This window comes from Alkalibacterium sp. MB6 (genome assembly GCF_009935905.1).
Classification (GTDB): domain Bacteria; phylum Bacillota; class Bacilli; order Lactobacillales; family Carnobacteriaceae_A; genus Alkalibacterium.
In genome coordinates this window covers 1-41177 of the sequence record NZ_PREX01000024.1, presented here as the reverse complement: position 1 = coordinate 41177, position 41177 = coordinate 1, and the positions used below count along the sequence as shown (strand labels likewise).

At 38.8% G+C, this 41177-nt stretch carries 32 protein-coding genes; 3 read left to right on the top strand and 29 right to left on the bottom strand.

All coding sequences use genetic code 11. The features are described from left to right. Positions 1 to 454: 454 nt before the first annotated feature. The 14 genes from C3945_RS09440 to C3945_RS09375 form a co-directional block, all read right to left on the bottom strand. Complete coding sequence (locus C3945_RS09440; protein WP_161879451.1) at positions 455 to 1726, bottom strand: AI-2E family transporter; 1272 nt, start codon at positions 1724 to 1726, stop codon at positions 455 to 457. A gap of 162 nt (positions 1727 to 1888) precedes the next feature. Then, the gene (lysS, locus tag C3945_RS09435) at positions 1889 to 3397 is read right to left on the bottom strand and encodes a lysine--tRNA ligase (RefSeq protein ID WP_161879450.1); all 1509 of its coding nucleotides are present in this window, start codon (positions 3395 to 3397) and stop codon (positions 1889 to 1891) included. 209 nt (positions 3398 to 3606) lie between these two features. Continuing rightward, positions 3607 to 4491, bottom strand: coding sequence for an Hsp33 family molecular chaperone HslO (gene hslO / locus C3945_RS09430; RefSeq protein ID WP_161879449.1), 885 nt, complete (start codon positions 4489 to 4491; stop codon positions 3607 to 3609). A gap of 118 nt (positions 4492 to 4609) precedes the next feature. Then, a complete protein-coding gene (gene ftsH, locus C3945_RS09425) occupies positions 4610 to 6745 on the bottom strand; it encodes an ATP-dependent zinc metalloprotease FtsH (protein WP_161879448.1) in 2136 nt (711 codons plus the stop codon). A 166-nt stretch (positions 6746 to 6911) separates the two neighbouring features. After that, positions 6912 to 7448 (bottom strand): hypoxanthine phosphoribosyltransferase, encoded by a 537-nt coding sequence (gene hpt, locus C3945_RS09420; RefSeq protein ID WP_161879447.1) that lies wholly within the window; start codon positions 7446 to 7448, stop codon positions 6912 to 6914. Positions 7449 to 7485: 37 nt separating this feature from the next. Then, positions 7486 to 8892 (bottom strand): tRNA lysidine(34) synthetase TilS, encoded by a 1407-nt coding sequence (gene tilS / locus C3945_RS09415; RefSeq protein ID WP_161879446.1) that lies wholly within the window; start codon positions 8890 to 8892, stop codon positions 7486 to 7488. Between the two features lie 153 nt (positions 8893 to 9045). Further along, entirely contained in the window at positions 9046 to 9513 is a 468-nt protein-coding gene (locus tag C3945_RS09410; RefSeq protein WP_161879445.1) for a S1 domain-containing RNA-binding protein, read from the bottom strand. 110 nt (positions 9514 to 9623) lie between these two features. Further along, positions 9624 to 10085: an FtsB family cell division protein gene (locus C3945_RS09405; protein ID WP_161879444.1), complete on the bottom strand. Its 462-nt coding sequence runs from the start codon at positions 10083 to 10085 to the stop codon at positions 9624 to 9626. 200 nt (positions 10086 to 10285) lie between these two features. Continuing rightward, on the bottom strand, positions 10286 to 10552 hold the full coding sequence (locus C3945_RS09400) for an RNA-binding S4 domain-containing protein (RefSeq protein ID WP_161879443.1): 267 nt from the start codon (positions 10550 to 10552) through the stop codon (positions 10286 to 10288). Further along, positions 10542 to 11267, bottom strand: a complete 726-nt coding sequence (locus C3945_RS09395; protein ID WP_161879442.1) for a MazG nucleotide pyrophosphohydrolase domain-containing protein — start codon at positions 11265 to 11267, stop codon at positions 10542 to 10544. The genes C3945_RS09400 and C3945_RS09395 overlap by 11 nt, the downstream gene beginning before the upstream one ends. A 137-nt stretch (positions 11268 to 11404) precedes the next feature. Further along, positions 11405 to 14860, bottom strand: a complete 3456-nt coding sequence (gene mfd, locus C3945_RS09390; RefSeq protein WP_161879453.1) for a transcription-repair coupling factor — start codon at positions 14858 to 14860, stop codon at positions 11405 to 11407. A gap of 80 nt (positions 14861 to 14940) precedes the next feature. Further along, on the bottom strand, positions 14941 to 15504 hold the full coding sequence (pth, locus tag C3945_RS09385; RefSeq protein ID WP_161879441.1) for an aminoacyl-tRNA hydrolase: 564 nt from the start codon (positions 15502 to 15504) through the stop codon (positions 14941 to 14943). Positions 15505 to 15625: 121 nt separating this feature from the next. Continuing rightward, positions 15626 to 16027, bottom strand: a complete 402-nt coding sequence (locus C3945_RS09380; RefSeq protein ID WP_161879440.1) for a hypothetical protein — start codon at positions 16025 to 16027, stop codon at positions 15626 to 15628. Between the two features lie 220 nt (positions 16028 to 16247). Beyond that, positions 16248 to 16811 carry a hypothetical protein gene (locus tag C3945_RS09375; RefSeq protein WP_161879439.1) on the bottom strand — a complete coding sequence of 188 codons (564 nt, stop codon included), beginning with the start codon at positions 16809 to 16811 and terminating at the stop codon, positions 16248 to 16250. Between the two features lie 356 nt (positions 16812 to 17167). On the opposite strand from C3945_RS09375, the gene glmS reads away from it, so the two are divergent. Next, on the top strand, positions 17168 to 18976 hold the full coding sequence (gene glmS, locus C3945_RS09370) for a glutamine--fructose-6-phosphate transaminase (isomerizing) (protein WP_161879438.1): 1809 nt from the start codon (positions 17168 to 17170) through the stop codon (positions 18974 to 18976). Positions 18977 to 19205: 229 nt separating this feature from the next. Here the strand turns inward: glmS and C3945_RS09365 are convergent, their stop codons facing one another. Continuing rightward, positions 19206 to 21176: a S9 family peptidase gene (locus C3945_RS09365; protein ID WP_161879437.1), complete on the bottom strand. Its 1971-nt coding sequence runs from the start codon at positions 21174 to 21176 to the stop codon at positions 19206 to 19208. Positions 21177 to 21354: 178 nt separating this feature from the next. On the opposite strand from C3945_RS09365, the gene C3945_RS09360 reads away from it, so the two are divergent. Further along, positions 21355 to 22338 carry an L-lactate dehydrogenase gene (locus tag C3945_RS09360; protein ID WP_161879436.1) on the top strand — a complete coding sequence of 328 codons (984 nt, stop codon included), beginning with the start codon at positions 21355 to 21357 and terminating at the stop codon, positions 22336 to 22338. A 62-nt stretch (positions 22339 to 22400) separates the two neighbouring features. On the opposite strand, the gene C3945_RS09355 is transcribed toward C3945_RS09360, so the two are convergent. From C3945_RS09355 to glmU, 3 genes are all read right to left on the bottom strand, one after another. Beyond that, positions 22401 to 22811 (bottom strand): NusG domain II-containing protein, encoded by a 411-nt coding sequence (locus C3945_RS09355; protein ID WP_161879452.1) that lies wholly within the window; start codon positions 22809 to 22811, stop codon positions 22401 to 22403. A 151-nt stretch (positions 22812 to 22962) separates the two neighbouring features. Continuing rightward, a complete protein-coding gene (locus tag C3945_RS09350) occupies positions 22963 to 23946 on the bottom strand; it encodes a ribose-phosphate diphosphokinase (RefSeq protein ID WP_161879435.1) in 984 nt (327 codons plus the stop codon). A 109-nt stretch (positions 23947 to 24055) separates the two neighbouring features. Then, positions 24056 to 25429, bottom strand: a complete 1374-nt coding sequence (gene glmU, locus C3945_RS09345) for a bifunctional UDP-N-acetylglucosamine diphosphorylase/glucosamine-1-phosphate N-acetyltransferase GlmU (RefSeq protein WP_161879434.1) — start codon at positions 25427 to 25429, stop codon at positions 24056 to 24058. A gap of 231 nt (positions 25430 to 25660) precedes the next feature. Between glmU and C3945_RS09340 the strand changes: the two genes are divergently transcribed. Continuing rightward, the gene (locus C3945_RS09340; RefSeq protein ID WP_161879433.1) at positions 25661 to 26320 is read left to right on the top strand and encodes a general stress protein; all 660 of its coding nucleotides are present in this window, start codon (positions 25661 to 25663) and stop codon (positions 26318 to 26320) included. 67 nt (positions 26321 to 26387) lie between these two features. Here C3945_RS09340 and purR read toward each other — a convergent pair whose 3' ends face one another. The 11 genes from purR to C3945_RS09285 all read right to left on the bottom strand — a co-directional run bounded on the left by purR (position 26388) and on the right by C3945_RS09285 (position 40912). Further along, positions 26388 to 27215, bottom strand: a complete 828-nt coding sequence (purR, locus tag C3945_RS09335; protein WP_161879432.1) for a pur operon repressor — start codon at positions 27213 to 27215, stop codon at positions 26388 to 26390. Positions 27216 to 27495: 280 nt separating this feature from the next. Next, positions 27496 to 30927, bottom strand: a complete 3432-nt coding sequence (locus tag C3945_RS09330; RefSeq protein WP_161879431.1) for a pyruvate carboxylase — start codon at positions 30925 to 30927, stop codon at positions 27496 to 27498. Between the two features lie 191 nt (positions 30928 to 31118). After that, entirely contained in the window at positions 31119 to 31952 is an 834-nt protein-coding gene (locus C3945_RS09325; protein ID WP_161879430.1) for a metal ABC transporter permease, read from the bottom strand. Next, on the bottom strand, positions 31889 to 32605 hold the full coding sequence (locus tag C3945_RS09320; protein ID WP_161879429.1) for a metal ABC transporter ATP-binding protein: 717 nt from the start codon (positions 32603 to 32605) through the stop codon (positions 31889 to 31891). Before C3945_RS09320 ends, C3945_RS09325 begins: the two co-directional genes overlap by 64 nt. A 66-nt stretch (positions 32606 to 32671) precedes the next feature. Next, the gene (locus C3945_RS09315; protein ID WP_161879428.1) at positions 32672 to 33712 is read right to left on the bottom strand and encodes a metal ABC transporter solute-binding protein, Zn/Mn family; all 1041 of its coding nucleotides are present in this window, start codon (positions 33710 to 33712) and stop codon (positions 32672 to 32674) included. A 124-nt stretch (positions 33713 to 33836) separates the two neighbouring features. Next, entirely contained in the window at positions 33837 to 34685 is an 849-nt protein-coding gene (gene ispE, locus C3945_RS09310; protein ID WP_161879427.1) for a 4-(cytidine 5'-diphospho)-2-C-methyl-D-erythritol kinase, read from the bottom strand. 158 nt (positions 34686 to 34843) lie between these two features. Next, complete coding sequence (locus tag C3945_RS09305; protein ID WP_161879426.1) at positions 34844 to 35101, bottom strand: Veg family protein; 258 nt, start codon at positions 35099 to 35101, stop codon at positions 34844 to 34846. Positions 35102 to 35370: 269 nt separating this feature from the next. After that, a complete protein-coding gene (locus tag C3945_RS09300) occupies positions 35371 to 36606 on the bottom strand; it encodes a hypothetical protein (RefSeq protein WP_161879425.1) in 1236 nt (411 codons plus the stop codon). Positions 36607 to 36724: 118 nt separating this feature from the next. Next, a complete protein-coding gene (thiW, locus tag C3945_RS09295; protein WP_161879424.1) occupies positions 36725 to 37228 on the bottom strand; it encodes an energy coupling factor transporter S component ThiW in 504 nt (167 codons plus the stop codon). Between the two features lie 197 nt (positions 37229 to 37425). Beyond that, positions 37426 to 39399 (bottom strand): RNA-directed DNA polymerase, encoded by a 1974-nt coding sequence (locus tag C3945_RS09290; RefSeq protein ID WP_161879423.1) that lies wholly within the window; start codon positions 39397 to 39399, stop codon positions 37426 to 37428. 253 nt (positions 39400 to 39652) lie between these two features. Continuing rightward, positions 39653 to 40912 (bottom strand): hypothetical protein, encoded by a 1260-nt coding sequence (locus tag C3945_RS09285; protein WP_161879422.1) that lies wholly within the window; start codon positions 40910 to 40912, stop codon positions 39653 to 39655. Between the last annotated feature and the right edge of the window lie 265 nt (positions 40913 to 41177).

The following is a 41177-nucleotide window of genomic DNA, read 5'->3' as shown; positions in this document are numbered from 1 at the left end:
CTATAGTTGTCTTGATTCATAAATGAACCGAAGACCCCTGCACATTTGGTTGTTTTACTTTGTTCAGTTTTCAAAGATCCAGTGTTTCTCATTTGGGTTGTCTGCGTTTCGCAGCAACTTTTATATCATACCATCGCTTCGATTAGGTGTCAACACTTTATTTAAAGTTTTAAAACTTTAAATTTGCAAGCGTTCCCTTACTCTCTCCGACAGCTATTTTATTATAACCCATTGCTTATCTTCTGTCAATACTATTTTCAAGAAGTTTTATTCGACTCTTTATTTGGTAGTCGTTTTAGCAACGAGATTAATAATATCATCTTATAGTCTTTCCGTCAACTCTTTTTTGAATTTTTCAGTCATTAAAAAAACTTCTGCTACAACACCCTGTACTGGCATTGAAGCAGAAGCTTTTTTGTTTTTGCTATAAGTTAACTTTAGGAGATCTTGCTACTTACTCTGATTCATCATTTTCTTGTTCTATATGTTCCTTTGCTTTTTGTCGCTTAAGTTTAGCGATTTTAATATTTCTCATCATTTGTGAATCAGGTTTTTTGGATCCGCTTATCGCTTCTTCAATTGGCTTCACTTCATAATCTCCAGCAACGTCTCCGTAATATTTATTGTAGCGCTTTTTGAACTGCTGGAAGAAATGAACAACGATAACTTTAAGAATAGCATATATAGGTACCCCTAGTATTAAGCCGAATAAACCTAGTAAGTCTCCCATTACTAATAATACGATGACAATAGTTAATGGGTGAACGTTTAGTTGTCGTCCCATAACATTCGGTTCAATTAAGTTGCCATCTATAAATTGAACAACCGCCCACACTAAACCTAATTGGAGAACCATCCACCAAGAGTCTGTCAGTGCAATAACTAAAGCGGGTATGATAGCTAAAGTTGGACCCAAGTAAGGAATAATTGATGTGAAACTTGCTATGATAGCCAGTATTCCACTATATTCCAAACCGATAATTGTAAATCCAATGAACATCATCACACCGATTGATCCGGCAATGATTAACTGACCTTTAATGTAAGAACCAACTTGAGTATTCACTTCAGAAGACACTCTAAGCGTATGTTCACGCCATTTAGGTGGCATAATAGTCAAAACAGATTTGAAAAATTTTTGCTCGTCCTTCAGCATAAAGAATAATATGATCGGGAAGGTGACTAAGGTAACAACAAAACTTGTGACGCTTGCAGCGATATTTGATATACGGCTCCTTCCTCCAGAAAGAAAGTCACCAATATTTTCTGGAATTTGATTTAGTAAATCTTCTCCTTCACTAATCAGAGAACCAATCTCTTCTCCAAATGGCATAGAGGATATCCATCCAGTTACGGTGTTTAAGATGGAGTCTACGAAATCCGGAAAGTTTTCGACTAAACTAATCGCCTGTTCACGGAGAAGTGGGTATAAAGCAATTATCCCAAAAACCACTAAACCGACAATCGCTATAAAGAGCAAGGCTACTCCATATAATCTTTTAATTCCATGTTTCTCTAAAAAATCAATGACCGGATCGAATAAATAGTAAAGCAAAAGTGCTATAACCAAGGGCATTAATATATTCGAAACAATGACAAATAAAGGTGTAAAAATATAATCGATCTGATTAAACAGCATGAATGCTACAGCTATTAAAATCAAAGTAATTAATGTATATAGAAGGTTTTCTCCTCCTAAAAAACTTATCCAACGTGTCTTCTTCATTTACTTCCCCACTTTCTATATCTAACCATTCTTTTCTTCTTATCATTATAGTATAGAATTTTCAATAAATATACGAGAATTAAGGTTTACGAAAAAAAGCTGATACGTTAACCATGCCATCCTGCAGTTTAACGTATCAGCTATTAAAGTTTCTGTATTATCCTAATGGTTGTCAGTGGGTTTCATAGTAGGGAAAAGTAAAATATCTCTAATGGTATGGGAGTCGGTTAATAACATAACTAGTCTGTCAATACCAATGCCCAATCCACCGGTTGGAGGCATACCATACTCTAAAGCTTCGATAAATTCTTCATCGATATCATGAGCTTCATCATTCCCTTGATCTTTTTCTTTCATTTGTGCTTCGAATCGTTCTCGTTGATCAATCGGATCATTTAATTCACTAAATGCATTAGCATATTCATGCTTCGCAATAAAGAGCTCGAAACGATCTGTAAAGCGAGGATCTTCTTGATTTTTCTTCGCTAAAGGAGAGATTTCCAGAGGATGACCATAAACAAAAGTTGGCTGCACTAATTTATGCTCAACAAAGGTTTCAAAGAATTCGTTGACCACATGTCCAAAAGCAGCGTAGTCATCGATTTCTACTCCATGCTCTTTCGCCAATGCTCTCGCTTCATCATCAGTGTGGTGTTTGAAGAAATCAATACCCGTTTCCTCTTTAATTAAATCGACCATATGGCGTCTTGCCCATTTTTGCCCGATATGAATCGTGTCTTCCCCATAAGGGATATCGGTAGTTCCTAGCACACGCTCAGTAACGGTACGAATTAAGTCTTCAGTCAAGTCCATCACATCGTCAACATCATGAAATGCAGTATACAACTCCATCATTGTAAATTCAGGATTGTGCGTGGTATCAATCCCTTCATTACGGAACACACGACCAATTTCATACACTTTTTCCATACCGCCTACAATCAGACGTTTCAAATGTAATTCAATCGCAATCCTTAGGTATAATTCCATATCCAAGGCATTATGATGAGTAATGAACGGTCTGGCCGCAGCACCACCAGCAATTGTATGCAGAAGTGGCGTTTCTACTTCAAGATAATCTCGGTCGTTTAAATAACGACGAATTTCTTGAATGATTTGGCTTCGTTTCGTGAAGCGATCCATGCTGCCTTCATTTGAAATTAAATCCAAATAGCGTTGACGGTACTTCTGCTCAACGTTTGTGAGGCCATGGTACTTGTCTGGAAGCGGTCTGAGGGCTTTTGAAAGATAGGTTAACTCTTCTGCCCTTACAGTGACTTCACCTGTATTGGTTTTCATAACCGTTCCTTCAATACCCAAAAAGTCTCCTAAATCTGCCGTTTGGAAGGTATCATATTGTTCATCTCCAACTGCATCTTTGCGCACATAAATTTGGATGGTTCCATTTTTATCTTTTAAATGGGCAAATCCAGCTTTCCCTTTTCCGCGCTTAGTCATCATACGACCAGCAATTTTGACACGGTGTCCTGCCTCTGTTAATTCTTCTTTCGTTTGTTCTTCGAATAAATCATGAAGTTGGGCTGAGTAATGAGTTCGCTCGTAGCGCGAGCCAAAAGGATCGACTCCCCGCTCCTTCAATTCATCCATCTTTTGACGCCTTACAATAAGTTGATCTGTTACTGATTCTTGATTTTGTCTTTCTTCAGACACACGAATCACTCCATTCCAAAATAATTTCAAACTGGTCACGAGTGAAAACAATCAGAAGACGCGACAGATGTCTACCCTCTCCTGTTTGGCTTTCATTCTATTTTTTATTTCCCTGTTAGATATGATTAAGCTTTTTTATCGCTTCATTCTGACCAATGTTACCATAAGTTTACTAGCTCTGGAAGTCCATATCATTAAAAGAAGGAGATTTACGCGTTTTGAGCTTCTTCTTTAATTTCATTCAGTTCCTCGGCACTAAAATGATAAGGAGTTCTACAGAAATGACACACAGCTTCTGCGCCATTGTCTTCATCAATCATAGCTTGAATTTCTTTTTCACCTAACGTAATCATTGCATCTCTGAAACGTTCTTTTGAGCAGTCACATGTAAAGGATACGTCTTGTTCTTCTAAAATGCGAGCTGACCCGTCCGTGACTAAGCGGTTCAAGATTTCTTCCGGCGTTTCCCCTTGATCCATTAGTTGAGAGACTAATGGAAGGTTTGAGATGGTGTCTTCAATTTTTGAAATAGTTGCTTCAGAAGCCCCAGGGAGAACCTGTATCATGAAACCACCTGCTGCTTTCACTGTTTCGTCTGGATTCACTAGCACAGATAAACCGAGAGCTGAGGGAACTTGCTCAGACGTTGCCATATAATAGGTGAAATCTTCTCCTAATTCTCCACTAACTAAAGGTACTTGGCCAACAAAGGGTTGCTTCATCCCTAAATCTTTACTTACTGTCAGTAAGCCCTCTGTACCGACAGCTTCTCTAACGTCAATTTTACCTTTTTCATTTAAAGGCAGACTAACATGTGGGTTTTTGATATAGCCCTTAGTTTCACCTTTGCCATTACTGTCCAAAAGCATATAACCAATTGGACCGCCGCCTTCTATACGGACTGTCAGTTTGTCTTCACCTTTAAGTGTGGCACCAAGTAAAGTAGTTCCTATAAGGGCTCGGCCTAAAGCACAAGTCGCTGCACTCCACGTATCGTGTTTGCTTTGTCCTGTTTGGACCATTTCTGTGGCATCTACTACATAGACACGAATCTCATCATTATAGGCTAAAGCTTTAATTAATTTATCAGACACTATATTTCACTATCCTTTTCACAAATTTTGTTGGATTCACTAATCTGTTTTACACGGAAAGAAGAGGAGTGCGAGTGATACGCCTCCTCTTCTTATCTATTATTAACTGGTTTGACTATTAAGACTCAGTATCTGTACGGTTACTCTTATCATCGGTTGCTTCTTCTGTCTCAGTTGAATCATCAGAGTACATTGAATCACCCTCAAAACTTTCTTCACGGCGTTTCTCTTTTGCTTCACGTGCCGCTTTTACTTCTTCAAATGTTGTTCCGATTTTTTCTTCTTCGGGATCTCTCTCAGCTTCAACACTCTCTCGAGGAAACTCACTCGGGGTATTAGTCACCGGTGCTGGCATTTTTCCTTCTTCAAAGAGTGACTTGATTTGTTTCTCATCAAGAGTCTCTACTTCAAGTAGCTTTTCAGCAATAAGCACGTGAGCATCTTTGTGCTCTTCAATGATACGTCTTGCCTCAGCATGAGCTTCGTTTAATATACTCAAGACTTCTTGGTCAATTTGATAAGCCACTTGTTCAGAATACGTTTTGGATTGAGAATAGTCTCTTCCAAGGAAGACTTGACTATTTCCTTCATACTGAACGGGTCCAAGCAAGTCACTCATACCGTATTCCGTTACCATAGCACGAGCGATTTGTGTTGCTTGTTGGAAGTCGTTGGATGCGCCACTCGACTGAGAATTAAAGACGATTTCTTCAGCCACACGTCCTCCAAGTAACCCAACAATTTGTTCGAATAATTCTTTTTTAGTCATTAAATAACGGTCTTCTCTTGGTAGCATGATGGCATAACCGCCTGCACGGCCACGAGGAACAATCGTTACTTTATGAACCACTCTAGCATCACTTAATACTAAACCGACAATAGTATGTCCCGCTTCGTGATAGGCAACCATCCCACGTTCAGTTTCAGAAATGACACGGTCCTTCTTAGCTGGTCCAGCAATCACTCGGTCATGTGCTTCATCAATATCTATCGCTTCTATAGTCTTACTGTTTCTTCTAGCAGCTACGAGCGCTGATTCGTTCAGTAAGTTCTCCAAGTCTGCTCCTGCAAAACCTGGCGTTTGTCTAGCGATGACTTTCAAGTCAATATTTGGAGATAATGGTTTGTTTTTCGAGTGTACTTTCAAGATAGCTTCACGGCCTTTGACATCTGGATGCCCCACCATGATACGTCTATCGAATCGACCAGGTCTTAAAAGAGCCGGATCCAATACATCTTGTCTGTTTGTCGCAGCAATGACAATAACTCCCTCATTGCCCGTAAATCCATCCATTTCAACTAGTAACTGGTTAAGTGTCTGTTCACGTTCATCGTGTCCGCCACCCATACCAGCACCACGCTGACGTCCCACTGCATCTATCTCATCAATAAAGATAATCGCTGGGGCAGTCTTTTTGGCATTTTCGAATAAATCTCGAACTCGGCTCGCACCGACACCAACAAACATTTCCACAAATTCTGAACCAGATATAGAGAAGAAAGGTACGCCTGCTTCACCTGCAACAGCTTTTGCGAGTAATGTTTTACCTGTCCCTGGAGGTCCTTCTAGCAAGACACCCGCTGGGATTCGTGCACCGAGATTTGAAAAACGTCTTGGTTCTTTCAAGAATTCTACTATTTCAACTAATTCTTCTTTTTCTTCATCTGCACCGGCTACGTCGGCGAAGCGAACTTTACTTGTTTTTGCATCGCTTTCCTTAGCTTTGGACTTACCGAAGTTCATAACGCCTCGTCCACCACTTGAACCGCCACCTTGACCAGCTTGACCCATCATAAAGTAGATAAAACCTACAAACAATAAGAAAGGTAGGAAGGTTAATAATAGACTAGTCCAAATACCCGTTGTCGGTTCTTCAACGGTTATAACGTTGACGTCATTTTCCCTAGATAAAGTAAGCACTTCTTCAACTGCGGTATCATTCATTAACACATACGTAACGAATGAACTCGCTTGTTGTTGTTCGATGCCACCAAATAAGGTCACATTTTGTTCTGTTTCAACTTCTACTTCTTGTCCTTCGCGAAAACGACCCCTGATCTCATATACACCGGCTACCGGTTGGACTTGAAATTCAGCTATTCTGTCCTCTTCAAGGTATTCGATAAACTCACTTGAACTTACGCCCTCTGAAGCTTGTTCTTGTCCGCCACTAGTCGCCCAACTTGCAATACCAATCACTGCAAGAAACACGATGACGTAGAAGAGGCCACTTCTGAAAAATCCTTTCTTCATGTCATCCTCCATCTATATCCATTAATTTATTTTGTATCTATTTCAACATATATTGTAACCTTTTCTATGTTACCATACTTGACCTATTTTGACTATGAAAAATGTTTGATGTTTCGCATGGATTGTGAAAAAATAAAGACTTTTCATTTCCCTGCTAATCTGTTCACTAGCTATATATTTCGGGCTTTAGTATACCAATAAACGGAAGGTTACGATAATTTTCAATGTAGTCTAATCCATACCCTACTACAAATTCGTCTGGAACCGTGAATCCAACCCAATCAGCTTCAATAGCTTTCTTGCGGCCTGTTGGTTTGTCCACTAGGGTGACTATTTTTACAGATGCCGCTTTTCTGTAATTAAACATGTCTTTCAAATAAGACAAGGTACCACCTGTATCAATAATGTCTTCCACGAACAGGACGTGACGGCCCTCTACATTAGTATCTAAATCTTTAAGTATTTTAACTTCACCCGAAGAAACAGTAGCACTTCCGTAACTTGACACATCCATAAAGTCTATTTCTAAATAAATATTCATTTCTTTTATGAGATCAGCCATGAAAGGCATCGCTCCTTTTAACACACAAACAAGCAAAGGATTTTTTCCATCATACTCTTTTTCCAATTCTTTTGCTAATTCTTTAACCTTGTTTTGAATTTCTTCCTCAGATATTAAAATCCGTTCCATATCGTTTCTCATTAGTACGTTCTCCTTTTTGTAAAGATTTCCTGCACCTTTAGTCATCTTGAGTTTCTTGTTCGTATACAAGTACGTAGATAATTGTATCAGTTATGGGGTCAAGTGACAACGACGATTCTCTGTAGCCTATTACCCAAATGATTGTACCCTCATCGTCCTCCACTACCCATGCTTGATTTCTTTCCTGTAAAGGTACTTTGTCATCAATAAAGATAGATTTAAGTTTTTTTGTCCCATTGAGACCTTTAACTGTCATTCGGTCCCCATTTTTCCTATGCCTAATGTTTAAAGGTAAAGCCACTTCATTTCCTAGAAAAAGAGTCTCTGTATTTTTTAGGGTCATCTTTTCGTAAGCACTCAATGTAAATAAACCTATCTTTTCGTTTTTACTTAGTCGAACCCACCTATTTAGTTGATTAATTAATTTTCCTTCAACAAGTAAACCATGCTGTTGTGACTGGACTTTTTGGACAATCGAGCATGTATCGTAGCTTCTTTGAGCAATCAAACCGTTTGATAAATCGATGGATGCATTAGGTTTTGATTCCTTTAACCAGTCATTGATTAACTCAATATGCTTTTGCTTGACCAAGAGTTTTCCGTCAGGATTCCAAAGAATCAGCGCTTTAGTTAACACTCTTTTTCTTAATGCTTCATTAAGACTGAGCCAATGTGGAATGTCTAAGGTTAAGGATTCTGTTGTTATTGACGTCGTCCTCTTTACTTCTGCTTCAATACAAGGCGTGATGATGTCTAGCCATTCGCTAATTTCGTTTGAAATTCGAATAACATTCTCTTCTACAGCCTGATTTTCTTCTTTCATAAGAGGTATGATGGAGTTCCTGAAGCGATTCCTTGAGAAGGTCATTGATTGATTACTGGTGTCTTCTACCCAATTCAATTCATTCATTTTTGCATGCCGGATAAGCTGAGCTTTTGAAAATGGTAGCAATGGACGGAGAATACTATGTTCACCGCTCCTTCTGACTTCTTTTATACCGGTCAGCTCTTCCAGTGAACTGCCTCGAACCCATTTCATCATAATCGTTTCGACCTGATCATTTTGATGGTGAGCTGTCAGGATGTATTGAGCTCCCATTTCTTGTGCCACTTGATTAAAGAACCGATAACGTACGTGACGAGCGGCTTCTTCAATGCCAGAAATGGGGTGACCCTTCTTTTCCCAGTGATGGACACAAATGGATAGGCCTTCTTTAGCTGCTAGTTGACGAACAAATTGTTCTTCTTCATCAGACTCTGCTCTAAGGTGATGGTTAATATGGGCTATGATACACTTCGGTTTGAGGTGTCGGGGCAAGCGCGCGAGTAAATCTAGGAGGACAATGGAATCGACTCCTCCAGAAACAGCAACCACTATGGGTTCATTATTGGTCCATTTAAAACGAGTGGACACATGGTTTTCAAATTGGTTATACAGGGACATTTTTTCACCTGCCTTTTACTTTCTGTCAAACTCACTCAGTATTAGCAAGGCATTGATTGAAAAAAGGGTTCAGGGAACCCCCTAAACCCTTCATTGCCTCTTATTTATAATGTCATCATTAACAAACAGTTTAAAAACAAGTCTGCTAGTAGCTTAGCTTCTTCTACCACCACGGCCACCGCGTTTGTTTTCAGTATTGCGCTTAATTGATGTTAGACGGTCTTCACTGTCTTTTAAGAATGAGCTCATTAACGAGTCAAAGTCTTGTTTTCTAGAAGGAGCTGGTCCCCTGTTAGAATGACTTGGACGATCATTTCTATCGTTTCTGTCACTGCGTTCACGACGTGGAGCTACTGTTGGTCTTTTGGAAGCCTCTGCAGCAGGTTTTTCTTGAGCTTTACGAATAGACAAACCAATCTTTCCATCGTTAGCTATGGATAAAACTTTAACTGTTACTGTCTGGCCAACCTCTAATTCTTCGTTGATATTCTCAACATAACTATCTGATACTTCACTGATGTGCACTAACCCTGTTTGATTATTGCCTAAATCAATAAATGCACCAAAATTAGCAATACCCGTTACTTTACCTTCTACTTTGCTTCCAACTTCAATTGACATGTTTTTTACTTTTCCTCCTAGTATATTTGCAGTAATTATAACACGAACGAGAGTGATGTAAAAGCTTAAATAGTCTATTATCCGCTTTTCATAGGCTTTTGTTCGTGTTTTTACTCCTCATCTCCATTTTCTTCCGCTTCACCATCTTCATTGGCTCCTGATTGTTCGCCGTTAATGACTCCTAAATGATCTGGCCTTTTGTCATCGGGGAAGCTAAATACAATCTCATTATCTTTTGTTAAGTAATACTCACTGCGCGCTAGCTTTGCCACGTACTCTTCATCTTCAAGCAACGTGATGTAATACTCTAACTCATCTTGATGCAAATCCAGTGAATGAAGGGTCTCTTCAGCTTCAGCTCGTTCTTGTTCTAAAACACTCACTTGACTGTAGTTTTTAATAAGAGTACTACCTCTCAAAAGAACAAAAAAGATACCGATAGCAACAATAAGTTGCATTCTCATTTTTAGTTTTCTCTTGCGTTTGTACTCTCTTATATCTGCCAATGTTTTATTTTTTATGTATGGACTATGAATGCGAGTGATCGATGCTTCTTTTTTTTCAGCTTTCATATCAGTTTCCCCTTTTCAAATAACTTTTCCGTCTATTAGTTACTTAAGAGTATAACAAGAAAGCGATACATTTGAAAGAACCGACACATAAATATTTAATGGTGTCTTTTTTGTTTTAAGGATCACTAAACGAGTGTGAAATTAAAAAAAGGCAAGGCGACCTTTTCATTGGGTCACATTGCCTTTCGCTAATCTTTCTTCTATCTACTATCCTCTTTGTAGCTTTCTTCAATAACGGTATACAAGTCTTTCGCTTCATCTTTTTTTGTTGTGTCTTTAATATCATCGACTTTAACGATTAACGTCTTGTTTCCAAATTGAATGGTTAGTTCATCTCCAACAGCTACTTGACTGGACGATTTAGACGGTCTCCCATTAATTAGGATACGGTCTTTATCTGCAATTTCTTTTGCTACTGTACGTCTTTTGATAATCCGAGATACTTTAAGATATTTGTCAAGCCTCATTCTTTCTCCTCTTTTCTTCTTGCTTTATTTTTTGCCATAGGGTATCGACTTCCTCGGGCGTCTCTGCTTTTACGCCATCAAACACATGGGGATGACGCCTTCTTATTTTACGATTCACTTCTTCTAAAACCTCTTCAAATGTAAAAGAGCCCTCTTTTTCAGCGCTATTCGTTTGATACAGAATCTGAACCAGCACATCTCCTAATTCTTCTTTCCAATTATCGGTGTCTTTTCTTTCAATTGCTTCTATTAACTCTTGTGTTTCTTCTTTTACATATTTTATAAGCGATTGCGGTGTCTGTTCCTGAATCCAAACATCTCCACCCGGTCCGGTCACTCGATCAATGTAGTGTTGAAGAGTAGAAAGAGAGGTCACTTGTTCATCCAACGAAAGCGGCGGAAGATAAAGTAACTTCTTATAGTAGACACTTTCAGACTGGTCTAATTCCTGCAGTAACAACCAAGTGACTGACTCTTTAGTCAGGTCTTTTGTTTTGATAAGTGCGATAGAATGGTCAGCCGGGTATTTCGCGAGTAAGGTTTCTTTCAATTCTTTGGTTAAACTGGCATCGGGAACATTGCAGACAATAACATTCTGGCCAGTTTGAATGGTATCCCGGTTCACATGGGACGCATCTAGTAACTGAATGCCTTCTTCGATACTAATCGATAAAACTTGACACAATTCATCAAATATAACATTTCCGCCTGTCATAGGTTTACTCCCTCTTATAAAGACTAGTCACTTATGAATCGCATTGACAATGATGCCTTAATGACTTAAGCATCTTCTATCTTATTCTCGCTCAACTCACTAGCCTTAGAAGCTGACAGCTTACTTTGTTCTTTATCCTATAAGTTTGTCATGACTTCAGAACAGTTTTTTGCAAATAAGATAATGGAGTCAAGCCATTCATTATGATTAATCCGTCTTGGCAGTTGAAATTCTATTTCCAATTGTTTCTCAACAGTCATGTCTGTCTTTAACGTGATCTCTTTTAACGCTTTAAATACTTCCGGCAATGGCATGTGACGAGTCCCTTCACTTGAGAAGCTAACCGTCACCTTATTATTCACCCGTTTAATGTGTTCGATAAGTGCGCGTTCACTATACATCTTCAACAGGCCAACTGACAGTAAGTCTGAGACTTCTTGAGGATAGTCACCAAATCGATCGATGAGTTCATCCTGCAATTCCACGTAATCATCTTCGGATTCGAACTGACGAATACGTTTGTACAATTCGATTTTTTGACGCTCATCTTCAATATAGGTTCCAGGCAAGTAAGCATCCACAGATAATTCCATTTCAACAACTGTTTTCGGCGTTTCTGCCTCTCCTCTTTTGCGTGACACAGCTTCAGCTAACATCTGTGTATATAAATCATACCCGACACTGTCAATAAAGCCATGTTGCTGTTGACCGAGTAAGTTTCCTGCTCCTCTAATAGCCAAGTCTCTCATCGCGATTTTAAAACCTGATCCTAGTTCAGTAAAATCTTTTATAGCTTGGAGACGTTTCTCACTCACTTCGGTCAAGACTTTATTTGGTTGGTGCATAAAGTAGGCGTAAGCAATGCGACTGCTACGTCCCACTCGTCCCCGTAACTGATACAACTGAGACAAGCCCATACGGTCTGCATCCTCAACAATTAAAGTGTTGACATTTGGCATATCAATACCTGTTTCAATAATTGTTGTGGTAACCAACACATCGTAATCCCCTTGAAGAAATTGGAACAACACGTTTTCCAGCTGATTCTCGGTCATTTGACCATGAGCAAACCCCACACGTGCTTCGGGTACTAATTGCTGCAATTCATCTGCACGTTGCTCTATTGTACTGACTCGGTTATGCAAGAAGAACACTTGCCCTCCTCTGGCCAATTCACGTTGCATCGACTCCGCCACAACTGCTCCATTCATTTCCATAACATAAGTCTGGACAGGGTAGCGGTTAGCTGGTGGTGTCTCAATAACTGATAAATCCCTCACGCCAAGAATAGACATATGGAGCGTTCGCGGAATAGGTGTGGCTGTCAATGTTAACACATCGACTTCGTTTTTCAATTGTTTTAAGCGTTCTTTGTGCTTTACACCAAAGCGTTGCTCTTCATCGACCACTACGAGGCCTAAATCTTGAAAAATGACGTCTTTTGACAACACTCGATGGGTCCCAACGACAATATCCACTTGGCCTTTCTTTAAACCATCCACTGTTTCTTTTAGTTGCTTACTCGTTCTAAAACGACTCATCAGCCCTATTTCAACAGGGAAATCAGCAAACCGTTCAATCAGCGTTTCATAATGCTGTTGAGCAAGTACAGTGGTAGGAACTAAAAAGGCTACTTGTTTGCCATCTTGAACCGCTTTAAACATCGCTCGCATCGCTACTTCGGTTTTTCCGTATCCCACGTCACCTACAAGCAAACGATCCATTGGTCGGACACGCTCCATATCACGCTTAATTTCTTCAATCGAGCGTAATTGATCCTCTGTTTCTGTGTAAGGAAACGCATCCTCAAATTCTTGCTGATAGGCATTCTCTTTTGAATAGGCAAACCCTTTTTTCCGCTCACGTTCAGCATACAATTCAATCAACTCATCAGCAATATCTTCAACTTGAGACGCGACTCGTTTCTTCGTTTTTGCCCAAGCTGTTCCACCTAGCTTGTTCATTTTAGGTGTTTTACCCTCAGCTGAAACATATTTTTGCAGCAGGTTAATTTGAGTGACAGGTATGAAAAGTTTTGAGGAATCACTATAGACAACAGATAAATAGTCTTGGTGCACTCCAGCGATTTCCATTGTTTCCATTCCTAAAAATTGACCAATACCATGGTTAACGTGAACGACATAATCGCCCTTGTTTAACTCAGTATAACTCTTCAAGCGTTCCGCATTCGTAATGTTTTGGCGCCTCACCTTTTTCTTAGCTATTCGATTAAACAATTCTTTTTCCGTTAAAACAGCTAATTTTTCAGCCGGCAACTCGAATCCGTTTTGCACACTTCCACTAATTACTTGAATTTTCCCAAAGTTGATTGCCTGATCGTCTGACAAGATGCTTGGTATATCAAAGTTCAGCAAGGTCTGGTGTACTTTTTCTGCTCGTTCTTGGTTTTCTGTCATGACGATGACTGTGTACTGCTGTTTTTCCCAACGGTCCATTTCAGTTTTAACTAAATTCATCTGACCATAAAAATTTTGCATTTGTCGGTATTGGAAGGGATGAATGGCATCTAACTTTAACCCCTTCATACCCTTTTGGAATAATGCGAAGTAAAGTTGGGTTAATTTTTTAGATTTTAATTCATCTCTAAAGGGTAATGAAAAGGCCTGATCATAAAACACATGTCCATATTCTAATTGAGAGGTCACCCATTCTGCTTCTTCTTGATCAAGTCGAGCATCATTTTCCAAAATTCTAGGGTATTCATCCATTACGACGATACCATTGGTTGAGATGTAATCGAAAATGGATGCTTTGTCATCGTATAGTAAATCTGCATAACGGGCTAGTTCATCCATAAAGACATCTTCTTTAACTGCATCAATAATAGGTGTTAATTGCTTCAATAAAGCTTCTTGGCGATCTGCTTCTTTCATTTTCTTTAAAGAGCTCGTCAGTGCTTGTTCGAACCGTCCAACTATTTGTTCTTTCTCTTCCATTAACAATAAGGTGTCTGTTGCAGGAATGATAGTGACCGCTTCCACGTTCTCCTTTGACCGCTGCGTGTCCGCGTCAAAATAACGTAAAGAGTCCACTTCAACGTCAAACAATTCAATCCGGATCGGGTTTTCTTCGGTTAAGGGATACACATCGATAATCCCACCTCGTATACTATACTCACCCGGTGTGGAGACTTGATGCTCCCTTGTGTAGCCCATTTCAGTTAACTTATAAGGTAATGCATCACTATCAACTTCTTTACCCATTTCGAATGTGATTTCCGCTTCTTTAAATTTAATCGGTGACGGCAAAATCTTTCGGGCACCAGCTAATGGAAGAATCACTATCCCGGGTTTTTCTTTTAGCAAAAAGTCCAAAGCTTTCACTCGTTCAGCTCGTGCTTCAGGTGACGAAATAGACATTTCTGCGTGAATCATATCATCTACTAAAAATAGAAATAGCTGGTCATCGGAAACGAGACCAGTCAAATCTGTCATTAATTGATTGGCATAATACACGTTTTGTGTAATAACCATAATGGGTTTTTGCTTTTCCTTAAGCATCGCTTGAAGAAATAAGGTCCTCGCTGAGCCGGCCATTCCGGTAATCAACTGGACTGGATTGTCTTGCATCATGTCAAAAATCTCTTTAACAGAAGACTTCTCTCCTAAAAATGTGTGTAATTGAGACACCTCATCTTCTCCTTTTTATACTGTTATCCATTGTATTTTGTCATCGTATCTAAATAAGTATGGCCTTGAGCCCAGTAGACAGCTGCATCTGCTGCTTTTTTAACAGCAAAAAGCATATCGTCGTGTTCCGACTTATGGAACGGACTTAAGACATGAGACGTGACTGATTGGTTTTCAAACGGCCGTCCCACGCCAATGCGGATACGGTTAAATTGTTGCGTTCCTAAATGCGACACCAAACTTTTTATACCGTTGTGTCCTCCAGCACTGCCTTTTTGCCTTAACCTGATTTTACCTGTTGGCAAGTCCATATCATCATAAATAACAACAATATCTTCTGCTGACAAATCATAATAATCCAGCCATTGTCTAACGCTCCTGCCCGACTCGTTCATATACGTTTGAGGTTTAATTAAACTAACTTTTTCTGATTGAATCATACCTTCTGCATAAACAGACTCAAAATTAGACCGGTTAAATGCCCAGCCATTTTGATAAGCTATTTCATCCAGGGCTATAAACCCTATATTATGTTTCGTAGTAGCGTACTTCGCGCCAGGATTCCCTAGGCCGATAATGAGTTTCATAATGGATCTCCTTAAATCTATTTTTATTATATACACGCAAAAAAGCTGAACGGATAATCGTTCAGACTTTTCTTTATCTTGTTATTATATCATACCCGGCTTAAAGTCAAAACAAGACCCTTTATGTCTTTTTAACAAACTTTGTTTTACAAGCTGGACAGGTGATTCGTATTTTTTTATTTTTTCTTGGAACCCGTACTTTCTGCTTGCATTCGGGACATTTTGTTACTTTATAGACTTTACGCTGAACCCACCTGTTCTTTAATTTCACATAGTGTGTGGTGATTTGATTCTTTAATTTAAGGTAGGTTCTTAACTCTTTTAATCTATTGGCTTTCTCTTTAGAGAGCACTCGTAATACTCCAAAAGCAATAAGAGCCATGCCTAAAATAGACAAGACATACCCTAAAAAGAAATTGGATAATATGCCAAACAACAAGCCTATAACAAGTAAAAACTTTGAGAACTCATCGTAACCGTACCGTCCGTTCATATAAAAAAGTAACTTTTGAATTCTTTGCATTCGTTTCATTCCCTCATTTTGTTATTTAATAGGATACCTCTACTTTACCAGTATATCAAAAGCAATTAAAGAATAAGTAAACTTTTGTAAAGAGCTTCATTAGTTTGACGTCGGCACAACGGAATCATTGGATAAACGATCAGTGGTTTTGTAAAACAAAAAACCAAAGGTGTCCCCTCGCTCAAGGGTATCCTCTGGTTTTTTCATATGTGTATCTTTCTTATTCAGCTGCAGGAGCTAAAATAATGACATTTTCTACACGATCTAGTTCTGTAGGGTCAGCTTCATCGCCAACAGCCCATAGTTCTTCGTCAGATACACCAACTTGGTACTCAGTGTCGCCGTCTTCCGCTGGAGCTGTGAATGTAAATGCACCAGCATCAACTTCTGGCATTTCAACAACTACGCCATCTTGAAGCACGTAAGCAAAGATGTCGCCTTCGCCAGCAGCAGAACCTTCTACAGTTGCTTCACCGTCTTCAGGCGTAAACGTATAACCTTGTTGAGTCCATGTACCACCAGTGATTTCAAGTTCAACGTCAGACGTATAGTCTAAATCGCTTCCTTGAATACTATCAATGAGACTGTGCGGATCTTGAGAACTGTCAGCTGAATCGCTGTCTGCGCCATCAGTATCTGTGTCTGTATCTGTGTCCGTTTCAGCATCATCAACGGCTCCATCCTCAATTTGAGGTTCCGGTGAAGGTTCTTCGTCTGCTGTATCACATGCAGCCAAAGCTAAAGTAGATAGTGCCAATAAACTTACTAATTTTTTATAATCCATTTAAAAAGTTCCCTCCTAATATCTTGCGATCACTATTGCATCGTTCGATAGAATAAAACCTTTTCGCTCGTCGTTATCATACCACATTAAAATTAAGATAACAATTACTTTATACACATTATGTTCACATTAATTTAGTGACATTTTATGTTATAATGTCACTCAAAAATTTCAGTTCATGGCACCCACCAACCTTCTGACTATACCACTTAAATTAAAAATATATTTAAAATGATTGACATTTCTGTTTATAGCCCCTATTATGTAGAAGTTAACTGGTGTTTTTAATCTTTTAACTTCACTTAAAATAGTCTATACCACTTATAATCTCTTTAATAAAGAAAGTAGGAATAATCATGTGTGGAATTGTCGGTTATGTAGGTTCCAAAAACGCCGTGCCTATATTGTTAAACGGCTTGGACAAATTAGAATATAGAGGCTACGATTCAGCTGGCCTTTATATTATGAATAACAGAAACGAAGGCTTTGTCTTTAAAGCAAAAGGTCGTATCAATGCTCTAAGAGAAGAAATTGATCCTTCTGTTCAAGCGTCAGTTGGAATTGGGCACACAAGGTGGGCTACTCACGGAGAACCTAGCGCCATTAATGCTCATCCTCATCAATCATTTAGCCAACGATTTACTCTTGTTCACAATGGCGTGATTGAAAATTACCAAGAAATTAAAGAGCAGTACTTAGACGAAACGTTGCTACTCAGTGATACAGATACTGAAATCATCGTTCATATGCTTGCTTATTTTTCAGAGAAAGAACATCTGCCCACTCTAGACGCATTAAGACAAACCCTTTCTCTATTAAAAGGCTCCTATGCTATCGCATTGATTGACGAATCACAGCCAGGCACTATTTTTGCAGCCAAAAATAAAAGCCCCCTTCTCCTAGGTAAAGGTGAAGGATTTAACGTGATATGCAGTGACGCCATGGCCATGATTAAAGAAACCAATCAGTTTGTCGAATTGATGGACAAAGAAATCGCGATTGTAACTAAAGATGAATTAATCATTGAAAATGCTAATGGGGATAGTTTATCAAGAGACGCATACACGGCTGAATTTGATAGTGAGGATTTAGAAAAAGGAGCGTATCCTTACTATATGGCTAAAGAAATTGATGAACAACCTGCCGTATTGAGAAGAGTGGTTCAAGCTTACCAAACTCAAGAAGGCAACCTTCACGTTGACCAGGTCATCGTTGATGCCATGCTTCAGTCTGATCGCTTGTATATTATTGCTGCAGGAACAAGTTACCATGCTGGGCTAGTTGGCAAACGACTGTTCGAACAATTATCAGGCATACCGACTGAAGTCCATGTTGCCAGCGAATTCGGTTATCATATGCCTATACTATCAAACAACCCCTTCTTTATATTTATATCCCAAAGTGGCGAAACAGCTGACAGTCGTCAAGTTCTCGTTAGCGTCAATGAGAAAAACTACCCTTCTTTGACTATAACGAACGCTGTCGGCTCTACATTGTCAAGAGAATCGACATTTACTTTGCTTTTGCATGCTGGGCCGGAAATTGCTGTAGCTTCCACAAAAGCTTATACCGCTCAGATTTCAGTGATGGCGATCTTATCTGAGGTAATCGGCCTAGAAAAAGGGGTTATCACAGAGAGCACGATGAAACACAACCTTAGTACCGCTGCGGTAGCTATTCAATCTATTATAGAAAGTAAAGAATTGATTGAAGACTTGGCTTCAAAACAGTTAAGCTTAACAGACCATGCCTTTTTCATCGGTCGCGGACTGGATCACCTCGTAGCCCTTGAAGCCGCTTTAAAATTAAAAGAAATTTCTTATATCCATACAGAAGGTTTTGCTGCTGGCGAACTTAAGCATGGAACCATCGCTTTGATTGAAAAGGGTACACCGATTATAGCCTTCGTTACGGAGAAAACCACAGCCGGCCACACCCGAGGGAATGTCCAAGAAACGATTGCTCGTGGTGCTAATACAGTTATCATTTCAATGGATGGATTAAGTCGCCCAGAAGATCATGTGATCATTCCAGAAGTTCATCCATTGTTGACGCCATTGGTTAGTGTGATTCCTGCTCAATTATTGGCTTACTATGCTAGTCTGCATAGAGGAAATGATGTGGATAAACCACGAAACTTAGCTAAATCAGTTACAGTGGAATAGACCGTTTATTATTGACGGCTTAGTTGGCTCAGCTTTAGTAAATAGTGGGGAAAAGTTATGTCTATTCTCCATACTCACCCACCGTTTTCGTTTGAGTATCGAGAAACCCCTTAGTTATCTCCGTACTCAAAACGGTTTTCACTTTGAGTATGGAGATAACCACTTCTACCGTGTATACTCATAGACAAATGAAAGACGACCTTGCTAAATCAGCTCGGTCGTCTTCTTTTTAATTATACGCTTTGAACCACGCTTTTATTTCTTCCAGTCTTTCCATTCTCAAATGAGGCAGCCCTTCTCTGGACAAACCGTGACTAGACTTGGGATACACAACAAACTTTGTATCCACCCCTTGTTTCTTCATTGCCGTATACATTTGCTCTCCTTGTTCAATAGGACAGCGAAGATCTTCTTCACCATGAATAATTAAGATAGGCGTTTTAGCCCCTTGAACGTGAGCTAGTGGGGATAGTTCCCATAGTTCATTTGCTTGGCTGATATCTCTTTGAAGTTGGAATTCCACAAAAAATGCGCCAACGTCACTTGTTCCATAAAAGCTAATCCAGTTCGATATTGAACGTTGAGTGACAGCGGCTTTGAACCGGTCCGTGTGACCGACAATCCAGTTGGTCATGAAGCCGCCATAACTTCCTCCAGCTACGTATACGCGCTCTGAATCAATTTCTGGGTATTTCTCTAAAACATAATCTGTCCCGAGCATGATATCTTGATAGTCTTTGTTTCCGTAGTCTCCTAAAATAGAAGCGACAAACTCCTGCCCATAACTGTTTCCACCTCTAGGATTTAGCATGATCACGCCATACCCTTCAGATGCTAGCTGTTGCATCTCATGGAAGAAGGTTTCCCCGTAGTTAACTTGAGGACCACCATGGATATAAACGATCGCTGGATGAGATTTCACTGGCTCAACAGGTTTAACATACCATCCTTGAATATCCCAATCGTCCGCACCCTTATACCAGAAACGTTCCACATCAGCGATTTGATACTCCTTTTCAAACGCTTCATTCGGATTATAAAGTGGTTTTAATTCTTCTGTTTTTAAATCAAGCTGTGCTAAAACGCTTGGTGTTTTTAAATCAGAATAGGTTACGATAGACGTTTGGTCGTCAATCACATCCCCATCTGTAAAGTGAATCAGCTGATCGACTAATACGTCATTATTCCCTTTACTATCCCCTTTATAAATCACTGTTTTGCCTTGGTCAGAGACAGGATAGATAAAGCTGTCTGACGATACCCACTTGACTGGGAAACCCTTCACTTTCTGTTGGAAATCCCCAATCGTTGTATCACCTACTTGTTTATCCTCTGCCGACACTCGGCTAAAGGTTCGCTGATTTTTGTTCCAAACATATAAAGCAGTTAATGTAACGAACGCATAGGAAAAATCATTTCCGGCAAATAAAAATAGTGTCTCATCTTCATTTGCAGCCTCGAAAGAGAAGCTACCTTTTGGAATATCAGCAGTTATTAGTCGGCTGGTTTTCGTGGCCACATCATATTCATATACACTAGCTCCATATACCCACTCGTTTTCCGGATCTAGTTTGTCAACATAAAACAAGACGCTTTCATCTTTTGATACATATTGGAGTCTGAAAGCTCGGTCTTTTTCCAAAATAGTCGAGGTATGTTTTGTAGCGACGTCAACTTTTTTAACTGCGAAAGTTCTTTCACGTTCCGTTACGCCTTGTCCATCCATTTTATATTGAAGCTTGGTTATTTTTACAGGCTTGATGTTTAAACTGGCTTCTCCAGATTCTTTTTTAGTCTCTTCATCTGTCTCTTTTTCTGGCTTTTTAGTTGTCTGGTAGTATATAGAAGCCCCATTACTTGTCCATTCGTATGAGCTGATGCCTTCTTTTTCATCTGTCAAAGAAGACGCTCCTCCGCCTGTTAAAGGCATGAGGTAAAGTTGAGGCTTTTTATCTTTTGTTCCAGAAACAAAACTTAACCATTTGCCATTTGGAGAAACTGCTGGCTGGGAAGGGTTCATTTCCTCATCTACCCATAGCGTTCTCTCTTTGGTTTCTTTGTGTAAACCCCAAAGCGAGGTGAGGTAGGCATTTTTTTCTTTATCCGTTCGTGTCTCTAAGTAAAAAATCGTGTCCTTGTGCACTAAAGGTTGAGACACATTTTTCAGTTCAAACAGAGTATCACTTTTAATCGTCTTCATTCTGTCAGCTCCTATTTAAGTGAATATTTGGTTAAAATACTATTGATAGCTTCTCATTTATTAAACAAGTAGTCAATAAACAGAAAGGGGATAGTTGTGCATTCGACATACCTTATCTATCGATAACTTTTCGAAAGATATGCTATACTTGTAGTAACAATAGGAAAGGAATGAGAGTATGACAGTAAAAAGCAATCAACAGAAAATTATTTTAATTGGTGATGGGGCAGTCGGATCTAGTTATGCCTATGCATTAATCAACCAAAATATCGGGCAAGAACTAGGAATCATTGATGTAAATAAAGATAAGGCATTAGGGGACGTGATGGACTTGAACAGTGCATTGGCCTTCACCGCTCCTAAAAAGATTTACGTGGCAGATTACGACGATTGCCATGATGCTGATTTAGTGGTATTCACAGCCGGTGCTTCTCAAAAGCCGGGAGAAACTCGTTTGGATTTAACCGAGAAAAACTTACGCATTACTAAAGATGTTGTGGAAAAAGTAATGGCTAGCGGCTTTAACGGAATATTCCTCGTTGCAACCAACCCTGTAGACATTCTAACTTACGCTGTTTACAAACTGTCTGGTCTACCTTCCAATCAAGTCATTGGTTCAGGTACTTCTTTAGATAGTGCTCGCTTCAGACAAGCCATCGCTAACTTGCTGAATGTAGATGTGAGAAACGTCCACGGCTATATTATTGGAGAGCACGGCGACACTGAGTTTCCGGTATGGTCTCACGCGAACGTTGCCGGTCTCCAAATTAGTGAATGGATTCAAAACAACCCTGACACAGATGAAAAAGCATTAGTTGATATATTCTTTTCTGTTCGCGATGCTGCTTATGAAATCATCTCTAAAAAAGGGGCGACCTTTTACGGAATCGGTGTCTCCCTGGCTCGGATCACTCGAGCTATCTTGAATAACGAGCATGCTGTCATACCTGTTTCCGCCTACCTTGAAGGTGAGTACGGACAAGATGACATTTATATAGGAACCCCGTCAATCATTACTAGCAAGGGTTTAGAAAAGATTGTGGAAATTCCTTTAAATGATTCAGAGATGGAGAAAATGCAGCACTCCGCTTCTACTATCCGTAACCATTTAAAAGAAGTATTAGACAAAAACCCTGATTTAGGCTTCACGATATCAGGTTAATTTAGTTTTGACCATAAAAAATGACCATCTATCAAGAATTCCTGATAGATGGTCATTTCTGTTTACATTGGTATGATAACATCTTCGTCTTCATATAGTTGATTGCCATCAGGCGACTCTGCATGCACTTCAATAATCAACTGATGAGGTAAAACGACAGCCGTTTCACCTGGCTGGCTAATCCATCCTCTTCTTACTCCAAGCTGATCTGGACTGTTGTCCTCTTTATTTCGGATGCGCGTGCCATCTACTTCAATAATATTATATTGGCCTTCGCGGGGTTCAAATCGAATCAATTCATGTGGTGTCTCTTCACTTAATTCCACACGGTAAACCTCTTCGCCAGATATAGTTACGGTGGCAATGATTGTAGCATCTTCATCAATAGAACCTAGATGAAAAGCATAAACAATATGAGGAATGAAGGAAGCGACCATTAAAAAGACAATAATAATGACATCTAATGGTTTCATATGTCTCAAATGGTATTTTACTCGTTTAAAAACCTCTTTTACTTTGTCCAGATCCCTTCCTCCTTTCGTGAAGAAAGACGCCGTATCATCAAGGATTGACTATCCGGTAGGTGTACCTTCTATCAATCACATGATTATGGCGTCTTTCATATTAGTCTGAGTAACCTTTGAATTGTTTTTCAAACAAAGGAGATACCGATTTGTTTTCGTGAATACGTTTAATAGCATGTCCCATAAGCTGTCCAACACTCACTTGAACGACTTTGTCTATTTTTTTATGTTCAGGTAATGCAATCGAATCCGTTACGATCATTTTCTTGATTGACGATTTTTCTAAACGCTCTATTGCCGGACCTGAAAATACCGGATGTGTTCCACAAGCGTAAACCTCTTTCGCGCCTTTTTCGATTAAGGCATCTGCGGCCAGAGTAATGGTTCCAGCAGTATCGATAAGGTCATCAATTAAGACAGCCGTCTTTCCTTGAACTTGCCCAACTATATTCATGACTTCAGCCACGTTTGCTTTTGGACGACGCTTGTCAATAATAGCAAGAGGTGACTTCAGAAATTCTGCTAACTTACGCGCTCTAGTTACTCCACCGTGGTCAGGCGAGACAACAACTGTGTCTTCTCCGCCTAAACCAGCGTCCAAGAACCAGTTAGCCAGAAGTGATGCACCCAGCAAATGATCAACTGGGATATCAAAGAATCCCTGAATTTGGGAAGCATGTAAATCTAATGTTAGCATACGGTCTGCACCGGCTTGAGTTAGCATGTTGGCGACCAATTTTGCAGTGATAGGTTCTCTTGATCTTGCTTTTCTATCCTGTCTGGCATATCCATAATAAGGCATAACGATATTAATCGTTTTAGCACTCGCTCGACGCAACGCATCTATCATGATGAGCACTTCCATCAAGTTGTCATTTGTCGGAGCAGAAGTAGACTGCACCACATAAACGTGGTCTCCTCGGATGCTTTCTTCAATATTAATACGAATTTCACCGTCGCTAAATTTATTTACTGATACTTTTCCTAAATCGACACCAATATCTTTTGCGATTTTCTCTGCAAGAGGAATATTGGAACTTAACGCAAATATTTTTAGCTTCGGATCAGAATAATGTTCGGACATGTCGGCCTCCATAATTTTCATTCTCTCTATTTTCCTACTCTTAGTTTATGCCTAAGCGGAATATAAATCAACTGCTTAACCCATTGTAAGCCCTGTATAAAAGAAATTTCTAATCTTTTTGAGCTTTCTTGTTAACATATCCTTCTTTAATCGTCTGACGGGAGCGTGCAATGGCTAATGAATCCGCAGGCACATTATCCGTTATGGTCGATCCAGCTGCAACAAAGGTATTTTCCTCAATCGTCACCGGAGCAATCAAGTTAGCATTGCAACCAATAAAGGCGTGGTCTCCTACATGAATGTGATTTTTCTCTTTGCCGTTATAATTGACAAAAACAGTTCCGCATCCTAAATTGATGTGTTCGCCTAAAGTAGCATCTCCTACATAGGTTAAATGCCCAATCTTTGTGTAGTTGCCAATCGTTGCTTTTTTAATCTCTACAAAGTTTCCAATGTGAACATGCTCTTTTATGACTGTGTCTGCTCTTAAATGACTGTTCGGCCCAATATTGCTCTCATTACCCATGACTGCTGACTCAATCGTAGAACTGGTTACAGTAACCTTATCGCCAATCTCACTGTCTACGATAACAGAATGTGCACCAATCATACTATCTTCCCCGATAACCGTTTGTCCTTTCAAATAAACGCCCGGTTCGATGACTGTATCTTGGCCAATGACCACGTCAGATTCAATATACGTATTCGCTGGGTCAACCATTGTCACACCATTGCGCATATGTTTTTCATTGATTCGACGCTTCATCAACGTTGCCGCTTCTGCTAAAGCGACACGGTCGTTAACGCCTAAAGCTTCTTCTTTATTAGGCAGCTGATAAGCAGATACTAACTCATTATTATTCTTCAGAATTTCTATTACATCTGGTAAGTAGTATTCACCTTGAGAGTTGTTATTGTCTACTTTTTCAATGGCTTCAAATAATGCTTTATTATCAAAGCAGTACGTTCCGGTATTAATTTCCTTAACCGCACGCTCAGTGGCTGATGCATCTTTCTCTTCAACGATTTTAGCTACTGACTCGTCTGTTGCACGAATGACGCGGCCATATCCAAACGGATTATCGGCATGGGCTGTCAACACTGTTCCTTTTGCTCCTGTTTCTTCATGATGAGCCATCAAGGCTTCCAGTGTTTCCATTGTCAGTAAAGGCGTATCTCCACAAATTACAATCGTCGTACCTTCCTCATGTTTCAATAAAGGAGCGGCTTGCTCAACTGCGTGGGCTGTGCCTAATTGTTCTTCTTGAAGAACGTAGTCACTTTTATCGCCTAAATAATCTTGTACTGTTTCAGCACCTACTCCTGTAACTGTGACAATCTTATCCATTTTTGCTGCCATCGCTTGATCAACGACATGCCCAACCATGGGTTTCCCCATAACCGGGTGCATCACTTTATATAATTTGGACTTCATACGCGTACCTTGTCCGGCAGCGAGTACTATTGCAAATCGTTTAGTCATTAGTTTCTCCTTTAATTATCCAGTGGTCTATAGACCACTGTTTATATGATTCATTTCATTAATGAATGCTTGTAAAAACCTTCTTACATAATACTGTATGACCCTCTACATTTCAAGTTCTAAGAGGTGTATTGTTTGTTCTCACTTTAAAGCTTATCTATAATGAAGATAAGTATAAGGAGTGGTTTAGTCGCATAGACCACTTATTTATTTCATAAGGAGGCTGTTTGCATGAATACGAACCAAACGGTTATAGGAAGCTATCAAACAGAAGAAGAAGCGGAACGCGTTGTCCGACGATTGCTTGAAGATGGGTATCAACGCGATGATATAATTATTTTCACTAACTTGGAGAAGGATTCTGAAATTAATCCACCAAGAGATGTCAATGTCTCTAATCCTGATATGAGCGGAACGGATGAAGACTTTGAAAACGATAAAAGCTTCTGGCAATCGTTAAAGGACGCTTTCAAGGTTAGAGATGGCGACTATTACGAACACCCAAATTACACCGTTGAAGATGATTTTCTTCATATGTATAGAGACGATATAAGAAATGGAAACTTGGTTATCGCTGTCAGTGATAGTGATAGTGATCAAGACGACCCTGTCAATACACGTTCTGTAGATAATAGAGGCACGACAACCGATTCACCTGCAGCCGATCATCCATCGGATACCCACCTGGAAACACTAGGAACAACAGCAGGTTTCCCTACCGAAGGCGCTGTTCAAGGTATGGGCGACGGCGGACAGCCACCACTTGAGCCGAGGTCCAATGAAGGTGTCCCACCAGAATTAGAAGACACTCGTGGTGAAGCGAATACTGATGAAGTGACCAGCGAACGCCTAGAGGAAACTCGTAGACAAGGAAATGACCCTAAGCCTTGAAGCAACACCTTTTGTTTCTTCTGACATAAAATCCCTCTTAAGCTCGTAAAAACTTAAGAGGGATTTTCTATATGCCCTTTTGTAAAAAATTCCCAGGAACCACTTCAATCGTTCGATCTTGACTATTGACGTTCTCTACTTTTAGTAATGATGTATAATCTGTGACAGAGCGTTCGCCTTTAAATATATTTTCAGCAATGACCGTTGCTCCTACCACTTCAGAATTAAATTCTTCAATTAAACTAATCATACCATTAACAGTCCCGCCACCTTTTAGGAAGTCATCTACAATAACGACTTTTGAACCCATTTCCAGACTTCTGCGAGACAATTCCATTTTTTCCACTCTATCAGAGGACGATCCAGATACATAGTTAATGCTTACAGTCGAGCCTTCTGTTACTTTAGAATCTCGTCTGACTATAACAAACGGTACATTTAAATAGGAAGCAACTGACTGGGCAATCGGCACACCTTTTGTCGCTACAGTCATGACACTGTCGACTTCCTTGTCCATGTACTTAGAGGCAATGGCTCGACCAATTTTTCTCAGCCACTTAGGTTCTCCCAACATATCTGACAAGTAAACATAGCCACCCGGTAACAATCGTTTGGAATGGTTTAGCTCTTCACATAATTCATCAATAAAAGCCGCTATATCTTCGTCTGTCATTTTAGGAACATACCTTACTCCACCTGCAGCTCCAGGTACTGTTTCTAAAAATCCCAACCCTCTTTTAGTAAATGTTTCCTTAATAATGGTTAAATCTTCACTAATACTAGACTTAGCTGATTCATATCGTTTAGCAAACAGGGTCAAGGGAACTAATTTATGGGGATGTTCCATTAAGTAATATGTGATATCAATTAATCGTTCACTTCGTTTAACTTTCAATACTTTCCACCTCTTTGATTTACGTACATTATAGTACCGTCATCTATATACTACCTTTTCCAAGCGAAAAAGCATAGCTTTATCTTATTTGTTAAAAGGATTGTTCGTTCTTTCGACTCATTTAGGCCGATCATAAAAAAAAAAGAACTTAGGGTAATCCACTACCTCAAAAATGAAAGACGAACAGCCCTCATGTTAAGTGATTCGTCTCACTCATGATGGCTGTTCGTTTCATTTACTTTAAGACATGTCATCTCTTAGTATACTCTACTAATAAAGCTTAGTTCGAATCAATTTCAATAAGCAAATCGTTCGACTGAATTTGATCCCCTTCTTTAACAAAGAGGCTTGCAACTTTCCCATCAATCGATGAACGGATAGTCGTTTCCATTTTCATTGCTTCTGTAATAATGATCGGATCCCCTTTGTGAACTTTATCGCCTCTTTTAACCAATACTTGCAGTACAGATCCTGGCATCGTTGCTCCAATTTGGCCTTTATTGGACGGCTCTGCTTTTTTACGCACTGCTTTTGTACTTGTCACGCTTTTATCTTGAATTTCAACTTGACGCCCTTGACCGTTTAACTCAAAGTACAACACACGGTTCCCTTCAAGGTCCGGCGCTCCGATCTGGTTTAGTTTAATAATTAATGTTTTACCTCTTTCTAGATTCACTTCAATCTGTTCACCCATACGCATCCCATAAAAGAACGTAGGCGTATCAAACTTAGTCACTTCTCCATAAAGGTTATTATAGAATTGATAGTCTAAAAAGACCTGCGGGTACATAACGTAACTAAGAACTTCTTCCATTGTAGGCTCAGCACCTAAATGTTCGCTTAACTCTTGTTTTACCTTAGCAAAGTCAAGCGGCTCTTTGTATTCACCAGGGCGTTTTTCTAACGGCTTTTCACCTTTTAGAACAAGCTTTTGCAATGTTTCCGGGAAGCCACCTTCTGGTATGCCCAGCTCTCCTTTAAAGAAGCTAACCACTGATGAAGGGAAGTTCAAATCCCCACCTCTGTCATACACATCTTGCTCGGATAAGTCGTTTTGAATCATAAATAAAGCCATATCCCCCACCACTTTTGAAGAGGGCGTTACTTTAACTATATCACCAAACATGTCATTAACCGTCGTATACATCACTTTAATATCATCCCAACGGTCACCCAGTCCGACAGCTTTAGCTTGTTGTTTCAAGTTCGTATACTGTCCACCAGGCATCTGGTGAGTATACACTTCTGTCGAAGCTGCTGGCATTCCTTCTTCGAAATCAGTGTAATATTTTCTAGTATCTTCCCAGTATTTATTTAATTGTTCAACATTTTGAATAGTGACTTTTGGCGCATGCGGTGTGCCTTCTAAAGCGTAGTATAAACTGCCCATGCTTGGCTGACTCGTTTTTCCACTCAAGGCACTTTGTGCGACGTCAATCACATCGACACCTGCACGAATCGCTGCACCATATGTGTAAATACCGTTTCCACTTGTGTCATGCATATGCAAATGAATAGGGATACGAACTGTATTTTTGAGTTCACCAATCAAACGATAAGCAGCATGAGGTTTTAATAAACCAGCCATGTCTTTAATGGCTAAAATATGAGCACCCATCGATTCCAGACTTTTCGCCATACGTTTATAATAATCAAGAGTGTACTTTGTCTCATTCGGATCATTTAAATCTCCCGTATAACAAATCGTTGCTTCAGCAATTTTATTCTGATCACGGACATATTGAATACTTTTTTCCATTTGAGGAAGCCAATTTAGACTATCGAATATTCTAAAGACATCGATGCCGTTTTGTGCAGCTAGTTTGATAAATTCTTCTAGTACATTGTCCGGAAGGTTTTCATATCCAACCCCATTGGAACCTCGGAATAACATTTGGAATAAGGTGTTGGGCATTTTTTTACGAAGCTTTTTCAGTCTTTCCCAAGGGTCTTCTGTTAAGAAGCGGTACGACACATCAAAGGTTGCGCCCCCCCACATTTCAACGGAAAACAACTCAGGTATTGCTCGTTCGGTTTCTTCAGCAATAGCGAGCATGTCTTTTGTTCGCATGCGGGTAGCCAATAAACTTTGGTGCGCATCTCTGAATGTCGTATCAGTCATTAAGACGGAGTGTTGGTCCTTCATCCAAGAAACAACGGCGTCAGGTCCTTCTTTATCCAAAATATGCTTAGGATATACCAAGTCTTTATCTGGAAGAATGAGCTTTTGTGGCATTCTTGGTTCTTTAAAAGCACGTTTCTCAACTTTACCAATGCCTGGGAAGCCATTAACCGTCACATTTCCAATATAACGTAGTGTTTTATTCCCTCGGTCACGCAGTTTTGAGTATTCAAATAATTCAGGGGTTTCATCTATAAAGCGGGTTGTTGCTTTTCCGCTTGAGAATGTTTGATGCTTTAATACATTAATTAAAAAAGGAATATTCGTTTGCACACCGCGTATGCGGAACTCCGTCAACCCACGAATCATTTTTTGTACGGCTTTTTCATAACTTCTTGCTTCGACTGATAATTTTACTAGCAAGGAGTCAAAATAAGGGGTAACGATAGATCCTTGGAAACCATTCCCAGCATCTAAACGGATGCCAAAACCACCCGGTGAACGGTACGTATTTATCTTTCCGGTATCTGGGAAGAAGTTATTGATGGGGTCTTCTGTCGTAATACGGCACTGAATAGCTGCACCTTTTAATTCGATATCTTCTTGAAACGGTATGTCCATGTCCTTATGCAAATCTAATCCTTGAGCAATTAAAATTTGATTCTGAACAATATCAAGACCTGTTACCATTTCTGTAATCGTATGTTCAACTTGCACTCTTGGGTTAACTTCAATAAAGAAGTACTCGTCCCCTTCTACGAGAAATTCCACTGTTCCGGCATTAACATAACCGACGTGTTTCATGATTTTAACGGCAGCCTGACATAGCTCTTCTCTTAATTCAGGATTCAGGTCTGCACAAGGAGCGACTTCTACTACTTTTTGATGGCGTCTTTGTACTGAACAATCCCGTTCAAACAAATGCACGATATTACCATGGGTATCGCCTAATATTTGAACTTCAATGTGTTTCGGGTTAGCAACATAACGCTCCACATAAATATCATCTCGACCAAAGGCTGCCTTCGCTTCACTTTTGGCACGTGTGTAGCCTTCGTCAGCTTCTTTTTCATTGTGAGCCACACGCATACCACGTCCGCCTCCACCAAGTGCCGCTTTCATCATGATTGGATAGCCGTGCGTTTGCCCAAACTCTTTTACTTCATCTACTGATGATACCGGCCCATCCGTTCCTGGTATGGTTGGGATGCCTGCTTCAACCGCAATGGCTTTGGCTTTTATCTTATCTCCAAAAATATCTAGGTGTCGTGTTTCTGGTCCAATAAATATAATGCCTTCTTCTTCACACCGCTGTGCAAAGCCTAAATTTTCTGATAAAAAGCCATAGCCAGGATGGATTGCTTCAGCACCAGAGTCTTTTGCAATCTGGATGATACTTTCACTATCGAGGTAGGCGTCAATAGGTTTTTTTCCTTGCCCAACCAAATATGCTTCATCGGCTTTAAAGCGATGAACGCTTACCTCATCTTCTTGAGCATATATGCCTACCGTTCCAATTCCTAGTTCTGCTAATGCTCTGAAAATGCGAATAGCGATCTCGCCTCTATTAGCCACTAATACTTTTTTCATCTTGTCACCTCAACCTCTCATAAGTAACGTTACATAAACGTTAGAGTCTTACTCACCATTTTAACAGAATTGTTGACTTAAACAAAAATATTTTTGCTTTGGATGAAAAACACTTTAAAATAGTGTCATCGTTTCTACATTTAAACAAAAATAAACCAGACACTCTTTTGAGAGATTGTCTGGTTTATTGTTTATTTTCTTAGGAATGCATTTCGTTTGGATTGCTTGGTTAACTTTAAAGCCAGGCCTGTTAGACCAAATAAAAGAATGAAAACCAGTGTAATAGAAGCCCCTGGCGGAGTTCCTAGATAATATGAAGCGGTCAGTCCGCTGAACATGCCTACTAAAGATACTAAAATACCTATTAGAATCACGCCGTTAAAGCTTTTGCTTAATCGAATAGATACAGCTGCCGGCAGAACTAATATAGCCGCAACTAATAATGCCCCTACAATCGGCATGACCAATGCTATCGTTACCCCTGTTAATACATTGAAGAGGATAGACATCAACCAAATGGGGAGACCAGATGTAAAAGCTGTTTCTTCGTCAAAGGTCAAAATATACATAGGTTTTCTGAAAATTAAATATAAGGTGATAATTAAAAGGGTGACGATCAGCAGCATCCACACTTGGTCAGTCGATATCGTAACGATTGATCCAAATAAAAATTGTTGGATACTGACGGTCGCGCCAGTATCATTCAGTCCCATTAAAACTAAGGCAACTGCCATTCCACCTGACATTAACATCGCTATCGATATCTCCGAATACGTTCGGTACACTTTTCTTAAATACTCCAAAATCACAGCGACGAGAGCGACAACGATTATATTCGTCAGCGTTGGATTCGTTCCAATCAGCAAACCCAAAGCGACTCCGGCTAAAGACACATGAGAAAGAGTATCCGCCATAAGTGTCTGCCTTCTCAAAATGAGGAATAAACCTAGTATAGGTGCGATTAATGAGATGAGGAAAGATGCTTGGAAGGCTCTTTGCATGAATCCATAGAGAAACATCTCCAAGGCGATCCCTCCTTCCTAACCAGCTCAATATGCTTATTCGCATATTGCCTAATTTCTTCATGATCGTGCGTTACCATCAATATACCTTTTTGGTGTACGTCACTATTATGCTTCAATAATTTATAAAACTCTTCTCTTGACTGAACATCCATTCCGGTTGTCGGTTCATCCAGTACAAACAGATCAGGGTCGGTCGCAAAAACACGTGCAATTGAGATCCGTTGTTTTTGTCCACCGGATAATTCGCCAATTTTTTTATGTCTCATGTCCCACATGCCAACAGAGGTAAGCGACTTTTTGACATGAACATGATCTTCTTCATCTAATTTCTTGAACCATTTCCCTCTAGGGTATCGCCCGGACTGAACCAGTTCCAATACCGTACTAGGAAATCCCTCATTAAAAGAGGCCACTTGCTGAGGTATATAGCCAACGACTAACTTCTCGCCGTAGCGATTCTTTTTAGACAAGGTGACTGATCCCTTTGATGGTTTGAGAAGGCCGAGAATATTTCTTAACAGCGTTGTTTTTGCAGCCCCATTTTCACCCGTAAGCATGGCGAAGTCACCAGCATTGACTTGAAAAGATATATTTTCAAGTACTGGCTCGTCTTCATAATGAAAGGCTAGTTTATTTACTTCAATATACTGCACGGCTACTCCTACTTTCCTTACCTTTTAAAAATAATCAACCAGATTATTATCCTTTAATTCTAATAATTAGTAAATACTTTTTCTTAATGATTCTAAATTCATTCTCATAGCATCAATATAACCTAAGCCTTCTTCTTGTAAGTTTGTAGACAGTCTTTCTAAGTCATATAATACAGCCGTTTCTGTTCCTGTCTCATTGGCTATCATTTCTGCAATAGCTGAACTGGCGCCTTCTTGATAATAAATAACAGGTACATCATACTCATTTACCAATTCATTGATTTCGGCAATGCGGGCCGGGTTAGGCTCCACCTCTGTAGACAGGCCTCCCACAGCAATTTGCGTTAAGTCATAACGGTTGGCAAGGTAGCCAAAAGCTTCGTGCTGCGTAAAGAACACTCTATTTTCTGCCCCCTCAAAGGCTGTTGAGTACTCCTCATGAATCATTTGTAGCTCTTGATTAAACTGCTCGGCTCGCTCTTCGTAATAATCCGTTCCTTCAGGATCCAGCGCAATTAACGCTTCTTTAATGTGGGTGACTTGATCTTGAGCCAATACAGGGTCCAGCCAAATATGCGGGTCGACTTCATGGCTGTGATGATTCTCGTCTTCGTGATCGTGGTCGTGGTCGTGATCATGGTCATCTTCATCCTCGGCGCTGTCACTATGAAGAGTCAACTCATCAACTGTATCAGCTTTTCTAACCACGACAACTTCGTCACTATCTAAAGAATCCAGCAAACTCGGGACCCATGTCTCCATTTCTTCACTACTGTAAATGAACATATCCGCTTCATTCACCATGGCAATATCTCTTGCGCTCGGTTCATAATGATGTGCATCTGTTCCACCTGAAATCATTTGACTAACATTAGCTCGGTCTCCTGCAACTTGTTTGGTAAATTCATAAACAGGATAAAAAGTCGTGACAATAGAAAGTTGAGTGTCTTGATTATCCTCTACTGAAGCATCTGAATCTAAAGTAGCCTCTTCAGGCGTCGTTGGTGAATCTGTGGTTGTTTCCTGACCACACGCAGCTAATACAAGGACGAGCAGAAGTCCCCATCCAACTATTAAGCGGTGTTTGATTGTTTGTTTTCGTTTCATATAAGTAATCCTCCATTATTTTCAAATCGTAATCATTACGATTTAAAGAGTATCACTTTCCGACTTCTCTTGTCAAGAAAAAAATAAGCACGGCTCATCACTTTATTTGAAGAGCCGGCTTATTTCAATTTAAATGTCTGACAAGATAGACTTCTTTGCAAAAGCCTTTCAAACCATTTACTATCCGTTTGGCTTTGGTCAAATTTTGAGTTAAGCCAAATACTGTCGGTCCCGTTCCACTCATCAAGGCTGCTTCTGCACCAAATTCCAACATTTTTTCTTTCACTGTGAGTATGCGAGGGTTTTGCTGGCTTGCTTTCTCTTCTAGCGCATTTCCTACATAACGAATGCATTCGTCAAACGACTCATGTTCAATGCCATGAACCAATTGGTCAATGGAATAATTAGGTAGGGAATCGACATCCAAATCTTTAAACACCGTCCAACTAGAAATACCCTTAAATGGCTTAACTACTATAACCCAGCAAGATGGAAAAGAAGGTAGAGGCTTCACCTTTTCACCCCGTCCAGTTACATACGCCGTTTGTCCGTAAACGCAAAACGGAATATCTGATCCAATTCGCTCGCCTAATTCAGCCAATTGCTCCAGAGATAAATCGAGCTTCCATAATTGGTTCAAGGCTCTCAACGTAGCGGCTGCATCACTACTCCCTCCACCGAGTCCAGCAGCAATCGGTATGATTTTATCTATATAAATATGAACGCCCGCATCAATGTGATACGTTTCTTTCAACAATTGGGCTGTTTTGACTACTATATTACGTTCATCTAACGGCATGAATGAACTATTTGAATCAACTGTAATATCGTTCTCCTGGATGGTAAATGTCAACCGATCAGAAAGGTCGATGGTTGTCATGACCATCTCCATTTCGTGAAAACCATCTTCTCTTTTACTTAATACATTTAAGCAAAGATTTATTTTCGCGGGTGCATTCTCCATTATTTGCATGTCGATCCCTCCTAAGCGGTTCCTTACCTTCTATTCTAAAACAGATGACCGACTTTTGGAAAAGATAACTACAAAGGACTCGCTATTTCCCTTTTTAAGCATAAAAAAAGTAGTATAATTCGACATTATACTACTGAAAAACAATTAATTTAATTAGATTAGTTCAAAACCAAAGATGCTTCTTCTGTAAATTCTAATTGTACTGAAGATGTCAGCACGTCTGTGTAATTAAAAGATACTCTGTCCACTGCATTCTCGGACTTATCAAGCTCTACGACAAAAACTGCCGGATATGTTTCAGTAAGCGTACCTTTGCGTTCTGTTGTCTTTTTTCTTCCTGCCTGGACGATTAACTTAAGCTCTCTACCGATCTGGCTGTCCAAGGACTTCTTGATGCTAGCTAAACTATTTGGCATATTTGACTCACCTCACAAAGTATTAACCACATTATAACACATAAACACGAAAGCTGAAAGGGATTATTAGGATTAAAGTTCTTATTTAACATTTAGATTAAAATCGCCTGTGTGTTATTATTCCTTATTATAACGGTTTTTATGCGAATATTAATAAATCGCTATAATGTTACCCTCATCTTTTATTAGGCGAATGTTCGTATTTGCCGAACTTTTTTTTAGAAATGAATTCAAAAAGACAGCTCCCTTATCGGAAAGCTGTCTTTTAACTAATGATCAGACGAGTTAGTATCTTCGGCCTGGAAGTAATTGAATTGATACTGTGCATTATTTACATCTAAAACCCCTTGAATAAAGTGTTCTTTATCTTGAGGGACTTCCAAATACAGAGGCATGATGGTTTGATCTTCCAAAACACCAAAGGATTCTTCATCTAAAAAGAAGCGTTCCTCCTCCAATATCACATTCTGATTCATATCAGTAAAGGTAATACCCAATTCAATGTTAGAGTACTCCATACCCGATCGGTTAACGATGACAAAAATAGCTTGTCCATTTTTTTCTGTCGTACTGTATTCATAAATACCCGTCCAGTGAATCGCGACATCCCCTTCGATTCCCACTTCAGGAGATTGGCTAATTAATTCCTCCAACTGGCTCAATATTAGACTATTATAACTGTCTTCTCCTTCATTTGACTGGTCAAGTGTTGAAACGAAGGTCAACTCTTCAGAGGATTCATTAGCTGCTGTTCGAGGCTGAACCCTTTCACTTGTGCCTCTGCTTCCTTCTGAACTGCTTTCATCCGATTCAAATTCAAATGAGTCAATACTAATGACTTCTTCACGGGTATTAGACAACTCATCGATAGCTGCTAGATTTGAATAATCTGTATTCACGTAAACAGGCATAGCTGTATTCGGCTCTAACATCCCTAATTCATCTGCTGCCAATGTGAAATAGGTCTCGTCAAATATCAACTCACCTTCAGACGGGCCAAAAGTGATCGCCATGTCAATATGCGTAAAGGTTTGATCCGTGCGGTTCGTGATGATAAAGATAGGCTGCAGGGTCTGTTCTTCATCATTATGCAAGTATAGACCCGTGAACTGTATGGTGACATCATTTTCAAAACCCAAATCGTCTACTTCTGCACTACTAACCATTTCACTCAATAAAGCCAATACTTCATCATTCTCTGGTGATAGTCCCGCTTCTGTCTCAGCATATTGAGGGACAAATACAATAGCGCCTTCATTATTTTCGCTACCTAAACCGGTATCATTTGTCGCATCGTCGTCACCGATTATATCAGTATTATCCTCGTTCTCATTTACATCCTCGGGTGTTTCGGTATCCGTTTCCGTTTCGTCATTCAGCTCATCTTCAGCTTGTGATTCTGCGTCAATGACATTTGTTTCACCGTTATCGGCTTCATCATTTGTCGTTTCTCCACAACCTACTAAAAGACTGACTAGCCCTAGGCTAATTAACCACTTTTTCACTGCGCCCACCTCTTTTGTCATAGTCTCCTTACATACTGTAACTATACAGGATACTGCATAACAAAAGGAAGAATAACACACTCGCCTATTCACAATCTTTCTTCAATATAAAGCGTACCTACTTTTGGAACTGCTTTAACTTTTGATTAAAGGCTGGCTTTTTAATGATTTGGTAAACCAATACCATGCCAATGACCGCCCCGATTAATGCGCTTATAGAAAAAACAGGCATAAATGCAACTATTGCCGCTTCTTGACTGAGAAACACCCGGGCAATAGGATAACTAGCCAGTGCCCCTAATACCCCTGTACCAATTATTTCTCCGACGGCTAACATATAAAACTTCTTCGTTTTCAAATACAAGTAGCCGGATAGAAAAGCGCCTATCATACTACCAGGAAAGGCCAATAACGACCCCGTCCCAGTCAAATTTCTTAACAAGGATACGCCAAACGCTTGAGCCAGACTATACCATGGACCGAGGATAAAACTGACCAATACATTCATGAAGTGTTGAAAAGGTGCTGCGCGGACGAATCCTAAGGGGATAATAATCAAGCTGCCACCTATATACCCGATAGCAACGCAAAATGCTGTAAAGACTAAAGCTTTTGTTTTCATTACTGTATTTCCTCATTTGCTTGTTAGTTTTCAACTCGATAGTTTATGACTCTTTGAGGGGGCTCATCTTAACCCCCTCACGTCAACGTTTATATTTATATGGTAATGGGTTTGGTAATGGTTTAGACTAAATTTTCACGCATACGCCTATGTTTTATGAGAATAGTACTTTTCAAAGTAAACTAATATTGTAGTATTTAAACAGTATAATTTTCAAAATCAAAATAGAATAAAGGGACATTTTGATTCAACATTCTCTCATAAAACTTATCAATAGACATATTCGTTTTTATAAAATCCCAGTTTAACTGACTTTTATATAAGCCACTTCGATTTCGTGGTGTTTCAGATTCTCTGTAATAATCATTAAGTGATACTTTAAAAGAATCATATTTATTTGTAAGATAATATATATGATATCTTACAAACCATAGTTTTTCAGCCATACGTGATTTGTCATGAACGTCATATGGATTAAGAACTCTGTCTTGTTCAGATAAATACGATTGATAACTTTCTGATAAAACTTCATTCAATTTCTTGAATAGTTTGTTTATATAAGAATCATAATTCGCATAATCTTGTTCTACAAAAAATTCATTAATGACGATTTGTAAATATATTGTTATGGCTAAAACGATGCTAAAGTCATCATTACTAAAGTCAATTATTTTTATTAAGAACCCTAATCCTTCTTCATCAACAGGATGGTCTTCGCCAATAAGCTCAGTTAGTTGAGTCTGATCAACTGTCTCATATACTTTAAAATATAAGTAATATAATAATAACTGATATACTTCTTGATTATACTTATTTTCAATACACATGCTAACTTTTCTTTTTATTTTTTTAGAATTTTCTTCAAAATACTCACTTACTAATTGATTTATCTCATCTTGACTTACCCCTTTAGAGATTAATTTCTTAGTAAAATTTAAAAAGCGATTAGTTAATTTTGAATCTTTCAAAGATGTATCCAAAAAGTGTTTAAACAAGTTATAACTATTTAAAGGGTTTTTATACGTAAATATTTGATTAATGTTGGAGTTATCTTCTAAATGGAATAAGCTTCCCGTATACAAAACTTTGATAGAGCCTTTATTTCCTTTTGACTCTTCGTCTATGCACAGATTGATATAATCGTATAATTTATCTATCCATTTTAAATAGTTATTCGAGCTAAAATTATCAAAAAAAGAAAAAATTTGAGCTTTATTTAATTCATTTTTTATAGGGTGTGTTTCAACAAAAGTCTTTTGTTCATTTAATGTAATATTATACTCATTGCTCTTAATATGTACTTGTGATAAAAAGTCATCCTTCATTTCCTCTTCATTATATGAAAACTTTAAGTCATCTACATATCTAGTATAAATATATCCTAAATCTTCTAATTCATTATCAATCTTACATAGAAAATACTCCGCAATAATTCGAGTTAGAAAATTACCTGTAGGAACTCCGTGGGTCTCTCCGTATTGCTCCGCCTGCACAAGTTTATCTAAATTGTTTCCTATCCCATCGTGACGATTATTCTTTGCAATTTGCTTCCCTAAATCAACCCATGCAAGACTATGTGTATAAAGTGTTGGATAAAAATTGCTTAAGTCTAGATTCAGAATATTATTACCATAAGATAAAAGCTTTGTCGATAACTTATCCGTTGTCTTAAAATCACCAATTTGAAAATGATTGAAATACTTTGAGGTCGACTGTTTATTATTCATAAACAAATCTATAAAATAATCACTGTTTAAACTAATATACAGTGCCAATCTAACATAGCTATATATATTTGGAATTTTGTATGTTCTTCTAATTGTTAGGTCATTACTTTTCGGTATAGTAAAAATTATCGGATCTGTAGGAGTATGATTTCGACCACCTAAGATATTGTCTGAATCATAATTTATATTACGATTGTCATCAATAGTAGCACCTAAATTTTCATTCTGCAGAAATAATAATAAGCCTTTAGTACTAAAATATTCGGGGAAGAAGTTATCACCCACTGAGTAAAACTGATCTACTTCAGCCTCTTCTTCTAATGTTCTATCAGTATCATTATTTTTTCCATTCATTTCGCTTTTTACATTTCTATCATAATATCCATACTCAATCAAAAAATCTAGATCTAAAATTTGGGTATAAAATTCCTCTAATGTCTCCATTGGTTTCCCTCCATCTTTTAAAATCTTAAACTAGTATTACTCCATAACTACTGCCTTGGCTTGCTTATAGGTACGCTATCAAACTATTCAAGTACCTAGAAAGTCTACGACCTAATAGTATTATTGATTGTTCATTCTTCTCTTACTTAAAATATTGTATATTAATTTTTACATTTTTTTAATTTTTCCTGAAAGATATTATAAATATGCCATCTAATATTGTATAGAGATTCAAAACAATTTAGCTGAGTGATTACATGCTATCCGCAGGTAAATAATATACTTTCCCTTCTTTTCCTATTAATTTAACATTCTCATCAAAGACCTCTCTTGTAGACACTTGACGATGTTTATCTCTGGCAGTAAGGTGCTTAGTAATAATACCTACAACATCTTTAGATACTGGACGATAATTTAACTCTTTCCTTATCATTCCCGGTACTTTATGAAGAATACCATCAACTCCATAACGTTCTCTATAACCTTCTTCAAGATTGATACCATACTTTTCCATTTGTTCTAAATGCCAGTTCTGTAATCCAATTTTCACATCTTTCACTTGTTTTCTATAAGTTGATAATAAGGAGTTACATTGATCTCTGGATACAGTACCTAGGTAAAGTGCATACTTTAAATTTGCAATAAGATATAATACTTCCAATAGAGTCTCTTGATAAACAACCCAGTATTGAACACCAACCAATTGTTCTTCATATTCTTTAATACCCATATCCATTTTTTTTGAGTAGTCTGCAATCGTTAAATTTGCCTGGCCTAATAATTCTATACATTGTTGTTCAAGTCGATTAAGGCTTGATATTTCTGATTTTCTCAACTCTTCATTTTCAAGTATTTCTGTTTGAAATGAGGACATTTTTTTTACTTTAGTAACTAACGCAAAAACTTTACTCTTATATTCATTATTTTGAAAATCCATTATCTGAGAAATATCTGAACTAATTGATTCTAGTTCAGTGTTGATTTGGTGCATATAATATTGACCGACTACCATTGAGCCTACACTCATTGCTGATGAAGCTACATTTGCAGCAACGTTAGATACATTATTTACAGGTAAGAATTCAGCTGATCCGTCTATTCCTTTCTTTCCCATTGTAAATCCTCTAAAGGCGCCTTCAGTGTTTTTAGACTTTGCAAGCTGTTTTCCAGCTGGAAGAATCGCTTCATACAGAGTTTTAGTACTACCTTGAACAGCATTGCCTACAGTAGTTGCAGTCTTAAAAGCTTCCGGCAAGAGATTATTTACATGTCCAAGCAGTTTACTGTCTTTAATCTCTACAAGTCTTGATTCATCAATTTCTCGAATCTCCGACAACATATTAAATTGAACTTGTAACTCATTGGTGGAATTATTCGAAATAGCCAATACGTTATTAGTCTCTTGTTTTGGCGTGTGTTCATTAACTGATTTATTTTTTGATCTTTGTACAACCATATAGCCTCCAACTAGAACAATTAGAAAAATAATAAATGTAATTAAAATTGGATACATTATTAAAACTCCTCTTATATTATTTCATAGAAAAAAAAATTAAAATGCTTACACATCGCTTTAATTATACAAGTAAAAACTAATATTAACAGTTCATAATTCTATTGAAAAATTATCTGTAAGAAGAAGAGGCAATATATATCCTATATTGATAATAAGAGCCTCACCTTGGTAATTTAATCAGTATTGTGACTGCTAAACTATATGTAGCAGTTTCTGCTAGATAAGAATATGCACTTTTATCCTATAACCTCGTTTAATTTGA

Coding starts and splice junctions, on each gene's coding strand:
- C3945_RS09440 (WP_161879451.1), bottom strand. CDS start 1,726: ATGAAGAAGACACGTTGGATAAGTTTTTTAGGAGGAGAAAACCTTCTA.
- ftsH (WP_161879448.1), bottom strand. CDS start 6,745: ATGAAGAAAGGATTTTTCAGAAGTGGCCTCTTCTACGTCATCGTGTTT.
- hpt (WP_161879447.1), bottom strand. CDS start 7,448: ATGAGAAACGATATGGAACGGATTTTAATATCTGAGGAAGAAATTCAA.
- tilS (WP_161879446.1), bottom strand. CDS start 8,892: ATGTCCCTGTATAACCAATTTGAAAACCATGTGTCCACTCGTTTTAAA.
- C3945_RS09410 (WP_161879445.1), bottom strand. CDS start 9,513: ATGTCAATTGAAGTTGGAAGCAAAGTAGAAGGTAAAGTAACGGGTATT.
- C3945_RS09405 (WP_161879444.1), bottom strand. CDS start 10,085: ATGAAAGCTGAAAAAAAAGAAGCATCGATCACTCGCATTCATAGTCCA.
- C3945_RS09400 (WP_161879443.1), bottom strand. CDS start 10,552: ATGAGGCTTGACAAATATCTTAAAGTATCTCGGATTATCAAAAGACGT.
- C3945_RS09395 (WP_161879442.1), bottom strand. CDS start 11,267: ATGACAGGCGGAAATGTTATATTTGATGAATTGTGTCAAGTTTTATCG.
- mfd (WP_161879453.1), bottom strand. CDS start 14,860: ATGATGCAAGACAATCCAGTCCAGTTGATTACCGGAATGGCCGGCTCA.
- pth (WP_161879441.1), bottom strand. CDS start 15,504: ATGAAACTCATTATCGGCCTAGGGAATCCTGGCGCGAAGTACGCTACT.
- C3945_RS09380 (WP_161879440.1), bottom strand. CDS start 16,027: ATGCAAAGAATTCAAAAGTTACTTTTTTATATGAACGGACGGTACGGT.
- C3945_RS09375 (WP_161879439.1), bottom strand. CDS start 16,811: ATGGATTATAAAAAATTAGTAAGTTTATTGGCACTATCTACTTTAGCT.
- glmS (WP_161879438.1), top strand. CDS start 17,168: ATGTGTGGAATTGTCGGTTATGTAGGTTCCAAAAACGCCGTGCCTATA.
- C3945_RS09365 (WP_161879437.1), bottom strand. CDS start 21,176: ATGAAGACGATTAAAAGTGATACTCTGTTTGAACTGAAAAATGTGTCT.
- C3945_RS09360 (WP_161879436.1), top strand. CDS start 21,355: ATGACAGTAAAAAGCAATCAACAGAAAATTATTTTAATTGGTGATGGG.
- C3945_RS09355 (WP_161879452.1), bottom strand. CDS start 22,811: ATGAAACCATTAGATGTCATTATTATTGTCTTTTTAATGGTCGCTTCC.
- C3945_RS09350 (WP_161879435.1), bottom strand. CDS start 23,946: ATGTCCGAACATTATTCTGATCCGAAGCTAAAAATATTTGCGTTAAGT.
- glmU (WP_161879434.1), bottom strand. CDS start 25,429: ATGACTAAACGATTTGCAATAGTACTCGCTGCCGGACAAGGTACGCGT.
- C3945_RS09340 (WP_161879433.1), top strand. CDS start 25,661: ATGAATACGAACCAAACGGTTATAGGAAGCTATCAAACAGAAGAAGAA.
- C3945_RS09330 (WP_161879431.1), bottom strand. CDS start 30,927: ATGAAAAAAGTATTAGTGGCTAATAGAGGCGAGATCGCTATTCGCATT.
- C3945_RS09315 (WP_161879428.1), bottom strand. CDS start 33,712: ATGAAACGAAAACAAACAATCAAACACCGCTTAATAGTTGGATGGGGA.
- ispE (WP_161879427.1), bottom strand. CDS start 34,685: ATGCAAATAATGGAGAATGCACCCGCGAAAATAAATCTTTGCTTAAAT.
- C3945_RS09305 (WP_161879426.1), bottom strand. CDS start 35,101: ATGCCAAATAGTTTAGCTAGCATCAAGAAGTCCTTGGACAGCCAGATC.
- thiW (WP_161879424.1), bottom strand. CDS start 37,228: ATGAAAACAAAAGCTTTAGTCTTTACAGCATTTTGCGTTGCTATCGGG.
- C3945_RS09290 (WP_161879423.1), bottom strand. CDS start 39,399: ATGGAGACATTAGAGGAATTTTATACCCAAATTTTAGATCTAGATTTT.
- C3945_RS09285 (WP_161879422.1), bottom strand. CDS start 40,912: ATGTATCCAATTTTAATTACATTTATTATTTTTCTAATTGTTCTAGTT.